Origin of the sequence: Rhodococcus ruber NBRC 15591 (genome assembly GCF_001894945.1) — a bacterium.
GTDB lineage: Bacteria > Actinomycetota > Actinomycetes > Mycobacteriales > Mycobacteriaceae > Rhodococcus > Rhodococcus ruber.
In genome coordinates this window covers 1-55,127 of sequence record NZ_BCXE01000022.1, presented here as the reverse complement: position 1 = coordinate 55,127, position 55,127 = coordinate 1, and the positions used below count along the sequence as shown (strand labels likewise).

The 55,127-nt window shown below is 70.9% G+C and carries 60 protein-coding genes (1 of these 60 running past the window's edge); 38 read left to right on the top strand and 22 right to left on the bottom strand.

Annotated features, from left to right (window positions below; genetic code table 11):
• The 3 genes from RR3_RS14885 to RR3_RS14875 form a co-directional block, all read left to right on the top strand.
• Positions 1–885, top strand: the 3' portion of a protein-coding gene (locus RR3_RS14885) for an acyltransferase family protein (protein WP_026138067.1). Its footprint begins 219 nt before the window's first position; only the last 885 of its 1,104 coding nucleotides appear in the window; the start codon falls outside the window, past its left edge; its stop codon occupies positions 883–885.
• 9 nt (positions 886–894) lie between these two features.
• The gene (gene msrA, locus RR3_RS14880) at positions 895–1,563 is read left to right on the top strand and encodes a peptide-methionine (S)-S-oxide reductase MsrA (RefSeq protein ID WP_010595968.1); all 669 of its coding nucleotides are present in this window, start codon (positions 895–897) and stop codon (positions 1,561–1,563) included.
• Between the two features lie 139 nt (positions 1,564–1,702).
• Complete coding sequence (locus RR3_RS14875; protein ID WP_017682048.1) at positions 1,703–2,299, top strand: Rv1733c family protein; 597 nt, start codon at positions 1,703–1,705, stop codon at positions 2,297–2,299.
• A gap of 13 nt (positions 2,300–2,312) precedes the next feature.
• Here RR3_RS14875 and RR3_RS14870 read toward each other — a convergent pair whose 3' ends face one another.
• Positions 2,313–3,239, bottom strand: coding sequence for an LLM class F420-dependent oxidoreductase (locus RR3_RS14870; protein WP_064066801.1), 927 nt, complete (start codon positions 3,237–3,239; stop codon positions 2,313–2,315).
• A gap of 510 nt (positions 3,240–3,749) precedes the next feature.
• Here RR3_RS14870 and RR3_RS14865 point away from each other — a divergent pair.
• Genes RR3_RS14865 through RR3_RS14850 form a run of 4 tightly spaced genes read left to right on the top strand, consistent with a single transcriptional unit; the run spans position 3,750 to position 6,765 of the window.
• Entirely contained in the window at positions 3,750–4,091 is a 342-nt protein-coding gene (locus RR3_RS14865; protein ID WP_017682051.1) for a rhodanese-like domain-containing protein, read from the top strand.
• A complete protein-coding gene (locus RR3_RS14860) occupies positions 4,091–5,071 on the top strand; it encodes a DUF4328 domain-containing protein (protein WP_064066799.1) in 981 nt (326 codons plus the stop codon). Before RR3_RS14865 ends, RR3_RS14860 begins: the two co-directional genes overlap by 1 nt.
• Positions 5,068–5,841 (top strand): glycerophosphodiester phosphodiesterase, encoded by a 774-nt coding sequence (locus RR3_RS14855; RefSeq protein WP_040271399.1) that lies wholly within the window; start codon positions 5,068–5,070, stop codon positions 5,839–5,841. The genes RR3_RS14860 and RR3_RS14855 overlap by 4 nt, the downstream gene beginning before the upstream one ends.
• 9 nt (positions 5,842–5,850) lie before the next feature.
• The gene (locus RR3_RS14850) at positions 5,851–6,765 is read left to right on the top strand and encodes a DUF5926 family protein (RefSeq protein ID WP_064066800.1); all 915 of its coding nucleotides are present in this window, start codon (positions 5,851–5,853) and stop codon (positions 6,763–6,765) included.
• A gap of 39 nt (positions 6,766–6,804) precedes the next feature.
• Here RR3_RS14850 and RR3_RS14845 read toward each other — a convergent pair whose 3' ends face one another.
• Positions 6,805–8,037, bottom strand: coding sequence for an LCP family protein (locus tag RR3_RS14845; RefSeq protein WP_234420222.1), 1,233 nt, complete (start codon positions 8,035–8,037; stop codon positions 6,805–6,807).
• Positions 8,038–8,185: 148 nt separating this feature from the next.
• Complete coding sequence (locus tag RR3_RS14840; RefSeq protein WP_026137967.1) at positions 8,186–8,989, bottom strand: CPBP family intramembrane glutamic endopeptidase; 804 nt, start codon at positions 8,987–8,989, stop codon at positions 8,186–8,188.
• Positions 8,990–9,258: 269 nt separating this feature from the next.
• Here RR3_RS14840 and RR3_RS14835 point away from each other — a divergent pair, with 269 nt between their 5' ends.
• Positions 9,259–9,528 (top strand): hypothetical protein, encoded by a 270-nt coding sequence (locus RR3_RS14835; protein ID WP_006944638.1) that lies wholly within the window; start codon positions 9,259–9,261, stop codon positions 9,526–9,528.
• A gap of 91 nt (positions 9,529–9,619) precedes the next feature.
• Here RR3_RS14835 and RR3_RS14830 read toward each other — a convergent pair whose 3' ends face one another.
• Together RR3_RS14830 and RR3_RS14825 are read right to left on the bottom strand one after the other, a co-directional pair.
• A complete protein-coding gene (locus tag RR3_RS14830) occupies positions 9,620–12,670 on the bottom strand; it encodes a Kelch repeat-containing protein (protein WP_010595978.1) in 3,051 nt (1,016 codons plus the stop codon).
• 65 nt (positions 12,671–12,735) lie between these two features.
• The gene (locus RR3_RS14825) at positions 12,736–13,542 is read right to left on the bottom strand and encodes a DUF2470 domain-containing protein (RefSeq protein WP_010595979.1); all 807 of its coding nucleotides are present in this window, start codon (positions 13,540–13,542) and stop codon (positions 12,736–12,738) included.
• Between the two features lie 106 nt (positions 13,543–13,648).
• Here RR3_RS14825 and RR3_RS14820 point away from each other — a divergent pair, with 106 nt between their 5' ends.
• From RR3_RS14820 to RR3_RS14805, 4 genes are all read left to right on the top strand, one after another.
• Positions 13,649–14,323, top strand: coding sequence for a hypothetical protein (locus RR3_RS14820; RefSeq protein WP_010595980.1), 675 nt, complete (start codon positions 13,649–13,651; stop codon positions 14,321–14,323).
• Positions 14,324–14,408: 85 nt separating this feature from the next.
• Positions 14,409–15,323 carry a prephenate dehydratase gene (gene pheA, locus RR3_RS14815; protein ID WP_064066213.1) on the top strand — a complete coding sequence of 305 codons (915 nt, stop codon included), beginning with the start codon at positions 14,409–14,411 and terminating at the stop codon, positions 15,321–15,323.
• Positions 15,320–15,982, top strand: a complete 663-nt coding sequence (locus RR3_RS14810; protein ID WP_026137966.1) for a histidine phosphatase family protein — start codon at positions 15,320–15,322, stop codon at positions 15,980–15,982. Before pheA ends, RR3_RS14810 begins: the two co-directional genes overlap by 4 nt.
• Before the next feature lie 117 nt (positions 15,983–16,099).
• On the top strand, positions 16,100–16,747 hold the full coding sequence (locus RR3_RS14805; RefSeq protein ID WP_017681565.1) for a TetR/AcrR family transcriptional regulator: 648 nt from the start codon (positions 16,100–16,102) through the stop codon (positions 16,745–16,747).
• Positions 16,748–16,756: 9 nt separating this feature from the next.
• Here RR3_RS14805 and RR3_RS14800 read toward each other — a convergent pair whose 3' ends face one another.
• Entirely contained in the window at positions 16,757–17,539 is a 783-nt protein-coding gene (locus RR3_RS14800; RefSeq protein ID WP_064066212.1) for an enoyl-CoA hydratase, read from the bottom strand.
• Between the two features lie 31 nt (positions 17,540–17,570).
• On the bottom strand, positions 17,571–18,539 hold the full coding sequence (locus tag RR3_RS14795; RefSeq protein WP_064066211.1) for an NADPH:quinone oxidoreductase family protein: 969 nt from the start codon (positions 18,537–18,539) through the stop codon (positions 17,571–17,573).
• Between the two features lie 188 nt (positions 18,540–18,727).
• On the opposite strand from RR3_RS14795, the gene RR3_RS14790 reads away from it, so the two are divergent.
• From RR3_RS14790 to RR3_RS14745, 11 genes are all read left to right on the top strand, one after another.
• A complete protein-coding gene (locus RR3_RS14790) occupies positions 18,728–19,528 on the top strand; it encodes a crotonase/enoyl-CoA hydratase family protein (protein WP_010595986.1) in 801 nt (266 codons plus the stop codon).
• Positions 19,529–19,606: 78 nt separating this feature from the next.
• On the top strand, positions 19,607–20,800 hold the full coding sequence (locus RR3_RS14785; protein WP_064066210.1) for a thiolase family protein: 1,194 nt from the start codon (positions 19,607–19,609) through the stop codon (positions 20,798–20,800).
• A gap of 26 nt (positions 20,801–20,826) precedes the next feature.
• Positions 20,827–21,588 (top strand): 3-hydroxyacyl-CoA dehydrogenase, encoded by a 762-nt coding sequence (locus RR3_RS14780; RefSeq protein WP_010595988.1) that lies wholly within the window; start codon positions 20,827–20,829, stop codon positions 21,586–21,588.
• Positions 21,589–21,625: 37 nt separating this feature from the next.
• A complete protein-coding gene (locus RR3_RS14775) occupies positions 21,626–22,252 on the top strand; it encodes a TetR/AcrR family transcriptional regulator (protein ID WP_040271417.1) in 627 nt (208 codons plus the stop codon).
• Between the two features lie 61 nt (positions 22,253–22,313).
• A complete protein-coding gene (locus tag RR3_RS14770) occupies positions 22,314–23,471 on the top strand; it encodes an acyl-CoA dehydrogenase family protein (RefSeq protein ID WP_064066209.1) in 1,158 nt (385 codons plus the stop codon).
• A gap of 28 nt (positions 23,472–23,499) precedes the next feature.
• A complete protein-coding gene (locus RR3_RS14765) occupies positions 23,500–24,258 on the top strand; it encodes an SDR family NAD(P)-dependent oxidoreductase (protein ID WP_010595991.1) in 759 nt (252 codons plus the stop codon).
• Between the two features lie 46 nt (positions 24,259–24,304).
• Positions 24,305–24,592 (top strand): putative quinol monooxygenase, encoded by a 288-nt coding sequence (locus tag RR3_RS14760; protein ID WP_010595992.1) that lies wholly within the window; start codon positions 24,305–24,307, stop codon positions 24,590–24,592.
• Positions 24,593–24,728: 136 nt separating this feature from the next.
• Complete coding sequence (locus tag RR3_RS24930; protein WP_010595993.1) at positions 24,729–24,887, top strand: hypothetical protein; 159 nt, start codon at positions 24,729–24,731, stop codon at positions 24,885–24,887.
• Positions 24,888–24,964: 77 nt separating this feature from the next.
• Positions 24,965–26,023: an ATP-grasp domain-containing protein gene (locus RR3_RS14755; RefSeq protein WP_010595994.1), complete on the top strand. Its 1,059-nt coding sequence runs from the start codon at positions 24,965–24,967 to the stop codon at positions 26,021–26,023.
• A complete protein-coding gene (locus RR3_RS14750; protein ID WP_064066208.1) occupies positions 26,020–27,090 on the top strand; it encodes a SagB/ThcOx family dehydrogenase in 1,071 nt (356 codons plus the stop codon). The genes RR3_RS14755 and RR3_RS14750 overlap by 4 nt, the downstream gene beginning before the upstream one ends.
• A gap of 5 nt (positions 27,091–27,095) precedes the next feature.
• Entirely contained in the window at positions 27,096–28,388 is a 1,293-nt protein-coding gene (locus RR3_RS14745) for an MFS transporter (RefSeq protein WP_234420153.1), read from the top strand.
• On the opposite strand, the gene RR3_RS14740 is transcribed toward RR3_RS14745, so the two are convergent.
• From RR3_RS14740 to RR3_RS14725, 4 genes are all read right to left on the bottom strand, one after another.
• Positions 28,281–29,258, bottom strand: coding sequence for an NAD(P)H-dependent flavin oxidoreductase (locus RR3_RS14740; protein WP_064066206.1), 978 nt, complete (start codon positions 29,256–29,258; stop codon positions 28,281–28,283). The genes RR3_RS14745 and RR3_RS14740 overlap by 108 nt on opposite strands.
• A 123-nt stretch (positions 29,259–29,381) precedes the next feature.
• Positions 29,382–29,780: a nuclear transport factor 2 family protein gene (locus RR3_RS14735; RefSeq protein WP_064066205.1), complete on the bottom strand. Its 399-nt coding sequence runs from the start codon at positions 29,778–29,780 to the stop codon at positions 29,382–29,384.
• Between the two features lie 69 nt (positions 29,781–29,849).
• Complete coding sequence (locus RR3_RS14730) at positions 29,850–30,707, bottom strand: crotonase/enoyl-CoA hydratase family protein (protein WP_174557576.1); 858 nt, start codon at positions 30,705–30,707, stop codon at positions 29,850–29,852.
• Between the two features lie 110 nt (positions 30,708–30,817).
• Positions 30,818–31,066, bottom strand: coding sequence for a WhiB family transcriptional regulator (locus RR3_RS14725; protein WP_017681556.1), 249 nt, complete (start codon positions 31,064–31,066; stop codon positions 30,818–30,820).
• A 517-nt stretch (positions 31,067–31,583) separates the two neighbouring features.
• Between RR3_RS14725 and RR3_RS14720 the strand changes: the two genes are divergently transcribed.
• Positions 31,584–32,345 (top strand): crotonase/enoyl-CoA hydratase family protein, encoded by a 762-nt coding sequence (locus tag RR3_RS14720; protein WP_017681555.1) that lies wholly within the window; start codon positions 31,584–31,586, stop codon positions 32,343–32,345.
• A gap of 15 nt (positions 32,346–32,360) precedes the next feature.
• On the opposite strand, the gene RR3_RS14715 is transcribed toward RR3_RS14720, so the two are convergent.
• On the bottom strand, positions 32,361–32,645 hold the full coding sequence (locus tag RR3_RS14715) for an SHOCT domain-containing protein (RefSeq protein WP_017681554.1): 285 nt from the start codon (positions 32,643–32,645) through the stop codon (positions 32,361–32,363).
• Between the two features lie 60 nt (positions 32,646–32,705).
• Positions 32,706–33,149, bottom strand: a complete 444-nt coding sequence (locus RR3_RS14710; protein ID WP_064066203.1) for a DUF6325 family protein — start codon at positions 33,147–33,149, stop codon at positions 32,706–32,708.
• A 286-nt stretch (positions 33,150–33,435) separates the two neighbouring features.
• Here RR3_RS14710 and RR3_RS14705 point away from each other — a divergent pair, with 286 nt between their 5' ends.
• From RR3_RS14705 to RR3_RS14695, 3 genes are read left to right on the top strand one after another with little or no spacing between them, the layout of a single operon-like run.
• Positions 33,436–33,840, top strand: coding sequence for a DUF7144 family membrane protein (locus RR3_RS14705; protein ID WP_017681552.1), 405 nt, complete (start codon positions 33,436–33,438; stop codon positions 33,838–33,840).
• Between the two features lie 27 nt (positions 33,841–33,867).
• Positions 33,868–34,407, top strand: coding sequence for a potassium channel family protein (locus RR3_RS14700; RefSeq protein ID WP_064066202.1), 540 nt, complete (start codon positions 33,868–33,870; stop codon positions 34,405–34,407).
• A 13-nt stretch (positions 34,408–34,420) separates the two neighbouring features.
• Positions 34,421–35,839, top strand: coding sequence for a DUF2252 domain-containing protein (locus tag RR3_RS14695; RefSeq protein ID WP_026137964.1), 1,419 nt, complete (start codon positions 34,421–34,423; stop codon positions 35,837–35,839).
• 174 nt (positions 35,840–36,013) lie between these two features.
• On the opposite strand, the gene RR3_RS14690 is transcribed toward RR3_RS14695, so the two are convergent.
• From RR3_RS14690 to RR3_RS14680, 3 genes are all read right to left on the bottom strand, one after another.
• The gene (locus RR3_RS14690) at positions 36,014–36,481 is read right to left on the bottom strand and encodes a DUF6325 family protein (RefSeq protein ID WP_017681549.1); all 468 of its coding nucleotides are present in this window, start codon (positions 36,479–36,481) and stop codon (positions 36,014–36,016) included.
• Between the two features lie 174 nt (positions 36,482–36,655).
• On the bottom strand, positions 36,656–37,975 hold the full coding sequence (locus tag RR3_RS14685) for a cation:proton antiporter (RefSeq protein ID WP_064066201.1): 1,320 nt from the start codon (positions 37,973–37,975) through the stop codon (positions 36,656–36,658).
• Positions 37,972–38,448, bottom strand: a complete 477-nt coding sequence (locus tag RR3_RS14680) for a hypothetical protein (protein ID WP_064066200.1) — start codon at positions 38,446–38,448, stop codon at positions 37,972–37,974. The genes RR3_RS14685 and RR3_RS14680 overlap by 4 nt, the downstream gene beginning before the upstream one ends.
• A gap of 201 nt (positions 38,449–38,649) precedes the next feature.
• Between RR3_RS14680 and RR3_RS14675 the strand changes: the two genes are divergently transcribed.
• The gene (locus RR3_RS14675) at positions 38,650–41,004 is read left to right on the top strand and encodes an arylsulfatase (RefSeq protein ID WP_064066199.1); all 2,355 of its coding nucleotides are present in this window, start codon (positions 38,650–38,652) and stop codon (positions 41,002–41,004) included.
• 206 nt (positions 41,005–41,210) lie between these two features.
• Here the strand turns inward: RR3_RS14675 and RR3_RS14670 are convergent, their stop codons facing one another.
• Positions 41,211–41,624: an SHOCT domain-containing protein gene (locus RR3_RS14670; protein WP_017681545.1), complete on the bottom strand. Its 414-nt coding sequence runs from the start codon at positions 41,622–41,624 to the stop codon at positions 41,211–41,213.
• Positions 41,625–41,878: 254 nt separating this feature from the next.
• On the opposite strand from RR3_RS14670, the gene RR3_RS14665 reads away from it, so the two are divergent.
• From RR3_RS14665 to RR3_RS14635, 7 genes are all read left to right on the top strand, one after another.
• Positions 41,879–42,703 (top strand): class II glutamine amidotransferase, encoded by an 825-nt coding sequence (locus RR3_RS14665; RefSeq protein WP_017681544.1) that lies wholly within the window; start codon positions 41,879–41,881, stop codon positions 42,701–42,703.
• Between the two features lie 20 nt (positions 42,704–42,723).
• On the top strand, positions 42,724–43,011 hold the full coding sequence (locus RR3_RS14660; protein WP_017681543.1) for a hypothetical protein: 288 nt from the start codon (positions 42,724–42,726) through the stop codon (positions 43,009–43,011).
• A gap of 86 nt (positions 43,012–43,097) precedes the next feature.
• Positions 43,098–43,715: an Rv1733c family protein gene (locus RR3_RS14655; protein ID WP_017681542.1), complete on the top strand. Its 618-nt coding sequence runs from the start codon at positions 43,098–43,100 to the stop codon at positions 43,713–43,715.
• A gap of 130 nt (positions 43,716–43,845) precedes the next feature.
• Entirely contained in the window at positions 43,846–44,073 is a 228-nt protein-coding gene (locus RR3_RS14650) for a hypothetical protein (RefSeq protein ID WP_026137963.1), read from the top strand.
• Between the two features lie 72 nt (positions 44,074–44,145).
• A complete protein-coding gene (locus RR3_RS14645; protein WP_017681540.1) occupies positions 44,146–44,607 on the top strand; it encodes a DUF7144 family membrane protein in 462 nt (153 codons plus the stop codon).
• A 138-nt stretch (positions 44,608–44,745) separates the two neighbouring features.
• Positions 44,746–46,251: a hypothetical protein gene (locus RR3_RS14640; RefSeq protein ID WP_017681539.1), complete on the top strand. Its 1,506-nt coding sequence runs from the start codon at positions 44,746–44,748 to the stop codon at positions 46,249–46,251.
• Complete coding sequence (locus RR3_RS14635; protein ID WP_064066198.1) at positions 46,248–47,606, top strand: diacylglycerol/lipid kinase family protein; 1,359 nt, start codon at positions 46,248–46,250, stop codon at positions 47,604–47,606. Before RR3_RS14640 ends, RR3_RS14635 begins: the two co-directional genes overlap by 4 nt.
• Here the strand turns inward: RR3_RS14635 and RR3_RS14630 are convergent.
• The 4 genes from RR3_RS14630 to RR3_RS14615 all read right to left on the bottom strand — a co-directional run bounded on the left by RR3_RS14630 (position 47,570) and on the right by RR3_RS14615 (position 51,894).
• Positions 47,570–49,228 carry an MFS transporter gene (locus tag RR3_RS14630; protein ID WP_064066197.1) on the bottom strand — a complete coding sequence of 553 codons (1,659 nt, stop codon included), beginning with the start codon at positions 49,226–49,228 and terminating at the stop codon, positions 47,570–47,572. The two genes, RR3_RS14635 and RR3_RS14630, sit on opposite strands and share 37 nt — an antisense overlap.
• Positions 49,229–49,349: 121 nt before the next feature.
• A complete protein-coding gene (locus RR3_RS14625; RefSeq protein ID WP_064066214.1) occupies positions 49,350–50,171 on the bottom strand; it encodes a class II glutamine amidotransferase in 822 nt (273 codons plus the stop codon).
• Positions 50,172–50,230: 59 nt separating this feature from the next.
• Complete coding sequence (locus RR3_RS14620; protein WP_017681535.1) at positions 50,231–50,989, bottom strand: SDR family oxidoreductase; 759 nt, start codon at positions 50,987–50,989, stop codon at positions 50,231–50,233.
• Positions 50,986–51,894 (bottom strand): slipin family protein, encoded by a 909-nt coding sequence (locus tag RR3_RS14615; RefSeq protein ID WP_017681534.1) that lies wholly within the window; start codon positions 51,892–51,894, stop codon positions 50,986–50,988. The genes RR3_RS14620 and RR3_RS14615 overlap by 4 nt, the downstream gene beginning before the upstream one ends.
• 191 nt (positions 51,895–52,085) lie before the next feature.
• Between RR3_RS14615 and RR3_RS14610 the strand changes: the two genes are divergently transcribed.
• Together RR3_RS14610 and RR3_RS14605 are read left to right on the top strand one after the other, a co-directional pair.
• Positions 52,086–52,460, top strand: a complete 375-nt coding sequence (locus RR3_RS14610) for a glutaredoxin domain-containing protein (RefSeq protein WP_010596017.1) — start codon at positions 52,086–52,088, stop codon at positions 52,458–52,460.
• On the top strand, positions 52,460–53,092 hold the full coding sequence (locus RR3_RS14605) for a class I SAM-dependent methyltransferase (protein ID WP_010596018.1): 633 nt from the start codon (positions 52,460–52,462) through the stop codon (positions 53,090–53,092). Before RR3_RS14610 ends, RR3_RS14605 begins: the two co-directional genes overlap by 1 nt.
• A gap of 220 nt (positions 53,093–53,312) precedes the next feature.
• Here the strand turns inward: RR3_RS14605 and RR3_RS14600 are convergent, their stop codons facing one another.
• Complete coding sequence (locus RR3_RS14600) at positions 53,313–53,615, bottom strand: metal-sensitive transcriptional regulator (RefSeq protein ID WP_003939454.1); 303 nt, start codon at positions 53,613–53,615, stop codon at positions 53,313–53,315.
• Between the two features lie 128 nt (positions 53,616–53,743).
• Between RR3_RS14600 and RR3_RS14595 the strand changes: the two genes are divergently transcribed.
• Entirely contained in the window at positions 53,744–55,123 is a 1,380-nt protein-coding gene (locus RR3_RS14595) for an MBL fold metallo-hydrolase (protein WP_040269667.1), read from the top strand.
• Positions 55,124–55,127 lie beyond the last annotated feature (4 nt).

Below are 55,127 nucleotides of genomic sequence, written 5' to 3'. Positions count from 1 at the left end.
GCCATCCGCGACGAACCGCGCCGCTTCCTCGTCGCCCGCAGCGCGCGGCTGATCCCGGCGTTCTGGGTGGCGATCCTGGCCGCGATCCTGCTGGTGCGGCTCGGTGTCAACGGCATGTTCAGCGGCCAGACCGGCGTCTCCGACGCCGAGGCCGTACTCAGCTTCTTCCTGGGTGGGTTCTTCCTGAAGCCCGAGGTGGCGGTGCTCGGGGTCACCTGGACCCTCGCCGTCCAGATCACCTTCTATCTGTACTGCGTGGCCGCCCGGCCGCTCCTGCGCACCCGGCCCATCGTCGTCCCCGTCCTCGGGGCGGTGGCGTGCATGCTGGTGCTGCTGTACAACCTGTACCTGCCGGAGCCGTACACCGTGCCGTTCCTGTCCAAGATCGCGGCCACGATGCCGACCGTGTTCCTCGGTCAGATCGTGTACCTCGGCTGGGCGCGGCTGACGTCCCGTCGCTGGCTGATCGTCGCGCTGCTCGCCCAGGTCCAGGTGATCCACCTGGCCACCGACTACCAGGTGTACTGGGCCGGCAGCCGCTACCTGTGGACCATCGTCGTGGTCACCGCGTGCGTGGTGCTGATCTCCCGCATCGACGGCCGGTTCGCCCGCTCGCGGGTGCTGCACTGGACCGCGACCCGCAGCTATGCGATCTACCTGGTGCACACGCTGGTGCTGTACCGGGTGTACGAGAACACGGTCGCCCATCTGGGCCGCACCGGGGCCGTGCTCGCGTTCCTGGTGGTGTGTGCGGCCGTCTCCGAACTGCTCTACCGCGGCGTCGAGGTGCCGGCCGCCCGCTGGATCAGCGCCCGGTGGCTCCCGCCCCGCCCGTCGCCCCAGGTCACGGCCGAGGTGGAACCCGTGGAGAAGCCGCGCGCGTAGCATCGAGGCATGTCCTGGTTCGACGACATCCTTGCCCGTGCGGGTTCGAAATCGGTGATGGTCGCGCAGGAGCAGGCGCTGCCCGGCCGGGCCGAGCCGCTGCCCGTCCCCGACACCCACTACGTCAACGGACACCGCATCGCCCCGCCGTTCCCCGAGGGACTGCAGACCGCCGTCCTCGGGATGGGCTGCTTCTGGGGAGCCGAGAAGGAGTTCTGGCAGCTCGAGGGCGTGTACTCCACGGCCGCGGGATATGCCGGTGGATACACCCCGAACCCCACCTACGAGGAAGTCTGCTCGGGCCGGACCGGGCACACCGAGGTGGTGCTGGTGGTGTTCGATCCGAAGGTGATCTCCTACGGGGGCATCCTCAAGCAGTTCTGGGAGAACCACGATCCCACCCAGGGCATGCGTCAGGGCAACGACCACGGCACCCAGTACCGCTCGGCGATCTACACGTTCGACGAGGGGCAGATCGAGATCGCCGAGGCCACCGCCGAGAGTTACGGCGCCCGCCTCGCCGCCGCCGGCTACGGCGCCGTGACGACCGAGATCGCGCCGCTCACGCAGTTCTACTACGCGGAGGACTACCACCAGCAGTACCTGGCGAAGAATCCGAACGGGTACTGCCCCGTCCACGCCACCGGGGTGAGCTGCCCGGTCGGGCTCGGCGCCTGACGCAGCGCCCCCGCCGAGCGGATCGGCCTCGGCGACGTCCGGCGCTTCTGTGACGTTGGCCGGGACACCTTGCAGTCCTTAGCTGTGCGTATCACCCTGGAGTGAGGGAGTTGTCACGGGGGAGAGGATCGAGGCCGAGATGATGGGGAACACGAGCGGATATCTGCGGGTCCTGCGGCGCGGGCTGCGGGGTCGCCACCCGCTGATCCGGCGCACCGATCGCGTCGAGGCGCGCCTGGTGGTCGCGGTGCTGGTCCTTCTCCTGGCGGCGATCCCCCTCGCCGGCTGGGTCGGCGCCCGTACCTGGGACACCCAGTCCGCTCTGGCCGTGCAGCAGACCGCCGAGCGCACCCTCGTGACGGCGACGACGCAGGCGCCGGCCGAGACCACGGACGTCACCGTCGGCGAACTCGCGATGACGGCCTCCGCGGCCGCCCCCGCCACCTGGATGTGGGGCGACGAGAAGCGCCGCGGCGACGTCACCGTGGACTACGGCACACCCGCCGGCGCCGACGTGCAGATCTGGGTCGATCCGAACGGCGAACAGGCTCTCGCACCGCTGAGCGCGACGAGCGCGAAGATCTCCTCGGTCCTGGTCGCGGTCGCCCTCTGGTGCGCCGCGGCCCTGCTCGCCGCCGCGATGTTCGGCTACGGCCGGTGGCGGCTGGATCGCACCCGCCGCCGGGAGTGGAGCCGCGAGATCGCGGCCTTCCTCGGTTCCACCAGCAGCCACTGACCGCGCCGGCTCGTCACACCTGCGGCATGACCTCCCGCGCCACCAGTTCGAGGTGGTCGAGGTCGGCCAGATCCAGCACCTGCAGGTAGATGCGCTGCGACCCGGCCTCGGCGTAGCGGCCGATCTTGTTGATCACCTCGGCGGGGGTGCCGGCGAGGCCGTTCTCCCGCAGCTCGTCCACCTCGCGTCCGATCCGACCGGCGCGGCGGGCGATCTCCGCCTCGTCGCGACCGCAGCACAGCACGAGCGCGGTGGAGTACGTCAGCTCGGTGGGGTCGCGGTCGGCCGCGCGGCACGCCTCCTGCACCCGCGCGAACTGGGCCGCGGTCGCCTCCACCGACTGGAACGGGATGTTGAATTCGTCCGCGTACCGGGCGGCGAGGGCCGGGGTGCGGCGCTTGCCCCCGCCGCCGATCACGATCGGCGGACCGGAACGCTGGTGCGGCTTGGGCAGCGCCGGCGAATCGACGATGCGGTGGTGCGCCCCCTCGTAGGAGAAGGTCTCGCCCACGGGCGTCTGCCACAGGCCGGTGATCACGGCGAGGGACTCCTCCAGCTTGTCGAAGCGCTCCTTCAGCGACGGGAACGGGATCCCGTAGGCGAGGTGCTCCTCCTCGTACCAGCCGGCGCCCAGACCGAAGTCGACCCGCCCGCCGCTCATCGCGTCGACCTGTGCGACGGAGATCGCGAGGGGGCCGGGGTGGCGGAACGTCGCGGAGGTCACCAGCGTGCCCAACCGGATCGTGGAGGTCTCCCGCGCCAGGCCGGCCAGCGTGATCCACGCGTCGGTCGGACCGGGCAGGCCGGCGGAGTTCATCGCGAGATAGTGGTCGGAACGGAAGAACGCCCCGTAGCCGAGCCGCTCGGCCGTCTGCGCGACGGCGAGCAGGTCCTCGTAGGTGGCACCCTGCTGAGGTTCGGTGAAGATCCGTAGTTCCATGCCGTCGATCATTTCAGCTCGACGAAGACGACGTGGGTCTGCGCCGCACCGACGTTCTCGCCGGAACGGACCTGTGCGGGAGGACGCCCTCCTCGGACGCAACCGATCCTCCTTATCGGGCCGTCGCCGAGGCCCTCTCGCGCAAGCACGGGCGTGCGGGGGAGGTGGACGACGCGGCGCGATCTTCGCGGTGCCGTCGCCGGAGACCTACGAGCTGTGCGTGGTGGTGCAGAAGATGTCTGTGGTGCAGAAGATGTCTGTGGGGCAATGGATGACGTGGGTGCGTCGTCATCTCACCGCCGAAATGTTCCCGGAGTGAGGCGATGTGCGGCTGTGGAAACTGTGCCTTCTGTGGATGAAGCTGTGGAAACTGTGGATAACTCCCGCGCGGAGGCATTTTCACGCGGCGCCGGTGGAGCCCGGGAATCGGACGGGTTCCAGTTCTGCGGGGTCGCGGCGGGATGCCGGTGCTCGCTGCATACGCCCCGGCGGCGTGCCAGTATTGACGATGTGAGCTTCTCCGACGTGCCCACCGTCACCGTCTCGGACGTGCCGCCGATCGGCCCCGACGTCGTACTGCTCGACGTACGCGAATCCGACGAATGGGACCTCGGGCACGCTCCCGGGGCTCTGCACATCCCCATGAGCGACGTTCCCGCCCGCCTGGACGAGATCGACATCGACGCCGAGGTGTACGTCGTGTGCCGCCAGGGAGGACGCTCACTCGCCGTCGTCGAATACCTGTCCCACGTCGGCTACGAGGCGATCCAGGTCCACGGCGGAATGGTGTCCTGGCAGCAGAACGGACTGCCCCTCACCGCCGACGGCGACACCCCGGCGAAGATCTATTGATGGCTGCCTACCAGATCTGCGTCCGCTGCGGGCACCGCTGGCCCGTGTCCTGGCAGCCCCGGCAGTGGTGCCCGGGCTGCCGGGGCCTGCTGCTGTCCCCCGACGACACCGCCGCCCCCGTGCCGCCGGGGCGCCGCAACTTCCGCTGGGTCGCACGGCCGCCGCAGACCCGGTCCGCCGCGGACCGGCCCCGGCGCCGGTCCGCGGGACCTACCCCGCACTACCGGGATGTACCGCGCTGGGGCCTCGCCGACCCGCGTCCGGCCGACGAACCGACGGAACCGTCGCGGGAGGACGCCCTCGTCGACCTCGCGCCGACGCTCCTCGCGGGCGCGGCCGTCGTCTTCGGCCTCGCCGCGGTCGCCGAGGCGATCCGGTACGGGCTGCTGCTGTACAACCGCACGCGCCTCGTGGATCCCCTCGCTCTCGCCGCCTCCGACGCCCTGGTGTGGGCCACCCAGCTGTGCGGACCCGCCGTCGCCCTCGCCGCGGGTGTCGCGGCGACGCTGCGCCTGATCCGGGTGCGGCGACAACTGTTCGCCGCCCGCGGACTCGCCGACCCCCGCGGCCGGCTGTCGCTGCTGCTCGGCTGCCTCGTGCCCGGAGTGAACCTCGCGCTGCCCGGGGTCTTTCTCACCGAGGTCACCGGTCCCGGCGACCCGCGGCTACGACGAGCCGTGCGGACGTGGTGGGTGCTGTGGGTGCTCGGCGGCGTGCTGTTCGTCGTCAACGTGCTGTGGCGGCAGCGGGACGCCCTGCAGGCGCAGGCCGACGGCGTGCTGCTCGCCGCCGTGACCGCGGCCCTCGCCGCGGCCGTCGCCGTCGCGGCCCTGCACGTCGTGCGGCTGTTCGACGACCACGATCTGCGCGGCCGTCCCCGTCGCCTGCCCCGCCGCACCGTGGCGACCGGCCCGAAGCACGAACCCATCGCTCCGATCGAACCGGTCGGCGCCCGCACCGACGAGGTGGTGGCCTCGTGACCGCGGGCTGGGAACCGCGCGTCGTCGCCCACCGGGGGGCCTCCGCCGCCAAGGCCGAGCACACCCTCGCGGCCTACGAACTGGCGCTGCAGGAAGGCGCCGACGGCCTCGAATGCGACGTACGGCTGACCCGCGACGGGCATCTGGTGTGCGTCCACGACCGCACCGTCGACCGCACCTCCAACGGGAGCGGCATGGTGAGCGAGATGACCCTCGCCCAGCTCGAGGAACTCGACTACGGCACCCCCGGCGAGCCGGCGCGGCTGCTGACGCTGCGGCAGCTGATCGAGCTGACGCTCGATTGGACCAGCCGGCCCGTCAAGCTGTTCGTCGAGACGAAGCATCCCGTGCGCTACGGCGGTCTCGTGGAGGCGAAACTCCTCGCCGAACTGGCGCGCTTCCGGCTCGCCACCCCCGCCTCCGCGGACTTCTCCCGCGTCGTCGTGATGTCGTTCTCCGCGGCCGCGGTGTGGCGGGTGCGCAGGTCCGCGCCGCTGCTGCCGACGGTGCTCCTCGGCGACACGTCGCGTTATCTCGGGGGCAGTGCCGCCACCACCGTCGGTGCCACGGCGATCGGCCCGTCGATCTTCACGCTGCGCCAGCATCCCGAACTCGTCGACAAGGCGGCCGCCGCGGGCCGCGCCACCTACTGCTGGACCGTCGACGATCCCGCCGACGTCGACCTGTGTCGCGACCTGGGCGTCGGCTGGGTGGCCACCAACCATCCGGGGCGCACCAAGCTTCGGCTCGGCGCTTCCCGCGGCGTGTAGTTTTGCGCCGTGGCCAAGAAGAGTAAGAGAAACAGCGGACCCAAGCCCGGCGGCAACCGCGCCGCGAAGCTCGAGCAGCGGCGGCTCGCCCGGGAGGCCGAGGCCGCCACGGTCACCCGGCCGTTCGAGGGTCTCGCCCTCGAATGCGACCTCGTGGCCCTGCGCGAATTCGTGCCGTCGGCGGTGTTCCCGTTGCCGACGAGAACCCCCGGCCGGGTCGTCCAGGCGGCCACGGTGCTGCCCGGCGCCGTCGCCGCCCTCGTCCGCGAGGAAGGGGACGAGACCGCCGCGTACATCGGGTTGCAGCTCGCCGCCGGCGGCCCCGACCCGGCCGCCGAACTCGGCGCCGCGCTCGCGTGGGCGCGGGACGCGGAGGCCGGCTCGTCCCTCGCCGTCGCCGAACCCGGGCCGGACCGGCCGCGCCTGCACGACCTGCTCGACGTCGACGTCGTCCCGGCGATCACCGTGCACCGGGACTTCGACTGGTGGATCCCCGAGGGCGTCGAGGTCTCGCCCGACGTCGCGAACACCGTCCGGCACGCCAACGACGCGATCATGCCGTCCGCGCGGCTCGAGGGTGAAGGACTCGTCGCCGCGTGGTGGGTCGACGCCGGGGAGAAGGCGCACCTGCGCTGGGTGCGGCCGGAGGACGAGGACGCGCTGATGGCCGCTCTCTCGCGGGTACACGCCGCGGGCGGGCTGCACCTGGGGGACGGTTCCCGGTTCGCCGGGTCGTTCCGCACCCACGGGCTGCTCGTGCCGGTGTTCGATCTCGATCCGGAGCGGCACCCGGACGAGTGGGTCGCACCCACCGCCGAGTTCGGTGCCCGGCTCGACGAGGCGCTGGCCGTGGACGGGCCGCTCACCGCCGCCGAACGGCGCTCGCGCGACGGCCTGCGCAGCCGTCAGGTCACCCTGCGCTGAACCTGCCCCCGGGGCGAGCGGCACGACAGCCGGAACTGCTTACGACGGCGGCGTGAGCAGTTCCGGCGGGATCTGCTCGTCCCGGGCCAGGGCGTCGAAGAACGGGACGGCCCGCGACCGATCCCACACGAGCACGTTGCCGATCCCGGAGACGTCCTGGAAGCCGCCGACCGGGACGGTGGCGGTCACCGTCTCGCCCCGCATCGCCCATCCGAGCCGGGCCAGGTGCCACATGTGGTCGCCCTCGTCGACCCGCAGCGAACCGGCGACCCCGGAGGCCAGCGACCACATCCGCACCGGATTCAGCAGCGTACTCAGGCCGGTGGCCTTGCTCAGCAGGGCGGACATGAACAACCGCTGGTTGTTCATCCGGTCGAGGTCGGCCAGTGCCGTCGCGCGGGTACGCACGAAGCCGAGGGCCTGCGGACCGGTGAGTTCCTGGCATCCCGCCGGCAGGGAGATTCCCGCCAGCGGATCGTCGATGGCCTGCGGCAGGCACACGTCCACACCGCCGAGGTCGTCGACGATCGAGGCGAAGCCCCCGAACCCGATCTCGGCGTAGTGGTCGATGTGCACCCCGGTGGCGCCCTCGACGGTCTGCACCAGCAGCGACGGGCCGCCCAGCGCGAACGACGCGTTCAGCTTGTCCTGGCCGTGACCGGGGACCGGGACGTACGAATCCCGGGGGAGGGACACCATCGTGGTGGGCCCGCCACCGCTGGGCACGTGGATCAGGATGACGGTGTCGGTGCGGTCCGGACCGGTCTCCCCGCCCGTCGCGAGCTCCTGCTCCTGCTCCGCGCTGAGGCCGGTGCGACTGTCGGAGCCCACCAGCAGCCAGTTGGTCCCCGGGGTGTCGGCGATGCGGTCGGGATAGTCGGCGAGCGCGTCGACGCGGGTGAGCTTGCCGTCGAGGTAGACGGCACCCGCACCGACGAGGGCGATCAGCACGAGCACGACGATCGCGGCGCGGCGCACGACGCGACGGGCGACGCCGGGCCGGCGGCGGGGGGCCGGTTCGGGCGCGGGCGGAGCGGGCCGGCGCCGCGGCGGGGGCGGCGACGGTGGGGGCGGTGACGGCGGGGGAGAGGCCGCGCGGCGCGGCTCGTCGTACCGCTCGGGAGTCTGGGTGGGCGCCCAGTCGCGCGGCTGCCTCGGCGGCTGCCTTGGCGGCTGCTGCCGAGGCGGGGGCGCCGGCGACCGGTACTGCGGGGTGGGCGCCTGCGACCAGGCCTGCTGCGGAGCGGGGGGACGTCCGTCGCGGCGGATGATCTGCGGTCCCTCCGGCGACGGCGGCGGTGCCGGCCGGCCCATCGGTGCCGGTCGGCGCGGCGGCGGCATCTGCGGAGGCTGCCGCGGCGGCCGGGGTCGAGGGTCGGGATGGTCGCCGTTCACGACCTCCCAATGTACGCAGGCCGGGTCAGGGCAGCCAGGACACGTGCCCGCGAAGTGCCTGGTAACCGACAAATGCGACGCTGTCGATCAATGCGTGCGCCACCACCAGCGGCCACAGCTGCGACGTGCGCTGCCAGTACCGGCCGAACACCAGGCCCATCACGACGTTGCCGATCCCGCCTCCGACCCCCTGGTACAGGTGGTAGCTGCCGCGCAGCAGCGCCGACGCGAGCAGCGACGAGTTCTCCGACCAGCCGAGCTGCCGCAGCCGGGTGATCAGATACGCGACGACGAGGACCTCCTCGGCGGCGGAGTTGGCGATCGCCCACAGCACCAGCGCCGGCAGCCGCCACCAGTAGTCCTCGAGGGTGCTCGGGGCGACGGTGAGGTTGAGGCCCGCCGCGCGTGCCACCAGGTACAGGCCGAGACCCGGGATCCCGATGAGGGCCGCCAGCCCCACACCGGGCAGCAGGCCGCGCCGCACCTGGTCCCGGGCGAAACCGATCGCCCTCGGGCCGATGCCGCTGCGCCACAGCAGGTACACCCCGAGCGCCGCCCACGCCAGCAGCCGCACGATGCCGAGCAGCTGCCGGGCCAGGTCGATGAACTGCTGCGACGAGCGGGGAACGTTCAGCGCGACGGTCTGGTCGGACAGCGGCGCCGGCGCCAGCGCGGACTCGAGCAGCGACAGCATCGACGACAGCCCGCTCAGACCGAAGGTGACGAGCAGGACGATGGTGATCTCGATCCACAGCGCGCGCCGGTCCGACGGATCGAGCGGTGCGGCCGGGCGGCGCGGGGGCGGGGTCAGCCAGGTGCGGATCGTCACGGTCGCGATTGTGCCGCGTCGCCGCGGACCGCTCACATCCTGATCCTGATCGCGTGATCGGGCGTGCGAAGGAACTGCTCGGCACAGGCACGATTTCCGAGACCGGGTTCGCGGCTCTCGAGGAGCGCGCCCGACGGGGCGCGCGGCCCGACGTGCGCTGTGCGGGGTCCCTCCGGTCGGCCACGGTGGGCACCCATAGCAGCGGGAGTGTCGAAAAACGTTCGCCCCGATAATCATTCGCTGGCGAACTCGGAGTCTATGCTGTCGCCATGCTGCTCATCGGAATCCTTGTGTTCGGGATGGTCGTCGGCGCCGCGGCCCAGTTGCTGCTGGGCAGGTCGGCGGGACGGATCGATTGGACCCTCGCCTTCGCTGCCGGGCTCGCCGGGTCGTTCGTAGGCGGGCTGCTCGTCAGTCTCCTGGCCGGCGACGGATTGTCGCTACGACCGAGCGGGATCATCGGCTCGCTCGTGGGGGCGTTGCTCGTCACCGGGGCGGTGGGCTGGTGGCGGGCGCGTTCCGCCACGCCGAAGCCGTGACCCGCGGAATGCGGGCACGGAGCGGTGCAGGCGGTGTGTCTTTCGGGCGGCTGGGGCAGCCCAAAGGGCACACGGGCCGCGGAGCGGCCTGTCACCAGAAGTCGAGTGCCTCCGCGAGCGCGGTGGACTGGGCGTGGGTGGGCCGCTGCGCACCGTCGACGGCGTAGACGGTGGTACCGACGGTCGCGACGACGAGACCGTGCCGGGCGACGCCCATCGGTGGCAGCTCGGACCAGGTGCCGGTGATCAGGTCGAACGCTTCGACGTCGGCGAGGACGCGGGTGGGTTCCTCGCCCCCGGCGGCGACGATGCGGCCGTCGAGATGGGTGACGCCGAGCCCGCCGCGCGGGGTGGGCATGTCGGGTAGCGCGGTCCAGGTGTCGGTGCCGGGGTCGTACCGTTCGACGGTGGCGACGTTCTTGTCGGCGGCCAGGTCCCGGCCGCCCACCGCGTAGGCGTAGGTGCCGTCGGTGGTGGCCGCGAGGTGCTCGCGTGGGGTGGGCAGGTCGGCGACGGTGCTCCAGCTGCTGCCGTCGTACACGTCGGTGGTGGTGAGGAGGGTGTCGTCGGCCTGGCCGCCGAACACGTAGATCCGGTCCCCGATGGTGACGGCGGCCCCGGCGGCACGGGCCTGCGGCATGGCGGGCAGTTCGGCCCACTCGCCGCCGCGCAGCGCGAACACCCGATCGGACGGCCGCGCGGTGAGATCGGCGCCCTCCGGCACCCATCCACCGAGCACCACCAGTTCGTCCGCATACTCGACGGCCATCGCGTGGTTGAGCGGAAGAGGGAGATCGGGTCCCACCTTCCACGTGTCGATCGCCGGGTCGTAGCCCTCGACCCGGGCCGTGGACCCGTTGTTGTCGAGACCGCCGAGAACCCACACGGTGCCGTCGGCGACGGCGGCCGCGGTCTGCTGGCGGGCGGTCGGGGCGTCGCGCAGCTGCCGCCACGCCGGGCCGGGCTGGACGCGGCGCGGCGGGATCTGCAGCGCCTCGGTGACGGAGGTCGACTCGGCGTGGGTGGGTTCGGTGGCGCCGTCGATGGCGTAGACGGTGTCGCCGACCGCGCCGAGGGCCAGCCCGTGCCGCGGCGTCCGCAGGTCCGGTAGCTCGGACCAGGTGCCGGTGGTCAGGTCGAACGCTTCGACGTCGGCGAGGACGCGGGTGGGTTCCTCGCCGCCGGCGGCGACGATGCGGCCGTCGATGTAGGTGGCGCCGAGCCCGCCGCGCGGGGTGGGCATGTCGGGCAGGGCGGTCCACGATCCGGTGGTGGGGTCGAAGCGTTCGACGGTGGCGACGTTCTTGTCGGCGGCCAGGTCCCGGCCGCCGAGCGCGTAGGCGTAGGTGCCGTCGGTCGCGGCCGCGAGGTGCTCGCGTGGCGTGGGGATGTCGGCGACTGTGCTCCAGGCGGTGCCGTCGAACACGTCGGTGGGACGGATCAGGGTGTCGTCGGCCTGGCCGCCGAACACGTAGATCCGGTCCCCGATGGTGACGGCGGCCCCGGCGGCACGGGCGCGGGGCATCGGCGGCATCTCCACCCATTCGCCGTTGCGGACGGCGAAGACCCGGTTCGACGCGGTGGCGGTGAGGTCGGGTCCGTCCGGGATCCAGCCGCCGAGGACGACGGGCACGCCGTCCCACGTGACGGCCATCGCGTGGTTGAGCGGGATCGGCAGGTCCGGTCCGGACTTCCAGGTGTCGATGGCCGGGTCGTAGCCCTCGTGAGCGGGGGAGGAGCCGGAGTCGTCCAGGCCGCCGAACACCCACACGGTGCCGTCGGCGACGGTGGCGGCGGTCTGCTGGCGGGCGGTGGGCGCGTCCCGCAGCGGTCGCCACCCGGCGGTCGGGGCGACCTCGGTGGTCTCGCCCGCCGCGGCGGTCCCGGCGTCGCCGGCCTGCCGGGTCGCCACGAAGACGGCCGTGGCCGCGACGGCGAGCAGCGCGACGGCGAGCACGGCGAGCAGCACCGGCAGCCGCGCGGTTCGTCGCGCGGGTGACTCGCCCGGACGCGGCGGACCGGACGACGGGGGTCCGGACGACGGGGGTCCGGACCGTGGTGGGGGGCCGGACGACGGTGGTCGACCGTTCGGTCGGGGTGGGGCGGACCCCGGGGAGACCGCGGTGACCGTGGCAGGCGCGGCTGTGCCGGGCCCGGTACCGCCGGGTCCGGTGCTGCCGGGCCCGGCTGTGACAGGTCCGACGAGGGGGTGCCGGCCCGTCGGCTGGTCGTGGAACCGCGACTCGCCCGGCAGTGCCATGTCGTCGACGTGGCGGCCGTGCCGGGCCTGGACCTGCTGCAACTCGCGGCCGAAGTCGGCGGCCGTGGCGGGCCGGCGGGCCGGATCCACCGACATGGCGTGCTCGATGGCGGTGCACACGTCGTCGGGGATGCCGTGGGGGCGCAGATCCGGGATGGGCTGGCTGGTGATGCGCAGGAACTGGGCGATGATCTCCTCGCCCGTGCGTCGCTCGAACGCGGCGCGGCCGGTGATGAGGGCGAACATGGCGGCGCCGAGGCCGTAGATGTCCGAGGCGGGGGTGGGGGGTTTGCCCTCGAGCACCTCGGGGGCGGTGAACGCGAGCGATCCGGTGAAGGCGCCGGTGGCGGTTTCGAAACCGCCGGCGATGCGGGCGATACCGAAGTCGGTGAGCTGTGGCTCGCCGTACTCGGTGACGAGGATGTTGGCGGGCTTGACGTCGCGGTGCAGGGTGCCGGCGCGGTGGGCGGTCTCGAGGGCGCCGGCGAGCTTGACCCCGACGCGCACGACGTCCCACCACGGCATCGGACCGTCGCGGCGGACCCGCACCGCGAGCGAGTCGTTGGGGTGGTACGGCATCACGATGTAGGGCCTGCCGGTGGAGGTGACGCCCACCTGGAGGATGTTGACGATGTTCGGGTGGCCGGACAGTCCGCCCATCGCGAAGCCCTCGCGCAGGAACCGTTCGCGGTTCTCGGCGTCGAGGTCGGAGGAGAGCACCTTGATCGCGACGGTGCGTCCGAGGGAGCGTTGCCGGCACCGATAGACCACACCGAAGCCGCCTCGGCCGACGACGAGGGCATCGTCGAATCCCGCCGCGGCGAGTTCGGCCGCGATCCCCTGCCCGGCGGGACGGGTGGCTTCCGGATCGAAATCGGCCATGATTCGCGGCTTTCGACATGCGACGCACTGCTGACTCGAGGATACCGCCGAAGCGGGCGGGAAGATCAGTGCCTGGCGCGCAGCCCGTTGGCGAAGGGGCAGCCGACGAGGCGGCGCAGGGCGCGGCCGAGGGACTCGGCGTCGTCGGCGGGTTCGGGGAACGGAATCCGCACGTCGTGGTCGCCGCGGCCGGACTCGAGCCGCAGGCGCAGGCCGTAGCGGTCCAGGCCGAGGGGCCGGATGCGGCCACGCCGCTCGGCGGCGGGAATGTGCCGGGCGATGCGGTGGACGAGGTCGCCGTGGTCCTGCTCGAGGTGCTCGAGCCAGGCGGACTCGACGGCGGCGAACGGGTCCGGGGCGGCGGCGAGGACGTCGGCGACCTCGACGGCCTCGGCGCCGGTGGTGTCGGCGGCGACGACGGATGTGAGCCGCAGACGCAGCAGTTCGGCGCGGTGCCCGACGTCGAGCAGCGCGGGGTGCGGGAGGGTCGCGGCGATGTCGGCGGCGAGCCGCCGGGGCTCGGCGACGGTGTGTGCGGTGCCGCGGAGCCAGATGAGCGAGCGGACGGGGTTGCGCAGGCGCAGCGGCGAATGGTCGGTCAGCTCCAGCACGGCGTGCAGACCCGTGGCGCCCCGCTGCCAGGCCAGCGCGACGGCGGCACAGTCGTCCGGGACGACGACCAGCAGGTCGCCGTCGCTGTGCAGGTGGTGCAGCACCGTGGTCACGGGCGCGGCTCCGTCGGTAGCGAGTACGGCGGAGCCGGTGGCGAGCACGGCGGAGCCGGTGGCGAGTACGGCGGAGCCGGTGCGGACGATGGCGGTGCGGACGGTCTCGGCGGTCGAGGGTGCGGGAAGGGCGGTGGTGGCCGGCATCGGATCCTCCTCGATTAGTAGGTGAGGCAAACCTAAGTCATGGTGATCGGGGTCGCAACAGCCCGGCGACTAACCTGAGGAGGTGCCCATCCCGCTCACGCTCGGAATGCCGCCGTCCCGCGAGGAGCCCCGCGGCCTGCTCACCGCCCTGCTCACCCGCCGGCACCCGACCCTCGCCGACGCACTCGCCGCCCCCGCCCACACCGCGATCGGCGACCCCGTCGTGCCGGTGTCCGCGCTGACCGAGGCCCCCGCCGGGAGCGCCGCCACGCTGCGGATCGTCGGTGAACTCGACGTCGCACCCGAACGCCTGTCCGGCCTGCACCCGGTCCCGGTCCGCTACCAGCTCGACTGCCCCGCGGAAGAGCTCGACGTGGCGCTCGCAATCGCCGTCCCCGCCCCCCTGACCGTCTACGTCGACGCCGGTGACCTGCCCGAGACGGCCCGCGCGCTCGTCGGTGCCGGGCACAGCCCCGGCCTGCCCCCCGGGCGCGAGGCGGGGGAGGTCGCCGACTTCCTGTCCGTCCTCGCCCACGCCGGCACCGGCTTCGCCGCGCGCGCCCGCGACGCCGGCGAGGTGCTCGCCCTGCTCGCCGCCACCGTCGCCGCCCTGCGCGGCGACGATGTGCGCGCCGCGCTCGCCGCACCCGACCCCGCCCGGCTGACCCGGCTGATCCCCGAGGCCGCGGCCGCGGTGCGCGAGATCCTGCTCGCCGTCGAGGTCGACGACCCGCCGGCCGTCGCGCGGGACCTCGCCGGCCTCGGCCTGCCGCCGCGATGATTCCGTTTGCCCTGACGACGTTTGCCGGGACGACGTTTGCCGTGACGACAGGGTCCGGACGAATTCGGTGCGTACCCTTCTAGGCGTGCCACGCATCGCCTACTTCGGTCCCACCGGAACCTTCACGGAGATGGCCCTCGCCCGGTTCGAGGATGCCGGAACCTTCGACGGTCCGGTCGAGCGGGTGTCGGCCGCCAGCCCGCCCGCGGCGCTGCAACTCGTGCGCGACGGCGCGGTCGACGCTGCCGTGGTGCCGATCGAGAGCTCGGTAGAGGGTTCCGTGCCCCCCACGATGGATGCCCTCGCGGTGGGCCCGCGCCTGCAGATCGTGGCCGAGACCGAGCTGGACGTGGCCTTCACCGTCGTGGCCCGGCCCGGCGTCACGCTCGGCGAGGCCCGCACCGTGCACGCCTATCCGGTGGCCGCCGCACAGGTGCGCCAGTGGATCGCCGACCACATGCCGCAGGCCGAGGTGGTGACCGCCTCGTCCAACGCCGGGGCCGCCGAGGACGTCGCGGCCGGCAAGGCCGACGCGGGCGTGTCCACCGCGCTGGCCGGGCAGCGACTCGGCCTGCAGGTCCTCGCCGACGGCGTCGCCGATCACTCCGGCGCCCGCACCCGCTTCGTGCTGGCCACCCGGCCCGCCGCCACCCCGGCCCGCACCGGCGTCGACCGCACCTCGGTGATCCTGCAGCTGCCCAACGAGCCGGGCTCCCTCGTGCGGGCCATGACCGAGTTCGCCACCCGCGGCATCGACCTCACCCGGATCGAGTCCCGTCCCACCCGTCAGGAATACGGGACCTACTTCTTTCACTTGGACTGTGTCGGCCACATCGACGACGCGCTCGTCGCCGAGGCGCTCAAGGCGCTGCACCGCTTCGCGCAGGTGCGGTTCCTCGGCTCCTGGGCGGCGGTGTCCCAGCACGGTGTGGCCCCGGTGTCGGACGAAGAGGATGCGCGGTGGCTGCAACGGCTGCGGCGCGGGGAGGAAGAGCGTTGAGCGGCCGATTGATCCTGGTGCGGCACGGACAGACGGTGGCGAACGTCGCGCGTCGCCTCGACACCAAACTGCCGGGCGCCGAACTGACCGAGCTCGGCGTCGCGCAGGCCCGCACCCTCGGGCGGGGGTTCGCGCAGCAGCCGCCGACGGCATTGTTCGCCTCGCAGGCCCTGCGCGCCCGGCAGACCGCCGAGCACGTCGAACTCGCCGCGCGGGTGACCACCGTCGTCCGCGAAGGCCTGCACGAGGTGCAGGTCGGGGAGCTCGAGGACCGCAGCGACGAGGAATCCCACACGCTGTTCATGAAGGTGTACGAGTCCTGGCACACCGGCGACCTGCGCGACCGGGTGCCGGGCGGTGAATCGGGCATGGACGTCCTGGACCGCTACCTGCCGGTGGTCGAGTCGGTGCGGGCCGACTATCTCGACAGCGGTTCGGGGGACGTCGTGGTGGTCAGCCACGGTGCCGCGATCCGCCTCGTCGCCGCCCACCTCGGCCGGGTGCCGGGCAGCTTCGCGACCAGCAACCACCTCGCCAACACCGAGAGCGTCGAGCTGGTCCCGCTGCCGGGTGGCGGCTGGGAGTGCGTCCGCTGGGGCACCTTCCAGGGGCCGTTCCACGACACCGGGCGCGCCGGCGCCGACGATCCGATGGGCTGAGTTCGCCCCCACCGTCCGCCCTGGAAGCGCCCGGACGCGGAGGCGTCCCGGGTGCTGCCGGCGCACGGGTATCCTCGAGCCGTCCGAACGTAGCGATCGATAGGTTGGGTACGGCACATGGGAACTTCCACCGACGGCACCGTCGCGGACGGTGTCGCTGGGCCGGACTGGCGACGTCTCGAGCCGATGGAGCTGACTCCCATCCTCTCCGCGGCGCTCGATGCGTTCTACGAGACCGGGTTCCACGGCACCTCCGTGCGGGAGATCGCCCGCCGGGTGGGCGTCACCGTGCCCGCCCTGTACTACCACCACGAGAACAAGGAAGGCCTGCTCATCGCGCTGCTCGAGCTCTCGACGAGTGACGTGATGGCGCGCGCCTACGCCGCGGACGCCGACGGCGGCGACGACCCTGTGCAGCGGCTCGCCAATGCCGTCGAGGCGATCGTGCTGCGCATGACGAACCGTCCCCGACTCGCCGCGCTCGAGGGCGAGGTGCGCTACCTCAGTCCCGAGAACCGGCAGCGTTACCGCGCGGTGCGCAAGGAGATCGAGAAGCTCGTCCTCGAGATCGTCGAGGACGGGACCCGGCGCGGGGTGTTCGACGTCGAGGACCCGGCCGAGACCACCCGCGCGCTGCTGGGCATGTGCCAGTCCATCCCGCGGTGGTATCACCGCGAGGGCTCCCTGACTCCGGAAGAGGTGGCGCGCAAGTACGTCGCGATCGCCCTCAAGACGGTCGGCGCCACCCCCGCCTCGACGGCCTGACGGGCCGGCTCAGTTCCGCCCGAACACCGCCGTCCGCTTCTCCTGGAAGGCGCTCACGCCCTCGTGGAAGTCCGCGGACGCCAGCAGCTCGAGCTGGCCGGCTCGTTCGCGGCCGAACGCGTTGTCGAGCTCGCCGAGGGTCGCGTCGTTGATCGCGTCCTTGGTGGAGCGGAAGGCCTCGACGGGGCCGGCGGCGAGCCGGGCGGCGAGCGCGTCGACGGCGGCGGCGAAACCGTCGTCGGGGTACACCTCGGCGATCAGGCCGGCCGCGAGGGCCTCGCTCGCGGGCAGCCGTTCGGCGAGCAGCGCCATCTTCAGCGCTCGGGCCCGACCGATCGACGCGGCGACGAGTGCCGTCGCGCCGCCGTCGGGCATGAGGCCGATGCGGGTGAAGGCGAGCAACAGGTAGGCCGACTCCGCCGCGACGGTGAGATCGCAGCCCAGTGCGAGGGACACACCGACACCGGCAGCGGGACCGTTGACGGCGCCGACGACCGGCCGCGGGAAAGCGCGGATCGCGGCGACGGTGCGGTTGGCAGCGTCGATGGTCTCGGCCGACGGCGGCGCGGACAGGTCCTTGCCGGCGAGGTCGGCACCGGTGCAGAACGCGCGGCCGGCACCGGTGAGGACCGCGACGCGCACGGCGTCGTCGCCGGCGTGCTTCTCGAAGGCGTCGGCGACGGCCTCGAGGGTGGCGGCGGTGACGGCGTTCATCCGGGCGGGCCGGTCGAGGGTGATACGCAGGATGCCGTCGTCGACGGTCACGTCGAGACCGATCGGGTCGATGGTCATGGGTCCTCCGGGGGTCGGGTGCTCGGGACGATCAGGGGCGCAGGTTCAGGGCGACCTTGCCGGTCGCGGTCCGGTCGGCGAGCGACCGCAGCGCCTCGGCGGCATGCGTCATGGGGTGGACGGTGGGCTCGGGGACCTGCAGGGCCCCGGAGCGCAGCAGCGGTTCGAGCTGCGCCCATTGGCGGGCGGTGTAGCCGGGGAAGGTGCGCACGTACTCGCCCCATCCGGCGCCGAGGACCGAGATGTTGTTGAGCAGCAGGCGGTTGACCTTGACGGTGGGGATCTCGCCGCCCGTGAAGCCGAGGACCACCAGGCGTCCGTTCGGTGCCAGGCTACGCAGGCTGTCGGTGAACCGGTCTCCGCCGACGGGGTCGAGGACGATGTCGACCCCGCGGCCGCCGGTGAGCTCGAGGACCCGGTCCTTGAAGCCGTCCGCGAGGACGGTGTGGGTGGCGCGGTTGGCCTTCGCGACCGCCGCCTTCTCCGCGGTGCTCACCACCGCGACGGTCTCGAGGCCGAGGGCGGCCGCGACGTGCAGGGCGGCGACGCCGACACCGCCCGCGGCGCCGTGCACGAGCACCGTGTCGCCGGCGCGGTACCGGGCGCGTTCGTCGAGCGCGAAGTGGACGGTGAGGTAGTTCATGAGGAACCCGGCGCCGGCGGTCAGGGACACCGAATCGGGAAGCGGGAACAACGATTCCGGGGACACCGCGACGGTCTGCTGCCACGCGCCGGCGGCGGCGAGCACGGCGACCCGTCGTCCCGGTGTCAGGCCGCTGTCCGCCGGTGCGGAGCGCACGACGCCGGCCCCTTCGACGCCGAGCACGCATGGCAGGGGGCGCACGACCTGGTAGCCGGCGGTGGTCTGCAACAGGTCCGGGAACGAGACTCCGGCGGCGTGGAGATCGACGAGGACGCTGCCGTGCGGGTCGGGTTCGGGCACGTCCACGAGCCGCACGCCCTCGGGTCCGGTTCTGTCGATCAACTGCACGGCCTGCATGGGCTCTCCTGCCGTCCTTGTGGCCGAGCGGGTTTCGGTGCTCCGCGGCCCGGTGATCGCGTACCGCTCATCCATACCAGAACGTCCTGATCGGGCGCTAGCTAGACGAGACCATTGACCGATCGATCGGTCCGTGATAGTGATTTAGCGATCGATAAGTAGACCTGACCGTTTCCGACAGGAGCCCCATGGCCGAGGAGTCCACCGTCACCGAAGCTGCCGCGCTGTACGAGCGCCGCGGCAACGTCGCCGTCATCACGCTCAACCGCCCGCGGGCGCTCAACGCCGTGAACGCGGCGCTCTCGACGGCGGTCGGCACGCTGCTCGAGCAGGCCGAGGCCGACGAGGAGGTGCGCGTGGTGGTCCTCACCGGCGCCGGCCGCGCGTTCTGCGCGGGCGCCGACCTCAAGGCGCTCGCCACCGGCGAGAGTCTCGCCGCCGAGGGACATCCCGAATGGGGCTTCGCCGGGTACGCCCAGCACTGGATCAGCAAGCCGACCATCGCCGCGGTCAACGGGTTCGCCCTCGGCGGCGGCACCGAGCTGGTGCTCGCGTCCGACCTCGCGGTCGTCGACGAGGACGCCGAACTCGGCCTGCCCGAGGTCAAGCGGGGCCTGTTCGCCGCCGCGGGCGGGGTCATCCGCCTGCAGCAGCAGATCCCGCGCAAGATCGCCCTCGAGATCGCGCTGACCGGCGAGCCGATCTCCGCCGCCCAGGGCAGGGAACTGGGCCTGGTCAACCGGGTCGCCCCCGCGGGAACCGCGCTCGAGGTGGCGCTGGGCCTCGCCGAGACGATCGCCGCGAACGCGCCGCTGTCGGTGCGCGAATCGAAGGCGATGATCCACCGCACCGCGCACGGCGACGACTGGGAGCCGGGGGTGTGGGAGGCCAACGACGCCGCGCTGCGGACGGTCTTCACCAGCGAGGACGCCAAGGAAGGCCCGACCGCGTTCGCGCAGAAGCGGCAGCCGGTCTGGACGGGTCGCTGACCCTCTGATCTCGGCCCGGGGTCTCGTCGATCCCTCCGGGACACCCGGGCCGCTCCAACCCCTCGAAAGGAACTCCTCATGACCAACGCTGTCATCGTCGACGTGGTCCGCACCGCGGTCGGCAAGGGCAAGCCCGGCGGCGCGCTGTCCGGCACCCATCCCGTCGAACTGCTCGCCCACGTCCTGCGAGAGATCACCGCCCGCAACGACCTCGACCCCGCGCTGGTCGACGACGTCATCGGCGGCTGCGTCAACCAGGCCGGCGAACAGTCCCTGAACATCTCCCGCACCGCGCTGCTGTCGGCCGGGTTCCCCGAATCGGTGCCGGCCACCACCATCGACCGCCAGTGCGGCTCGAGCCAGCAGGCCGCGCACTTCGCCGCGCAGGGCGTCATCGCCGGCGCCTACGACATCGTCATCGCGTGCGGTGTCGAGTCGATGAGCCGCGTGCCGATGGGCACCTCGTCGATGGGCCAGGACGCCTCCGGCCCGGGCATCGCCGCCCGCTACCCGGAGGGCCTGGTCAACCAGGGCATCTCCGCCGAACTGATCGCCGCGAAGTGGAAGTTCGACCGCGAGGCGCTCGACACCTTCTCGGCGCAGTCGCACCAGCGGGCCGCCGAGGCGATCGCCGCCGGCTTCTTCGACAAGGAGATCGTCCCGATCACGGTCACCAACGCCGCCGGTGAGCAGGTCCGGCACACCGTCGACGAGACGGTGCGCGCCGCGACCACCGTCGAAGGCCTGGCCGGACTGAAGCCGTCGTTCTACACCGAGGCGTACGCCCAGCGCTTCCCCGAGGCGCAGTGGCTCGTCACCCCGGGCAACTCGTCGCCGCTGACCGACGGTGCCTCCGCGGCGCTGATCATGAGCGAGGAGGCCGCGGCCAAGCTCGGCCTGACCCCGCGGGCCCGGTTCCACTCGTTCGCCGTCGCCGGAGACGACCCGCTGTTCATGCTCACCGCGCCGATCCCGGCCACCCGCAAGATCCTCGCCAAGTCCGGGCTCAGCATCGACGACATCGACGCCTACGAGGTCAACGAGGCGTTCGCCCCGGTGCCGCTGATGTGGGCACACGAGTTCGGCGCCGACCCGGCCAAGCTCAACCCGCGCGGCGGCGCCATCGCCCTCGGCCACGCCCTCGGCTCGTCCGGCACCCGCCTGCTGACCACACTGGTGAACCATCTCGAGGCCACCGGCGGCCGCTACGGCCTGCAGACCATGTGCGAGGGTGCCGGCATGGCCAACGCCACCGTCATCGAACGCCTCTGAGACACAACAGAACCGAAGGGAAGAACATGATCGTCAACGACAGCGTCGCCGTCGTCACCGGGGGCGCCTCCGGCCTCGGCCTCGCGACCGTCGAGGCCCTGCTCGCCGACGGCGCCCAGGTCGTCATCATCGACCTGCCGTCCTCCAACGGCGAGACCATCGCCAAGGAACTCGGCGACCGCGTCCGCTTCGCCGCCGCCGACGTCACCGACGAGGCCGCCGTCACCGAGGCCCTCGACCTGGCCGAATCGCTCGGCCCGCTGCGGGTCGCGGTCAACTGCGCCGGCATCGGCAACGCCGTCAAGACCGTGAGCAAGAAGGGCGCTTTCCCGCTCGACGCGTTCAAGAAGGTCGTCGACGTCAACCTCTTCGGCACGTTCAACGTCATCCGCTTGGCCGCCGAGCGCATCGCGAAGACCGAGCCCGTCGACGGCGAGCGCGGCGTCATCATCAACACCGCCTCCGTCGCCGCGTTCGACGGTCAGATCGGGCAGGCCGCCTACTCCGCGTCCAAGGGCGGTGTCGTCGGCATGACCCTGCCGATCGCCCGCGACCTCGCGTCGCTGCTCATCCGCGTCGTCACCATCGCGCCGGGCCTGTTCAAGACCCCGCTGCTCGGGTCGCTGCCGGAGGAGGCACAGAAGTCCCTCGGTCAGCAGGTCCCGCATCCGGCCCGCCTCGGCGACCCGTCCGAGTACGGCGCCCTGGCCGCGCACATCGTCTCCAACCCCATGCTCAACGGCGAGGTCATCCGCCTCGACGGTGCCATCCGCATGGCCCCGCGCTGATCGTCGCACACGAGCAACATGTGAGAGGACGGGGTCGATGACTGCCCAGCCCGAACCCCGCCGGTTGGCGAACTGGCGGGAGTTCGAGGCGCTGCAGCTCGACCCCATCCTCGAGCATGCCCTGGACGCCTTCGGCGAGAACGGTTTCCACGGCACCAGCGTCCGGGATCTGGCCCGCCGGGTCGGGGTGACGGTACCCGCGCTGTACTACCACCACGAGAACAAGGAAGCCGTCCTCGTCGCGCTCCTCCACACCGCCGTACGTGATCTCACCGAGCGCGCCCTCGCGGCCGTCGCCGCGGGCGGCGACGACCCCGTGCGGCGCTTCACCCACTTCGTCGAGGCGATCGTGCTGAACTCGACCTACCGATCCCGGCAGTCCGCCCTCGACTCCGAGTTGCGCCACGTGTCGCCGCAGAATCGCCGCCACTACGCCGCAACCCGCAAGCGTGTCGAGTTGATCGCCCTCGATCTCGTCGGCGAGGGCGTCGAACGCGGCGTGTTCGTCGTCGACGACATCGCCGAGGCGGTGCGGGCCCTGCTCGGCATGTGCCAGTCCATCGCCCGCTGGTACCGGATCGGCGGGCCCCTGACCCCCGACCAGGTCGCCGCGCGCTACACCGTCATCGCGCTGCGCATCGTGGGGTGCCCGTCCGGAGCGTGACTGCCGTGCCGCACCGCCCGCCCTGCACACCGAGACCGTGCACACCGAGACAGGGACATTCATGAAGCGCTACTTCTTCGACGCCGACCACGACGCGTACCGGGAGACGGTACGCGAGTTCCTCGCCCGCGAGGTCGAACCGAACTACGAACGCTGGGAGGACGAGCGGCTGATCGACCGCTCCGCCTGGATCGCCGCGGGCAAGGCGGGCGTCGTCGGCCTCGGCGTCCCCGAGGAGTACGGCGGGTCCGGCGTGACCGACTACCGGTTCCGCTGCGTCGTCGCCGAGGAGATCGCCCGCACCGGCACCACCTCGTTCGGCTCCGGCATGAGCCTGCAGGACGACATCGCCGTCCCCTACATCGCCGACCTCGGCACCGAGGAGCAGAAGCGCCGCTGGCTGCCCGGCATGGCCGCCGGCGAACTCATCGGGGCCATCGCCATGACCGAGCCCGGCACCGGGTCCGACCTGCAGGGGATCAAGACCACCGCGGTGCGCGACGGCGACGACTGGATCCTGACCGGGCAGAAGACGTTCATCACCAACGGAATCCATTCCGACCTGGTGATCGTCGTCGCCCGCACCGACCCGAAGGCCGGCGCCCGCGGCTTCTCCCTGCTCGTCGTCGAACGCGACATGCCGGGCTTTACCCGCGGCCGCAAACTGCACAAGGTGGGCCTGGCCGGCCAGGACACCGCCGAGCTGTCCTTCGACGCCGTACGGGTGCCGGCGGACAACCTGCTCGGGACCGAGGGGCAGGGGTTCGTGCACCTCATGGAACACCTTCCCCTCGAACGCATCTCCATCGCCGTCGGTGCCGTCGCCGCCGCCCGGGCGGCGTACGGGTGGACCAAGGACTACGTGTTCGAACGCACGGCATTCGGCAAGCCGATCGGCGACCTGCAGAACACCCGCTTCGCCCTCGCCGGGATGCTCACCGAGATCGAGGTGACCGGTTCCCACGTCGACCGGTGCGTGCTCGCGCTGAACGCCGGGGAGCTGACCGCCGTCGACGCCGCGAAGGCCAAGTGGTGGGCCACCGAGCTGCAGAAGCGCGTCGTGGACCGGTGCGTGCAGTTGCACGGCGGCTACGGGTACATGATGGAGTACCCCATCGGGCGCGCCTTCGTCGACACCCGCATCCAGACCATCTACGGTGGCACCACCGAGATCATGAAGGAGATCATCGGCCGGGACATCGCCGCCGAATACGCCTGATCCACGCCACCTTCGAAGGAGCGACACGATGTTCGATCTGTCCGGGAAGCGGGCACTGGTCACCGGCGGCTCGGCCGGCATCGGCCTGGGCATGGCGCGGGGACTCGCCGCGGCGGGCGCCGACGTCGCGCTGTGGGGCCGCGGCACCGACCGGCTCGCGAAGGCGGCGGCCGACCTCGAGGCGACCGGGGTCCGCGTGCTCACCCGATCGGTGGACGTGTCCGACGAAGCGGCCGTCCGCGACGGTGTCGCCGCGACGGTCGAGGAACTCGGCGGGCTGGACGTCGTCGTGGTCAACGCCGGAATCGGGGTGCCGCTCGCGCGGTTCGTCGACTCGAGCACCGAGGACTACCGGAAGGTGATGGCGGCCAACCTCGACGGCGCGTACTTCACCCTGCGGGAGACGGCCGGGGTGCTCGTCGGCCAGGGCACCGGCGGATCGATGATCGTCACGTCGAGCCTGGGTGCGATCCAGGGCGCCGGACGCAATCAGGCGTACGCCGCCACCAAGGCCGGGGTCCTGGCGCTGGCCAACGGCTGCGCGGTGGAACTCGCCCGGCACCGCATCCGCGTCAACAGCGTGCTGCCCGGCTGGATCGCCACCGACATGACCGGGCCGCTGCAGGACTCGGAGACGTTCGAGTCCCACGTGATCTCGCGGGTACCGTTGGGCCGGTGGGGAACTCCCGAGGACTTCGCCGGCATCGCCGTGTACCTTGCGAGTGACGCTTCCGCGTTCCAGACCGGATCGTCCACCCTGATCGACGGCGGATACTCGATCTTCTGAGCCGCCGGAAATGTTGTCCAGCAAGAATCGTCCACGAGGAGGAGCTATGGCACTGACCGCATTCCTGGAGCTCGAGTTCAAGCCCGAGACGCTCGGGGAGGGCCGCGCACTGATGGACCGGGTTCTGAAGGAGACCCGCGCGTTCGACGGGTGCCTCGGCATCGAGGTGCTCGCCGACCGGTCGAACGAGGCGCACTGGGTCGTCGTGGAGAAGTGGGAGTCCGAACAGCACGACGCCGCCTACCGCGAGTTCCGGGCCGGGCCCGGCGCCATCACCGAACTCGGCCCGCTGCTCGCCGGCGCGCCGAAGCTGACCTACTTCGACGAGGTCTGACCGGCAGGGGGTGGGCAGATTCCGCCCTGGGGTGCCTGGGCACGGGTGACGCCGTGGTCGACGATCGGTATGTCGGATCGACGCCCGCCCACCCGGTCCCGGGGACGGCGGAACCCCCCCAGGAAAGGCGGACGCCATGAACGTCGAAGAGATGGCCCGGACCCTGCTCACCCTCGATGACGAAGCGGCGCTGCGCAGCGTCGCGGCGATCGAGGACGCCACCTTCGCCGCGTATGCGAGCGACTACGTCGAAGCCATGACCCGGCCCGGCTGCAAGGGGTGTCACGGCGGCTGATCGACGGACGTGCAACGGCCGGAGTACCACAGTGCTCCGGCCGTCCCGTCCCCTCGACCGCCACCGGAGGAACCCCCATGACCGCTGCGCTGCCGCTGCTGCTGCGCCCGCACCCCCACGTCACGACGGCCTCGGCCGAATCCCTGGACTTCCAGGCCCGCGTCGGACATCCCACGGCGCCGGATCCCGCGCCGTGCGTCCTCGTCCTCACCCGGGCCGCCGACCGCGAGGTCGACGCTCTGTCACTGTGGCTCGCCGCGCGCGGCACCGCGCTGGTGCGTCTGGACAGCGACCGCTGCGCCGGCACCGACGTGCAGTGGGACCCGCTCGACGGCCTGCTCGTCCGTGACGGCCGGACGTTCCGGCCCCGGGTGTGCTGGTCGCGGTACTTCGACGTGGACGCCCTGCACAGCGGGCACACCGCACCCGACGTGACACTGCACGTGCGGGACCAGTGGCAGGCGTTCGTCACCGCCCTGGCAGCGCACGAAGGGGTGCGCACGCTCAACCCCGCCGCGCGGCCCGGAACCCCCGATCGGCTCACCCAGCTCGCTGCCGCGCGCGCGGCCGGGCTGCGCGTCCCCGCGACCCTCGTGACGACACGGCTCGACGTCGCGGCCCGGGCCCTCCCGGGCGACGGCGACCTGCTGGTCAAGAGCCTCGGCCGGCACTGCGTCGAACCACGGCCCGGCCGTCTGCGCGGCATCTACCCACAGCGCGTCCCCCGCACGGCACTCGACGGTCGACAGGACACGGGTGCACCCGTGCTCGTGCAGGAGTACGTGGCGGCCGACCGGGAGCTGCGCATCCACGCCGTCGGCGGAACCCTGATCGGGTACGCCGTCACGCGGCCCACCCCGGAGTCGTTGTGGACCCGGCCGGAGTCGATCACCGTGCGGCGCTGTGCCATTCCGTCCGGCATCGACGAAGCGGTGCGGGGGCTCCTAGACCGGTTCCGGCTCGACCTCGCCGCCGTCGACCTGCTCGACACGCCCACCGGCCCGGTGTTCCTCGAGGTCAATCCCGAATTCGACTGGCGCTGGGCCGAACACGGCGCCGGTGACTCCGACACCACGAACGCGGTGCGCGCTCTGATCGCCGCCGCCGTCCCCGCACACCGAGGAGAGAACCGATGACCCGTGTCGCCGTCGCCGAGTACGCGGTGCTGTTCTGGCGCAACGGCACGTTGGTGTGGGACGACTACCTGCACCACCGGCAGTTCGCCCTCACCCCCGACAGCGAGCGGGTCCTGCGCTGGTTCGCGTCGTGGCGCGAACTCGACAGCATCGCGGAACTGGGGGAGTTGCCCCTCGGAATCGCCCACCGGCTGCTCGAGGCGCAGGTGCTCGTCGCCGAGGGTTCGGCCGAGCACGCCGAGCAGCAGCAGATGCTCGTCGAATGGGGCACGTGGGGTCCGTCGGCTCGCTACCTGCACTTCGCGGCCCGCACCGGCTCGGACGTCCGGTTCGCCGACGTGCTCGACGACGAACTGCGGTCGGCTGCCAAGGCGAGCGAACAGCCGGCGCCCGCGGCCGCCAAGTCCTATCCGCAGCATCCGATGATCCCCGTGCCCGGCGACCGGCCGGACTCGTCGGGATGGCAGCGTCCGGGCCTCGTCGAGGCGCTGTTCGAGCGCCGTTCGGTCCGGCAGTTCACGGCCGATCCCGTGTCTCTCGACGCCGTGGGCACCGTCGCCCGCGTCGCGGCGGGGCCCGTCACGGTGATCGACCATCCGCAGGTCGGGCAGGTGCTGCTGAAGACCAGCCCGTCCGCCGGTGCCCGCACCCCCCTCGAGCTGTATCTGTACGCGAACCGCGTCGACGGACTCGAGCCGGGGTTCTTCCACTACGCGCCGATGCGCGGTGGGCTGGAACGGATCGGGCCGAGCGTGCCCCGGCCCGTGCTGGACGCGGCGCTCGGCGAGCAGCCGTGGTTGTCGGACTGCCCGGCGCTGCTCATCTACACGGCGGTACCGGCCCGGACCCGGTGGCGGTACGAACACTCCCGGGCCTACCGCGACATCCTCGTCGAACTCGGCCACGTCAGTCAGACCGTCCTGCTCACCGCCACCGCGCTGGGCCTCGGTGCGGTGACGGCGACGGCGATGCGCGACCGCGAGCTCGAAGACCTGCTCGGCTGCGACCCCAGCGCCGAACCGGTCCTGGCGGTCACGGCGCTCGGTCACCCCGCCGGCCTCGGGTGACGTCCGTGTCCGGTGCCCTCCGCAATCCCGACTTCGCGCGGCTGTGCGTCGGGCAGGCGGTCGCGCAGCTCGGGAGCCGCGGCTACGGCGTCGCGATCATGCTGTGGGTGCTCGCGGTCAGTGGTTCTGCCGCGACGGTCGGCCTGGTCTCCACCGTGACGATGGGTGCCTTCACGGCCGCCACGGTGCCCGCCGGGTGGATCGTCGACCGCTTCGATCGCCGTCGCGTCATGATCACCGTCGATGCCTGCTCGGCCGTCGCCGCAGCGGTGCTGGCGTACTGCGCGTGGCGCGGCCTGTTCCATCCGGTGCCCGTCCTCGCGGCCGTGTCGGTGCTCGGGGCGGGGTGGGCGGTGCGCGGGCTCGCCGAGGACGCGGCGGTGCCGCAGGTGGTCGAACGCGAGCAGATCGGTACGGCGTACGGGCTTTTCGAGGCACGGGGGTATGCGACGGGCGTGGCCGGACCGCCGCTCGCGGCCACCCTCTACGGCCTCGGCGCCGCGCTGCCCTTCGCGGGACATGCCGTGTCGTTCGTGGTGGCGGGGGCCGCCGCGGCCCGGGTCCGCACCCCGCTGCAGGCGCCTCGCGGCCCCGGCCCGGTCGCGGAGCGGCCGTGGGCGTCGATCCGGGAAGGGTTGCGGTGGTTCGCATCCCACCGGTTCGTCCGTACCACCGCGGCGCTGACGGCCGTCGCCGAGTTCGTGGTCAACGGCTGTGGGCTGGTGGTGGTCGTGCTCCTGGCCGGCAGCGGTGCGCCGTCCTCGACGGTGGGGATCGTGCTCGCCGGCGCGTACGGCGGGGGCATGCTCGGAGCCCTGGCGGTGCCGCGGCTCCGGCGCCGGATCCCGGCGCACCGTCTGCTCGTGCTCTCGGCGGCCCTCGGGGTTCTGGCGGTCCTCGCGGCGGCCACGGGGTCGCCGTTCGTCGCCGCCGCCGGTTACGCGGCCCTGCTGGCGGTGACCCCGTCGTGGTCGGTGGTGGTGACCGCTCGCTGTGCCGAACTGGTACCCGACGCGGTGCGGGGCCGGGTCGGCGCGGCCACCGGCCTGGTCACGTCGCTGCCGGCGATGTTCGCGCCGCTGACGGTGGGCGTGCTGACGACGGCCGTCGGCGCGGCGAGCACCGCGTGGATGCTCGCCGCCCTCCTCGGCGGGGTGGCCGTGGCGGCCGCCGTCAGCCGGACGGTGCGCCTACAGGCCGGCGAGCCGCTCGCGCGCCGCGCGGTACTCGGTGGCGAGCCGGTCGACGAGCTCGGCAGCGGGTACGACGGCGTCGACCGCGCCGATGCCCTGTCCTGAACCCCAGATGTCGCGCCACGCCTTGGCCGCCGGTGCCGATCCCGCGCTCTCACCGGTGCCGAAGTCCATGGCCGACGGATCCGACACGGCGAGGTTGTTCGGGTCGAGACCCGCGGCTTCGATGCTGCCGCGCAGGTAGTTGCCGTGCACGCCGGTGAACAGGTTCGAGTAGACGATGTCCGCGGCGGTCGAGTCGACGATCATGTCCTTGTAGCGGTCGTCGGCGTTGGCCTCCTCGGTGGCGATGAACGCCGACCCGACGTAGGCGAGATCGGCGCCGGCGGCCTGCGCGGCGAGGATCGAGCGGCCGTGCGCGATCGAGCCCGACAGCAGCAGCGGGCCGTCGAACCACTCGCGGATCTCCTGGACCAGCGCGAACGGGGACTGGGCGCCGGCATGCCCACCGGCACCGGCGGCGACGGCGATGAGCCCGTCGGCGCCCTTGTCGATCGCCTTGCGCGCGAAGGTGTTGTTGATGACGTCGTGCAGGACGATGCCGCCGTAGGAGTGGATGGCGTCGTTGACGTCGGTGCGGGCGCCGAGGGAGGTGATGACGACCGGGACCTCGAATTCGACGATGGTGGCGAGGTCTTCTTCGAGGCGGTCGTTGGAGCGGTGCACGATGAGATTGACCGCATACGGCGCGGACGGCGCTTCGGGGTGGTTGGCGTCGTGCTTGGCGAGGGCCTCGGTGATGCGGGTGAGCCACTCGCGCAGCATCGCCTGGGGGCGCGCGTTGAGCGAGGGGAACGAGCCGACGACGCCGGAGGTGCACTGGGCGATCACCAGGTCCGGGCCGGAGACGATGAACATCGGCGACGCCACGACGGGCAGGCGCAGCCGGTCTTGCAGGATCGAGGGCAGGGCCATGCGGAACTCCTTGTGCTGTGCGGTCTTACGGTTCGTTCTCAGGGGCGGTGCGTTCTCAGGGGCGGTTCGTTCTCAGGGGCGGTGCGTTCTCGGGGGCGGTGCGGTCTTGCCGGCGGTGCGGCCTTACGAGTGCCCGAGCTGGGCGGCCATGAGCGGCATGAGGGCCTGCAGGCCCTTGACCGGCCGGATCATCACCTTGAACGAGGTGATCTGCCCGGCGTCGTTCCAGTGCATCATGTCGATGCCGTCGACGTGGATGCCGTCGAGATCGGCGGTGAACTCGAGCACCGCCGATCCGTCGGAGTACCACTCGCCGACGTACCGGAAGTCCCGCCCGGTGAACACGGCGAGCGCGGCCCGCAGGTAGGCGAGGGTCAGGTCTCTCCCCTCCTGCGGCGTGAACACCGCGGGGGAGTAGAAGACGGCGTCGTCGGCGATCAGATCGTCCAGGACTGCCTCGTCGCTGTGCTCGACGATGTGGTGCCAGCGTTCGACGACGGCGGGTCGGACGTGGGTCGACATGAGGATCCCCTCTCGGTTCGTCGCCCCCGAGCGTAGGGGCCACCCATCTAAACAGTCAATGGTGACCGTTCAGGGACGGAACGGTGGCGTCGGCAGGTCGTCACCGAACAGATCCGGCAGATCCCTCGACACCCGGTCCGGGAACGCCGCGGGACGCTTCTCGAGGAAGGACGAGATGCCTTCCCGGGCGTCGGGGCCCGTGCCGCGGATGTTGATGCCGCGGGTCTCGATGCGGTGCGCGATCATCGGATGCTCCGCGCCGAGCGTGCGCCACATCATCTGCCGGGACAGCGCCACCGAGACCGGCGCCGAGTGCTCGGTGAGGCTGCGGGCCAACGCGCGGGCCTGATCGAGCAGATCGGCCGCGGGATGGAGCGCGTAGACGAGCCCGGCCGCGTGGGCCTCGGTCGCGTCGAAGATCCGTCCCGAGTACGCCCAGTCCAGGGCGGTCTGCAGCGGAACCAGGCGGGGCAGGAACCAGGTGGAACACGACTCGGGGACGAGGCCGCGGCGGTTGAAGACGAAGCCGATACGGGCGTCGTCGGCGGCGAGGCGGAAGTCCGCCGCAAGCGTCATGGTGATGCCGACGCCGACGGCCGGGCCGTTGATCGCCGCGATGATCGGCTTGCGGCACTCGAACATGCGCAGCACGACGCGGCCGCCACCGTCGCGCCGGACGTCGTCGGCGCGCGGTTCGTCGAGTCGCTGCGCGAACGTGTCGGCGCCCGCAGAGAGATCTGCGCCCGCGCAGAAGGCGCGTCCGGCGCCGGTGATGACGACGGCGCGCACGGAATCGTCGGCGTCGCAGCGGTCGTAGGCCTCGATCAGCTCGTGCTCCATCGTGGTGGTGAAGGCGTTGAGCTGGTCGGGACGGTCGAGGGTGATGGTGGCGATGCCGTCGGCGACGGACAGGTCGATGTGTTCCACGCCGGTCAGCATGACATGTTTACTGAGCGATCGGTAGGTGTCCCGGTCGTGCACAGCGCGGCGCCCCCGTCGCGAGTCGGTGACGGGGGCGCAGGCGCGACGTGCAGGGGCTATCCGCGGGTCACGCGGCCGCGGCGGAACTCCTTGCCGCCCCAGATGCCGGACTGCCGGGTCTCGCCGGCGTAGGCGGCGCATGCGGCGACGAGCGGGCAGCGGGCGCACACCCGGCGGGCGTAGTCGAACGACTCCGACGGGTCCGGGAACCAGGCGTCCGGCGTCGCGTCGCCGCGGCACGCGGCCAGGTCCCAGTCCGGCGTGGTGTCCGACGGGGCGAGCAGGTCGGTGAGCATCGTGGTCACGGGCAGGTCCTCCTTCCGAGGATGGAATGCAGGTTCGGGCTGGGCGGCGCAGTGCCCCGGGTGACGTCGCGGCAGATCGAAACGTCTTGTGGCGCAGAGCTGTAGAGGAATGGACGGACGCGGGGGCGGCCGCCGGGTGCCCGCCCGGCGGTCAGCAGATGCCGGGTCGCGTCGTCGGCGACCCCGCTGGGGGAAGGGCACACGCGACGAGATGTCGCATCGGCTGCCTCACCGGCGCAGCCGGTGGCACTGTGCGCATCGCGTGTCTCCTTCCGTGTCGTAGCCGTCGTCGATCGCTCGAGTCCAACATCCCTCGCCGCCGGGATCTTCCCTTCGGTGCGGGAACAGTGACGGGTACCTCATGCCCCGGGTTCCGCTACATAGGTTTCGGCTATGGGTCGATCTCCCGTTCGGACTTTGTCCTGGGTGCCGGTCCGGTGATCGACTCGACGAGACGCTCCGGCGGTGCCTACGTGCGCGGCCGGAACCCCGAGGGCCCGCGACGAGGAGACGCCACGTGAGCGCTGTACTGACCGAGTTCGGCGACGGCATCGCCGTCATGACCATCAACCGCCCCGAGGCACGCAATGCCGTCGACCTCGAGGTCGCCGAGGCGCTCGCCGCCGCCGTCGACGAGTTCGAGGCGCGACCGGACCTGGTCGTCGGGATCGTCACCGGCGCCGGCGGCACCTTCTGCGCCGGCATGGATCTCAAGGCGTTCACCCGCGGCGAGCGACCGTCGCTGCCCGGCCGGGGATTCGCCGGCCTCACCGAGCGTCCGCCGACGAAGCCGCTGATCGCCGCGGTCGAGGGCTGGGCCCTCGCCGGCGGGTGCGAGCTCGCCCTCTCGGCGGACCTCGTCGTCGCCGCCCGGGGTGCCAAGTTCGGATTGCCCGAGGTCAAGCGCGGACTCGTCGCCGCAGGCGGCGGTCTGCTGCGCCTGCCCAAGGTGCTGCCCTACCAGCTCGCGATGGAGATCGTGCTGACCGGGGACCCCCTCACCGCCGAGGTGGCGCACGCGCACGGTCTGGTCAACACCCTCACCGAGCCGGGCGCGGCCCTGGACGGGGCGCGGGCGCTCGCGGCCCGCATCAGCGGCAACGGGCCGCTCGCCGTCCGTGCGTCCAAGCAGATCATGTCCTCGGCGGTGCAGTACACCGACGCGCAGGCGTTCGCGTCGCAGCGCGCGCTCGTCGAGCCGGTGTTCGCCTCCGCGGACGCGCAGGAAGGCGCCCGCGCGTTCGCCGAGAAGCGCGCGCCGGTGTGGCGCGCGGAGTGAGAACTCCGGGAACCGCTACGACGCGAGGATCCGAGCCTTCTCGGCCTCGAATTCGGCCTCGGTCAGCACACCCTGTGTCTTCAGTTCGGCGAGTTCCTTCAGGGCGGTGATCCGGTCCATGCCGCTGTCCGCGGGGGGAGCGGCCGGCTCCGGGGCGGGCGGCGGTGGTGCGTACTCGTACTGGGGTTGTTCCTCCGCCGCCCAGCGCCGGCCCTGACGCCGGGAGACGCGGTTGGAGACGGCGGTGGCGGTTCCGGCCACCACGGCGGTGCGGGCGACCCCGCGAATCAGTCCGGGCATGACGGTGTTCTCCTCGGGTGAGTATTCGGGATCTTCGGATTCGGACCCTGCTGCGGTGGTTCAGGTCCGGTCGTCGAGTGCCTCGAGCGATGCGAGCATGCTCTGGACCGGGATGCGGCCGGAGGCGACGAGCTGGGCCCCGTTGCGGCGCAGGGCGGCCGCGAAGGGTGCGGCCCAGGTGTTCTCGTAGACGAGAATCGCCGCCGAACATCCCGGTTCGAGGGCCGCGCCGGCCTCGCCGAGGTCGCCGTCGTCGAGCAGGCCGGTAGCCGCCTCGGCGAAGAGGGTCACGTCGATGTCGCCCTCGAGTCCGACGTCGGAGATGTCGATCCCGCTCACGGAACCGTCGGTGTCCTTGCGGACGAAGGCCAGGTCCAGCACCCGGATGATCCCGCGCGCGACGAGGTCGTACAGCAGCGGCAGCGCCGAGCCGTCTGGCGGACGGTCTGCCGGGAACTCGACGACGAGATAGTCGACGGGACCCAAGACGTCGGCATCGTTCATGGGATTACCTCTTTTCGCTGTGCCCGGAACGGAGTGTCGGGCCGTGCCACCCCGTCGCCGCGGTGGCAAGTACGCTCGACCGACCTCGACAGCCCCATTCTTCTCCGCTCGGCCCCGCAATGGCTTCGCTTCGGTCGAGGTGGTGACCAAAGCCCTCTCGAATTGCGGGGATGTCGGTCGCCGTCGACGGTCGGGGCCCGGCAAAGATCACCAACTCGATGCGAGACGGCCGGTGGTGCGCGCACAATACCGTAGGTCGGGCCGGATCGAAGGGTAGGCGATTGGCATGTCCCAGGACACGAGTGTCAAGCAGGGTGTGGCGGCCGGTACGTCCATGGGCGCCGCGATCATCCTCGTCACGATCGGTATCCTCCAGATCTTCCAGGGGATCGCCGCCGTGGCGGAGGACGAGTTGTTCGTCGTCGGAATCGAGTACACGTACAAGTTCGACTTCACCACCTGGGGATGGATCCACATCGTGCTCGGTGCGGTGGTCACCCTCGTGGGGTTCGCGTTGTTCACCGGTGCGACCTGGGCGAGGGTTGCGGCCATCGTCCTTGCCGCGCTGTCGATCCTCGCCAACTTCATGTGGTTGCCGTACTACCCGTGGTGGTCGCTGCTCATCATCGCGCTCAACGTGGTCGTCATCTGGGCGGTGTCCACATGGAACCCGCGCCGGGACTACTACTGACGGCGCCGGCGGGCCGGGACGTCGCCGATGCCCGACGATGACGCCTCGTTCGGCCTGCCGGAGGTAGGGGGTCGCCGGCTGCTGTGGCTGGCGGTGCTGCGGCCGGGGCTCACCACGGTGGTGTTGTTGATCGCGTACTTCGTGCTGCCGCTCGAGGAGTTCGACGACGTCTCCGCCGTGGTGTTGCTGACCGGTGGACTGCTGGTGGTGGGCGCCGTGTGTGCCTGGCAGGTCCGGCAGGTACTGCGGTCCCCGTACCCTGGCGTGCAGGCGATCGAAGCGCTGCTGCTGACGGTCGCCGTCTATGTGGTCGGGTACTCGACCGTGTATCACGTCGTGTCGTACAACTCTCCGGAATCGTTCGACGAGCCGCTCTCGCGGATCGACGCCCTGTACTTCTGCGTGACCGTCTTCGCCACGGTGGGTTTCGGGGACATCGTCGCAGTCAGCCAGGCCGCGCGGGCCCTCGTCACGGCGCAGATGGTCGGCAACCTCGTCCTCATCGCCCTCGGCATCCGATTTCTGACCGCTGCCGTGAAGTGGCGTCAACAGCAGACGAAGACGTGAGAGGAAGACCCGGATGACCGAGACCTCGAGAAGAGGCGGAGTGGTCGAACATCCCACCAGGGAGGCGCGGGCGGAACGCGGTCGGGCGGCACGCGCCCGGATCCCGCTCTCCGCGCTCGCCGAGTTCGATACGAGCGGTCGTCCCGATCCGCTCGACCTGTTGGAGCAGCAGGCGACGTCCCGGGTGCCGGACCTGGTTCCGGTGCGCTACGGCCGCATGGCAGAAACTCCGTTCTCCTTCTATCGCGGTGCGGCCCTGGTGATGGCCGACGATCTGTCCCGCGGGCCGACCACGACCGTCCTCACGCAGCTGTGCGGGGACGCGCACCTGAGCAATTTCGGAATCTTCGCCACTCCGGAACGCAAGCTGACCTTCGACATCAACGACTTCGACGAGACCTACCCCGGCCCGTTCGAGTGGGACGTCAAGCGACTCGTCGCCAGCCTCGTGATCGCCGCGCAGGACAACGGTTTCACGGGCAAGCAGCAGACACGGATCGCCCGTGCCTGTGCCGCCGAATACCGCGAGACGATCGCCCGGCAGGCGGAGCGGGGAAATCTGGCGGTCTGGTATTCGCACATCGAAGCCGGAACGGAACTCGCGGAGCTGCGCGACGAACTCGACTCGTCCATGAAGAAGCGCCTGCGCAAGACGCTCGAGAAGTCCCGGCACCGGGACAGCGTCCAAGCGCTGGCCAAGCTGACCGAGGTGGTCGACGGCCGGCGTCGGATCATCAGTACCCCGCCGCTCATCGTCCCCGTCGAGGAGGTCTTCGCCGACGCGGACGCCGAACTGCTGTACCAGGAACTGCATCAGCGCCTGCGCGACTATCGGTCGACGCTCCAGTGGGACCGCCGGGTGCTGCTCGAGCAGTTCGAGTTCGTGCAGGCGGCGCGCAAGGTCGTCGGTGTCGGCAGCGTCGGGACGCGCGCCTGGATCTTCCTGCTGCGCGGCACGGGTGACGACGACCCACTCTTCCTGCAGGCCAAGGAGGCACAACGGTCCGTGCTCTCGTACTACGTGGACGGACCGACGTTCGCCAACGAGGGCGAACGGGTGGTCAACGGCCAGCGGCTGATGCAGGCGGCCAGCGACATCTTCCTCGGCTGGCAGCAGGGCCCCGGGCCGGACGGCGTCCGGCGTGACTTCTACCTGCGTCAGTTGCGGGACGGCAAGGGCTCGGCGGTGGTCGAGGCGATGACTCCGACCGGAATGACGCTGTACGGGCGGCTGTGCGGGCGGGTCCTGGCGTACGGGCACGCCCGATCCGGCGACCGCATCACGATCGCCGCGTACCTGGGATCCGGCACCGAATTCGACGACGCCATAACGTCGTTCGCGATCGCCTACGCCGAGCAGAACACCCGGGACCATGCCGCGCTCGTCGCCGCGATCTCCGCGGGGCGGATCACCGCGCGGCGGGGGGTCTGATCCGAGGCTCAGCGTCGGTCTCGACGGTCCTCCCGCCGATCTTCCCGTCGGTCGGAACGCCGGCGGACACCGTGCGCGACCACCGCCGCCGTCGCGACGGTGGTGGCCGTACGAGCCACGGGTGCGGGTCCGATCACCGCGGCGCGACGCATTCGTCTGGCTGCGAGGGGCATGTCAATCTCCTTCTTGTTCATCTGCTTCGAGTGCGGCCAACAGGGCCTGCACGGGAATGCGGCCGCTGGCCACCAGCTGCCCGCCGGCGCGGCGTATCGCCGATGCGAACGGCGCGGCCCACAGGTTCTCCCACACCAGCAGGGCCGCGGTGCTGCCGGGCTCGACGGCCGCGGCAACCGCTTCGACGTCCTCCTCGCTGAGCAGCATTGCGAGCTCGGCCTCGTAGGAGCGCAACGCGCCGATCTCGGCTTCGTCCAGGTCGGAGAGCTCGAACGCTTCCAGCGATCCGTCGGTTTCCTTCTTCAACAGCAGCAGATCCAGGACCCGCACGATCCCCCGCTCGACGAGGTCGTCGAGCGCGGGTGCGATCTCGCCCCTGAACCTGCTGCCGGGGAACTCCACCACGATCCAGTCGACCGGACCGAGTTCGTCGATGTTCTCGGTGGACCTGCTTGTGTCTTCGGTCATTTCGCTTCTTACCCCTCGCTGATCGATCGACTGGGCGTACCGGGGTACCGGTCGACTACCCCGCGGGATGACATGCCGACGCCCGGTTCGGGAGACATCGCCAGGGCCTCTCGGGTGGGGAGGGGCGAGTTGGTGATCGCTCGACGACAGCGTGTGCCCTCGGTGTCGTCGAGCTTAGTCGTTGCCGGAAGAGTCGGCGGTCGAATCGTCCAGGCCACCGGGTCTGTGAGGGTGCGCCGCATCTGCATGTCCGGCTGTCCTTTCGCCTTCCAGGGGCGGGGACAGCCGACGGGGATGCCGTTCGAACCAGTGCGCGTAGCGGACCGCGAGGGGAGCGGCAGTGACCCCGTGGGCAAGCACCGATACCGCGATCGTCACGATGGCGGTCGTGAGCAGGAGATCCTCGTGTGGGAGTTCGCCGGGCTCCTCGAGGATCAGAATGGCGAAGACGATCGTCGCGAGCCCGCGCGGGCCGAACCAGCCGACGAAGGCGACGGTCGGTCCGCGGGCGTGGAGGCCGATCAGGGCGAGCGCGACGGGCACCATCCGGACGACGGTCAGGCTGAGCACGGCGTAGACCGCCATCGTCCACGACAGTCGCCCGAGGGCCGGTCCGAGCAGCACGGCGCCGAAGACGATGAAGGTCACAGCGTTGAACAGGTCGCCGGTCTCGTCGATCAGGTGAGAGACCTCGCCCTCACTCCGCCGCTCGAGTGCGCCGAAGGTCAGCCCGCCGACGAACGCCGCGATGAAGCCCGAGCCACCCAGCGGGACCGCGACGGTGTAGGCGAGTGCCGCGGCGGCCACCGGGACGATCTGCCTCCAGAGGTGGTCGAGCGGGTAGCGGCGGCCGACCACGACCAGGACGGTGCCGGCGATCGCGCCGGCGCCGACGCCGGCGACGATGCCGAATCCGATCTGCTCGGCGACCAATCGGACCGCGGCGCCGTCGCCAATCGCACCGGATTCCGCACGTGCGACGGCCAGCACGATCAGGAACAGCGGCACGCAGATGCCGTCGTTGAGTCCGCTTTCGACATTCAGGCCCTGTCGTACCCGTGACGGCAGGATCGGTAGGGTCACCACCGCCTGACCGAGGGCCGCGTCGGTCGGTGCGAGAATCACCGCGAGCAGGAGCGCCTCCGGCCAGGCCAGATCACCGAGGACGACCAGCGCGGCGGCGAACCCGGCCGCGATGGTCAAGGGCAGACCCAGGCCGAGCAACCTGGCGGGAAGCGAGATTTCGGTCCGCAGGGCGGAGAGATCGACGCGCGAGGCGTCGGAGAACAGCACGAGCGCAAGCGTTACCTCGGCGAGCAGTTTCACCGTCTCGCTCGCCGCGTCGACATCGATCAGTCCGGCGGCCTCCCCGCCGACGAGCAGACCGCCGGCGGTGAAGACGATCGGGGCGGTGATCGGTGTACCCGCGACGCGTCCGGAAATCGCGGCGAAGACGAGCAGGATTCCGGCGATGGCAGGGAGCGCCCAGGTCATGGCGGTGTGGTGCCGGACGGCGGGGACAGGTGGTTCGTGGAGGTGTCGGTCGGCAACCGTTGCTGGGCGAACGGCCCGAGCAGCGTCGCAAGGTCTCGGCGGGCGCCCACCATCTCCAGGGTCGCGCCGGAGTCGTGCCGGAAACGGACCGCGACCGGGTCGTCGATCCCGTTGGTTCCGGGAGCGAGGTCGGACGGTCCACTCTCCACGGCCTGGATCCCGAGCAGGCTCGTGCGGCTGAGGAACGGGTTCCCGCCGTGCAGCACCAGTACCGTGTGGATCCAGTGGCCGACGCCGGTGATCCGAGCGAAGTCCGGTTTCAGTCCCGGGAGTTCACCCGAGACTGACCGGGACTTGCAGGAGAACGCTTCGGGAAGGTGCTTGATCCGGCTGCGTCCGCGCAGCAGAACGACGAGTGCGGCCGCGCACAGCCACAGGGGAATCCCGAGGAACGCCAGAACGAGCCAAATCATGGTCGGGCCCTTCTCGAAGCGCCGCTGTCGCTGTCTCGGGTCGCTCGCCCGGGAGGAGCAGCGCGATTCCATTCTGACGATTCCGGACTGTGCCGGGCAGAGCTTCGACGAATACGGACGATCCGGCATCTGCCGGATGGGCCGGTCGGTACGCTCAGGACACCGAGACCGGCAGGTCCGCCCGAAACGAGGGGTGTCGTCATGGGACCGACTCACCGCGGAAAAATCGCAGTCGACATACGCGACTCCGTCCCGGACTGGGCCCCGTACCTGCCCGTGCGGGCACCGGACGGCGCCCCGAACGTCCTGATCATCGCGTGGGACGACGTCGGATACGGCAGCATGGACATCTTCGGGGGCCCGATCGAAACTCCCACGATGCGCCGGATCGCGGAGCGGGGTGTGAAGTACTCGAACTTCCACACCACCGCGCTGTGCTCCCCGACCCGCGCCTCGCTGCTGACCGGGCGCAACGCGACGACCAACGGCATGGCCACCATCGCCGAGTTCAGCTCCGGGTTCCCGGGCATCTCCACCCACATACCGTTCGAGAACGGGTTCGTCTCCGAGGTGCTGGGTGAACGAGGGTGGAACACCTACTGTGTCGGCAAGTGGCACCTGACCCCCGGCGACGAGATGAACATGTCGGCGGTCAAGTCCCGGTGGCCGCTGGGCCGTGGCTTCGAGCGCTTCTACGGCTTCCTCGGCGGCGAGTCGAGCAGCTGGTACCCCGACCTGGTGTACGACAACCATCCGGTCGACGCCCCCGGCACCCCGGAGGACGGCTACCACCTGTCGAAAGATCTGGCGGACAAGGCAATAGAATTCATCCGCGACGCCAAGGTCGTCGATCCGGACAAGCCGTTCTTCATGTACCTGGCCCCGCAGGCCGGGCACGCGCCGCACCACGTCTTCACCGAATGGGCCGACCGGTACAAGGGAAAGTTCGACCAGGGCTACGAGGCCATCCGCGCCGAGATATTGCAGCGGCAGAAAAACCTCGGGCTGCTGCCCGAGGACACCGAGCTTTCCCCGATCAATCCGCACGGGGAGCCGGCCACCACCGGCCCCGACGGGCAGCCGTGGCCGCTGCTCGACACCGTCCGGCCCTGGGATTCGCTCACCGCCGACGAGCAGCGCCTGTTCGTTCGCATGGCCGAGGTCTTCGCCGGCTACATCTCCTACACGGACGACCAGCTCGGCCGCGTGATCGATCTGCTCGAGGAGTCCGGTGAACTCGACAACACGATCATCGTCGTGGTTTCCGACAACGGGGCCAGCGGTGAGGGCGGGCCGAACGGATCGTTCAACGAGTGGCGGTTCTTCAACGGGATCCCCGACACGACCGAGGGGAACCTTCCCCACATCGACGAGCTCGGCGGTCCGACGTCGTACAACCACTACAACACCGGCTGGGCATGGGCCTTCGACACCCCCTTTCCGTACTGGAAGCGCTGGGCCGGTTACGAGGGCGGCGTCGCCGACATGTGTGTGGTCTCGTGGCCGGCGAAGATCCCACCCGCGCCCGAGCCCCGGGGCCAATACGTCCACGCCGTCGACGTCGTCCCGACGATCTACGAGCTGCTCGGCATCACCCCGCCCGAGGTTCTGAAGGGGTACACCCAGAGTCCGCTCGAGGGAGAGAGTTTCGCGGTCTCACTGACCGATCCCACGGCACCGGGCAAGGCCGTGCAGTTCTACACGATGCTGGGGCAGCGTTCGCTGTATCACGACGGGTGGCTCGTCTGTTCCGTGCATCCACCGCTGTCCGGGTGGGGCCGATTCGACACCGATGTGTGGGAGCTGTACCACCTCGCGGAGGATCGGGCGCAACTGCACGACCTCGCCGACGCCGAGCCCGAGCGGCTGGAAACCCTGAAGAGTCTGTGGTTCTACTACGCCGGCCGCTACCACGGGCTACCGCTGGACGACCGCAGCGCCCTCGAACAGGTGCTCGCCGAACGCCCCCGCCCGGGAAAGGCGCGAGACCGCTACGTCTACTACCCCGACTGTGCGGACGTCCCCGAGGCGGCCGGCGTCGCGATCACCGGACGGTCCTACGCGATCGTCGCCGGAGTCCACCTGGACTCGGCCGATGCCGAGGGGGTCCTCTACGCCCACGGCGGCCTGGCCGGCGGCCACAGCCTCTACGTCAAGGACCGCCGTCTGCGTTACGCCTTCAACTGGGTCGGCACGCACCTGCAGACAGTCGTCGCCGATCGGGACATCACCCCCGGCGCGCACGTGTGCACCGCCGAATTCGCCGTCTCCGGGAAGAACTCCGACCCGGCGATGCCGGGCTTCGCCGGCACCCTGACTCTCTACGTCGACGATCGACAGGTGGCCACCGGCGAGATCGTCACCCAGCCGGGGGTGTTCTGCCTTGTCGGTGACGGCATCTGCGTCGGGCGTGACAGTGCCTCTCCGGTCACCCCGGACTACGTGTCCCCGTTCCCGTTCACCGGGGGCGCGATCGACAAGGTCGTCGTCGACGTTTCCGGCGAACGCTATGTCGACCACGAGGCGCAGGTGCGGGCCTGGTTCTCGATCGATTGACCGGCGCCGCTCGGGGTCGGCGCACAATGCAGCGAAACCCGATGGGGCAGATGCCTCCTCGGGCGGAACTCCACCCGACCGTCCAGGTTCGGCCGGGAATCCCGTCGACGTCTTCGATGTCCGGCCAGCCGCCGCCGGCATGCTTCGAGCATTCCGAGGACCGGCTCGCTGCGAGCCGGTCCTCGGAAAGGCCGTGCAGGTCGGCCCTACCGGACCTGCATTCCGGTCTGTCCCGCGGATGTCTGTCCCAGAGCCGAGGCCTTGAGCTGCTCGAACTCCGCCTGGGTGATCGCGCCCGAGTCGTACAGCGCCTTCGCATCGGCGATCTGCTCGGCCGGGGACTTGCCGGCCACCTGCCGGATGTACTCGTCGGTGGCCTGCTTGGTCTCCTGCTGGGCACGCATCGACCGCTCCGCCATGCCGCGACCCCGGGCGATCAGGTAGACGAACGCGGTCAGGTACGGGAGGACGACCAGTCCGATCACCCAGAGGGTCTTGGCGAAACCGGACACGGTGTGATCGCGGAACAGGTCGACCAAGATCTGGAACAGCACGATCAGATACGCCACGAAGGCGAACACGATGATCGTGTACCACACGTAATCCCAGAACGAATCCATGATGTGAACCTCCTGTGAGCGGACCCGGCGATGGGACCGAACCCTCGCGATATCGGGCGCCTCACATCGAGAATGACACCGCATCCAGCGCCTCCCCAGGGGATAAAGACCCCGAAACCCCGCGGGCTCCGACGCGCAGCTGTCCTCACTGCGCTCGGTGACTGCGGATCCGATACGAACGAGGACCGAACTGTGGCCGTTCCGCAACGCGTTCGACGTCTCAGCGGTGGTCCAATGGGGAGATGTGCAGATGGATGGCGTATTCCGGCGATCCGGTCCTGGCCGAGGATCTGCTGTTCCGTCCGGTGCATTCGCTGATCGACCAGAGCCTGCATTCGCGTCTCGGCGCCACCACCACCAACGGTGACGGTTTCGGCATCGGGTGGTACGGGAAAGGGCCGGAGCCGGCGGTGTTCAAGAGCATCGACCCGGCCTGGAACGACCGGAACCTTCGCGAACTCGCCGCCCAGGTGGAGACGCCGCTGCTGTTCGCACACGTGCGTGCCTCCACGGGGACGGGTGTCCAGCGCAGCAACTGCCACCCCTTCCGGCACGGGCGGTGGCTGTGGATGCACAACGGCGTCGTCAACGGGTTCCGGGAGATCAAGCGCGAGCTGGTGCTGGCCGTGGATCCGGCACTGTATCCCGACATCGAGGGCTCGACCGATTCCGAGATGCTGTTCTACCTCGCGCTGACGTTCGGCCTCACCGAGGACCCGTTCACTGCCGTCGCCCGGGCCGTCGGATACGTGGAGCAGGCCGCGCGCACCCATGGGATCGAGCACCCCGTACAGATGACGGTGGCGACCACGGACGGCGAGTCGATGTGGGTGTTCCGCTATTCCAGCGAGGGTAAGAGCCGGTCGCTGTTCTACTCCACCAAGCTCGCCAAACTCCTCGAACTGCATCCGGAGGTCGAGGTGCTGCATCAGCTCGGCGCCGAGACCCGCTTCATCGTGTCCGAACCCCTACGCGATCTACCGGGCGCATGGAACGAGATGCCGGAGTCCTCCGCGGGCGTGGTCCGGCCCGGCGAGGACGAGATCCGGCCGTTCCGGCCGCTCGAACCGGCCCGGTGAGCGCAACGAGTTCCGTCGGCGTGCCCCGACGGGACCGCGATACATCCGGGGCGACGAACGGAACCGAACTCGAATTGTGGGAGCCGGCGTCGGGCCGGACTCCCTACGCCAACCTGCTCCCCGGGATGCTCCACAACGACCCGACGTTGTTCATCCGGGGCGACGAGGCCGAGGAAGCCTGGCGGATCGTCGATCCGGTGATGAAGGCGTGGTCGGCCCACGCCGTGCCGATGCAGGAGTACGCCGCGGGCACCGAGCCCCCGGGTCCGTCGGCCCCGGACGGTCGGCCGGGCCACCCTCGCTCCTGATCTGCGGAGGAGCGGTGACCTTGTGCCCTACGCCACGCACCGTCGTCGGCGGAACACTGTAGTCAAGTAACTGCAGGAGTTTCGAGATGAACGCAGAGCAGCCCCTGGTCCTCCGGTTGTGGCGCCGCGCTCCGTGGAGCGGCAACCCGCTGATGCGACGATCCGAGCGATTCGAATCCGCACTCGTTCTGATCGTCGTGATGTTCGTGCTCGCGCTGGTGCCGCTCGCCGCCGCGTACGGGACGGCGACCTATGCCCGGGTCGGCCAGCTGGCGTTGCAGGAACACCTGGAACGACGTGAGGTGACAGCGATTCTCCTCGAGGAACCCGCCCCGACGGGTGCCGGTGCGATGACGGACACCGCGACCCGGGGCCCGGCCGACCCGGACCGTGCGACCGCGCGGTGGACGACGACGACCGGTGAAACGCGCACGGGGAGGGTGGAGACGCCGTACGGCGCGGAGCCGGGCGAGACGATCGACATCTGGATCGACTCGACCGGTGATCCCGTCGCCGCGCCCAGGACGGGCTCGGACGGCGTCGTGGCCGGCATCAGTGCCGCGCTCACGGTGTGGGGGGTCGGCTCCGGCCTCGCCCTGCTGCTCGTCTACGGAGTTCATCGCGTCGGCGTGCGGCGACGGGTGTCGGCCCTGGATCGTGAATGGAACGATGTCGGAAGGAGCCCGGGATGGACGCTGGGCTGACCGACCCTGCCTCTGCAGAACGGACGCAAGTGCATACCGGGATGCTGTTCGGCCCGGACCGGCGTGCGCGATCCGGTTGCCCGAACCCATGCCCTGCCGCGAGGTCCCGATGCCCTGCCGGGAGATCGACATGAGCGACTGGGCCTGCCGATTGGTGGTGTCGACGGAATCCGGCGACACTCCGGCGCAACTGCATGTGGTGCTTCGTGACGATCTCACGGACACGGAGGTACTCGCCCGTGTCCTCGGCCTGGTTCACGAATTCTATGGCCCGGACGTGCAGGTCGACGACCTGAAGCCCGAGTCCTGGGCGCAGACCCGATCGGTGTCCCGGATCCGCGGTTCTCCCGTCGACTGAGTGAGTGAAGTTGTCCGACAGGTTGTTTCGCCACAGATTCACCGAGCCGCATCTCAGGAAAGGGGATCGGTCGTGTCCGAGAATGTGCGTGTCGATCAGGGCAGTGTCAGCCACAGCAGCGCGGGCCGGGTCGGTGCCGGCGAGGGGAACGTCAAGCAGGGGATCGCAGCCGGTACGTCGATCGGTGCCGCCGTCGTCCTCACCACCGTGGGCATCCTGCAACTGCTGCAAGGCATCGCGGCAGTGGCGGAGGACGAACTGTTCGTGGTGGGACAGGAATACACCTTCAAGTTCGATTTCACCACTTGGGGTTGGATCCACATCGTCGCGGGTGCCGTCATGATCCTGGTGGGCATCGCGCTCATCACCGGTGCCACCTGGGCACGAGTCGCGGCGATCGTCATTGCCGCCCTGTCGATCCTGCTCAACTTCATGTGGTTGCCGTACTACCCGTGGTGGTCGATTCTGGTCATCGCGCTCGACGTGGTGGTCATCTGGGCGGTATCGACCTGGAATCCGCGGCTGGACTACTAGGTTCGACCGGCGGCCCGCCCGGGGGGATCGACCGGGCCGGCGGTCGGCCAGCGTGATGTGACGGGGCCGGGATCGTCTCGGGCCCCCGGGGCACGTTCAGTCTGTGCCGCCGTGCCTCTCGAGTGGAAAGAGAAGACGATGGACAGCAACCTGACGCGCAGCGGCACGGGCACCGCCCCCCTCGACCCCGCCGAGCGGGCCGAACTGGAGCGGTTGCGGGCCGAGGTGACCGCGCTGCGGGCACGGACGGAGGCCGCGCCCGAGGCCCCGCCGCCCCCGCCCGTCTCGCGTCCGCCGCGGCACGCGCTGCGCTGGACCGCGGTGGCGATTCTGACCGTGCTGGTCGCACTGCTGGCGATCACGTCGGTGACGGCGCGGTTCGTACGCAGCGAAGTCCTCGACACGGATCGGTACGTCGCCACCGTCGCACCCCTGGGTTCCGATCCCGCGATCCAGACCGAGATCGCGGGCACGGTCACCGACGAGATCTTCGCGCGCGTGGACGTCGAAGGGCTGACCGCCGACGCGCTGACGGCCCTGACCGATGCGGTTCCGGCGACCGCGGACGCGCCCCGGGTGGACCGGGCGGTCGAGGGATTGGCGCCGGTGATCGCCGGTCAGGCGCGCAACTTCGTGTACGAGACGGTGCTGTCGCTGGTGCAGACCGACCAGTTCGAGGATCTGTGGATCCAGGCCAACCGCGCCGCGCACACCGGACTGGTGGCCGTGGTCACCGGAGAAGGGGGCCCGTCGTCGGTGACGGTGGACGACAGCGGCACGGTCAGCATCTCCCTCGGCACGGTCATCGACAACGTCCAGGCCCGGCTGCTGGAGCGGGGATTCACCTTCGCCGAGAAGATCCCGGACATCGACAAGCAGTTCGTGCTGTTCCAGTCGCCGGAGCTGGTCCGGGCGCAACGCGCGGTCGGCGCACTGGACACGGCGTCGGATGTGCTGCCGTGGCTCACGATCGCCGCCGCCGTGGCCGCGGTGGCCGTGGCCCCACCCGGCCGTCGGCGTCGTGCTCTGGCATTCGTCGGCGCGGCGCTGGTCGTGGGGATGCTGATCCTCGCCATTGCGCTCATCGTCGTTCGGTCGCTCTACCTCGACGACATTCCTCCGGACGTGCTGTCCCCGGACGCCGCAACGGCGATCGTCGACACCGTGCTGGTGCCGCTGCGGAACGCGCTGCGGGCGGTGGCGGTCCTGGGTCTCGTGATCGCGGTCGGGGCGTACCTGACCGGTGGATCGGCCTCCGCGGCTGCCGTCCGCCGCGGCTTCGGGCGAGGCATGGACGCGCTGCAGCGGGCCCGCAGGACGCGGCCGCCGAACCAGGTGGAAGCCGGCGCGTACCGGGCCCGGACCGCGTTGCGACTGGCCGTCATCGGCATCGCCGCGCTGATGTTGATGTTCTGGCGCTATCCGACCGGTCTCGTGGTCGTGTGGGTCGTTCTCGGTGCCCTGCTGGCTCTGCTCGCCCTCGAGGTACTGATCCGGCCGGCCCGGGCCTGGGAAGAGCCGGCGGGGGACGTGACGTCGGCACCTCCGACGGGCGCATCTCCGACGGGCGCATCTCCGACGGGCGAACAGCCGGCGGGCGAGCAGCCGACGGAGAAGCTGCCGGGCTCGAAGACCGGGTCGTGAACCCGGTGGACGCCGCTCCCGGCGACCAGGTACCGGCTTCGCGCCGCTGGTGGGCGCGGGCGGCATTCGTCGCCGTCCTCTGCGCTGCCGTCGTGCCGGTGGTCGTCGCGGGCCTGCGCGGCGCTGTTGCACTCCTGGTGGTGAGCGTGGCGGTGGCAGCGGTGACGGTCGCGGCCCTGTACTGGTTCCTCGCGACCCGGGGGCTGGCGCGTGCGCTGTCACTGGGCCTGGCTGTGATCGCACCTCTCGCCCTGCCCGTGCTGTTCGTGCGGGAGGGCGTGCTGTGGGTCGCGCTGGTGTCGGTTGCCCTGGTGCTGCTCGCGCTGCTGTGCGCGCGGGCGGCCCTGCGACGGGGCTCGGAACAGGGGATGCCCGAGTACCCCGCTCCGCCGGTCCACCGCCCGTTCCTGGTGATGAACCCCCGCTCGGGGGGCGGCAAGGTCGTGAAGTTCGATCTGCAACGCAAGGCCGAGGAACTCGGTGCCGAGGTGGCACTGCTCGCCGGGCCGGGTCCCGTCGACGTCGAGGCCCTGGCCCGGCAGGCGGTGGAGCGGGGCGCCGACCTGCTCGGTGTCGCCGGAGGCGACGGCACCCAGGCCCTGGTGGCGGCGATCGCGGCCGAGCACGGACTGCCGTTCCTGGTGATCAGCGCCGGCACGCGGAACCACTTCGCGCTGGATCTGGGCCTGGACCGGGAGGACCCGGCCGCGGGCCTGGACGCGCTGCGGGACGGGGTGGAACTGCGCGTCGATCTCGGCAGGATCGGCGGACGGGTGTTCGTCAACAACGCCTCGTTCGGCGTCTACGCCGACGTGGTGCAGAGCCCGGAATACCGGGACGACAAGACCGGGACGGCGCTGCGGATGATGCCCGACCTGCTCGCCCGGGACAGCGCGACCCGGCTGCGGGCCCGCATCGACGGTGACACGACGGTGGAGGGCGCGCAGGCCGTCCTGGTGAGCAACGACCCGTACGCGACCGACGACCTCGCGGGGCTGGGACGCCGGCCCCGTCTGGACCGCGGCGTGCTCGGAGTGGTGGCGATCTCGGTGGCCGGCGCCGGGCAGGCGGTCGACCTGCTGCGCCGCGCGCGCAGCCGGGGTCTGGTGCAGCGCGCGGCCACCGAGGTGGTCGTCGACGCGGACGCCCCGGAGATACCGGTCGGGGTGGACGGGGAAGCGTTGACGCTGCCCACGCCCGTGCGATGCACGGTCGAGCCGCAGGTGCTCCGCGTGCGGGTGCCCCGGCACCGTCCGGGAGCCCTGGTCTCGGCACCGACCTGGGACTGGGCGCGGCTCCGGGACCTGGCCTTCCGGCCTCAGCGCTCGTCGCCGGTCTCGTCGGGCCTGCGCTGACCTTCCTCGGGCCGGGTGCCCACCGGCACGCGCGGCAGGGAGCCGGTGCCGAACAGGGCGGCGACGGCGAGCAGGGCCGTGACGGCGAAGGCCACCTGCAGCGCCTCGAGGCGCGCGTCCGAGTTGACCTCGACGATCGCATCCGCGGTGGTCTCGTCCACCCCGGCGTCGGCCAGGGCATCCTCGAGCTGGGTGTCGGACAGGAACGGCACCCCGGCAGCCATGTCCGTGGTGGCCTGCTGCTGCACCGATTCCGGTACTGCCGGGTTGTTCTCGATGCCGGCGATGACGGAGGTGGTCAGGGTGGCGATGAGGATCGACCCGATCAGGGCGGTTCCCAGGGACGCGCCGAGATTGGTCGCCGTGTTCTGCAGACCGCCGACCTCGGCGCTCTGCGAGTCCGGCACCGCGGACACCGTGACCGCACCGAGCTGGGAGGCCAGCGCACCCAGGCCGAGACCCATCAGCAGCATCGGGATCGACACGACCGCCGCGTTGGCGCCGGGGTCCATTCCGCCCACGAGGAGGAGGATGCCGGCGGCCATGATGCCGAGGCCGACCCGGACGACGAGCCGGGGATTCGCCTGGGGTCGCAGCTTGGGGATGCCGACGGCCGCCAGGACCAGAGCGATCGACAGCGGGAGGATCCGCACACCCGTCTCGAGCGCACTGAGTTCGAGGACCACCGACAGGAACAGGGGGACGGAGAAGAACACCCCGGCCTGGATGAGGAACTGGGCGAAGAACATGCCCAGCCCGCCGGAGAGCTGGCTGTTCCTCAGCAGCGCGGGGTCGACCAGCGGTTCGCCGCCCGTCTTCGCCAGGTACGTCTCCCGGCGCAGGAACAGGTAGAGCACGAGCAGGCCGCCGAGGAGCAACCAGATGACGGGGGACAGTCCCAGGATTGCCGGTCCGCCGGGTTTGGTCTGGATCCAGCCCCATTCGCTCGAGCGCAGCACGCCGTAGACGAACATTCCCAGGCCGACGACCGACAGGAGCGAGCCGACGAGGTCGAGCCGGATCCGCTGCGCTGGAATGTCTTCCACGCGGCGCAGCGTGAGCAGGATCAGGACGACGAGGACGACCTCGCCGAAGAAGACGTAGCGCCAGGACGCGAACGTGGTCACCGCCCCGCCGAGCAGCGGCCCCACCGCGACTGCCGCGGCACCCGCGGCGGCCACCAGTCCGTAGGCGGCGGGACGGCGTTCGGCGGGGAAGTTCGCCGCGACCAGGGAGACGATCGCGGGCATGATCAGGGCGGCGCCGATGCCCTCGAGCAGGGACCAGCCGATGAGCAGGACGGTGAGATTCGGGGCGATGCCGGTGACGAACGAGCCGGCACCGTAGATGATCAGGCCGAGCCCGAACGCACGGCGCCGGCCGAGAATGGTGCCGACCTTGCCGCCGGTGATCATCAGGGTGGCCATCACCAGCGTGTAGAGGGTGATGGCGGTCTGGATGCCGGTGATGGTGGTGTTCACGTCCGCGGCCACGGTCGCCATCGACACGTTCATCACGGAGCTGTCGAGGGTCATCAGGAACTGACCCGAGGCCAGCACCGCGAGCACCAGCGCGGAACCCGAGGCCGTCGCCGGCCCCTTCTGTGAACTCTCGAGACTCATGGCATGGACCTCTCGGGGCCGTCCTCCGGCATTGCTGGGTTCACACAGGGCTGGTTCACGCAGGTTCGACCTTCGCATGCTGCCCTCGCGCGGCTACAGGGCACAAGGTCCCCCATCTCGGCTACACCGGTTCGAGCGGCCGGAACGGCCGGATGTCGTTGCCGGCGGGGCCGACCACGGCGGCCGAGGACTCGGGCATCTCGTTCCAGGCGCCCGGCAGATCGCGGAGCGGTTCGGACACGACGAACCGGGTGTCGATGCCCAGGCGATGGAACATCTCCACCTCGGGGTGCAGCTCGCGGAGCTTGGTGACCTCGGTGGAGTAGAACAGAGACCGGGTCCGGCCCTCGGTCGAGTAGCGGAACACCCAGATCGTGTCGCCGGCCGTGGTGGCCACGGTCATCTGGACGGGGTCGTCGATCCCGCGGTCGCGGGCGACCTTCTCGACCATCCCGACTGCCCGGCCGACCGCGGTGAACGGATCGTCCCGGAGACCGAACGTGAGGGCGAGGAAGAACAGCGCCTCGGAGTCCGTGGTACCCGCGACGTCCGGATACAGCGACGGATCCACGGCCATCATCAGTTCGCGTTTGATCTCCCGGAAGCCGAGGATCTCGCCGTTGTGCATCCACAGCCACTCCCCGTGCCGGAACGGGTGGCAGTTGCTGCGCTGCACCTGCGTGCCGGTCGAGGCGCGCACGTGTGCGAACAGCAGTGGGGTGCGGATCTGCCCGGCGATCTCCCGCAGGTTGTGGTTGTTCCACGCCGGATCGATGCCCTTGAACAGGGCCGGTTCGGAACCTATTCCGTACCAGCCGATTCCGAATCCGTCACCGTTGGTCGTGGTGGCTCCGAGATGGGAGTGCAGGCTCTGGTCGATGAGTGAATGCTCGGGCTTGAACAGCAGGTCCTCCACGAGGATCGGCTCGCCCGAGTAGGCCATCCATCTGCACACCCGGCCATTGAATCACCCCACCGACGCCGGTGCACTCGTTTCCCGAGCTACTGCGCTGCAGGGACATCCGTCGTCCCGAGGTTCAGCACCGTGCCGGTGGTGGCGCCGCCGTCGACGAGGAATTCGGAGCCGGTCGAGTAGGTGGCCTCGGTGACGACGAACCGCACCATCCGGGCCACCTCCTCGGGACTGCCGAAACGGGGGATCGGCTGAGTGGCGGCGATGCCGCGGTCCATCCCCGCCGTCATGGGGGTGTCGATGGGTCCGGGGTGCACCGAGCACACCCGGACCCCGTCGGGGGCGAACTCGAGCGCGGCGGTCTTCGTCAGGCCACGCAGGGCCCATTTGCCGGCCACGTACGCGCCGAGGCCGGCGTAGCCGATGAGTCCCGCCGTGGAGGAGACGTTGACGACGACTGCGCGCCCGCGACGCAGGGCCGGGCCGGCGACGTGCATTCCCAGCCAGGCTCCGACGAGGTTGACCTGCAGCACGTGTTCGAACTCCGCTCGGGTCTGGTCCTCGATGGTGCCGACGGACAGGATGCCGGCGTTGTTGATCAGCGCCCGCAGCGGGCCGATGGATTCGGCCACGGCGACCGCCTCCGACCATTGCGCTTCGTCGGTCACGTCGAGGTGCACGAATTTCGAGCCGTCGCCGAGTGTCGCGGCGTGGCGGGTGCCTTCGTCGTCGAGCACGTCGGCGACGACGACGCCGGCGCCTTCGCGGGCGAGGATCGTGGCGACGGCGGCGCCGATGCCGCGACTGCCGCCCGTGACAATGACCGATCCGCCGTCGAGTTCCGTCATGGCGCCAACCCCTCGTGCCTCTCGTGTGCCGATACCGTGGGTGCCGGGGTTCCGTTTCCGGTGAACTCGGGTCCCGGCGATTCCGTCTGTCGTGTGCGGCCCGCGAGGCCTCCCGGCGCGGCCGTGTCCGTGACAGCGGTGGTTTCGCGTTCGAGGAATGCCTTCAGTTCGGCGATGGCGCTCATCATCGGGGCCGGGAACACCACGGTGGTGTTCTTCTCCACCCCCAGTTCCACCAAGGTCTGCAGGTTGCGCAACTGCAGGGCGAGCGGGTGGGCCATCATCGTGTCGGACGCCTGCCCTAGGGCGGTCGCGGCGATCGACTCACCCTCGGCGGCGATGATCTTGGCCCGCTTCTCCCGTTCCGCCTCGGCCTGCCGCGCCATGGCCCGCTTCATACTGTCGGGCAACTGGATGTCCTTCAGTTCCACCAGCGTCACCTCGACACCCCATTCCAGAGTGGACACGTCGAGGAACTCACGGATGTTCGCGTTGATCACATTCGTTTCGGACAGTGCCTCGTCGAGCGTGTGCCGGCCGACGACCCTGCGCAGCGTGGTCTGGGCGATCTGATCGATAGCCGCCGCCACGTTCTCGATCGCGACGACGGATTTCACGGCGTCGATGACGCGAAAGTACGCCACAGCAGAGATGTCGACACTGACGTTGTCGCGGGTGATGATGCCTTGGGACTGGATCGGCATCGTCACGATCCGCAGGGACACCTTCGTCAACCGGTCGACGAGAGGGATGATCAGATGCAGTCCGGGTTCCCTGACGCCGATGAGCCGGCCGAACCGGAACAGCACGCCCTTCTCGTACTGGGTCACCACGTGCACTGCCTGCGACAGGACGAACAGCGCCACCACCAGGAGCACACCGGTCAGAACGACCCACGTGGCCACGGCTTCTCCTTCCGCATCGCCTCGCGGCTGTGGTTCCACGGTCCACCCCTCGGGCGTCGCCGGAAAGGGCCGAAGGTCACCGTGCCGGGGAACGGCGCCGGCCGCGCGGCGCAGCGCCGGGCGGGCCGGTACAGTGAGGTCGTATACCCCTCTGGGTATATGGACGAGACGTAGGCGGAAGGAGAAACCGGATGACATTGCCCGACTTCGTCGACGGAGTCGAGGTGTTGTGGCGGCCCGGGTGTCCGTTCTGCTCGCGCCTGCGCCGGGGCCTGCACAGGCGCGGCATCGAGGTCGTCGAGACCGACATCTGGCAGGACCGGGCCGCCGCCGCGCGGATCCGGGCAGTGAGCGGCGGCGACGAGATCGTGCCGACGGTCTTCGTCGGACCGGTCGCGCTCGTCAATCCCTCTGTGCAAGAAGTTGAATCGGCGATCGAGCGGCATCTCCCCGGCCGGGTGGGCGAGCTGATCGGGCCTCGGCCGCGGACGGTGTGGTCCCGACTCGCCGATACGGTCCGCGGCCGGCCGGCCGCGCCCCCCTCCCGACGATCGAAGGAGTCGTAGTGCCCGAACATCTACAGGACGAAGAACTCTGGGACGAGCGCTACCGTTCCCGTCCCGCGCTGTGGAGCGGTGAGCCCAATCGTCACCTCGTGGGGGAGGTGGCCGGCCTCTCGCCCGGACTCGCCCTCGACGTCGGGTGCGGCGAAGGCGCGGACGCCATCTGGCTCGCGCAGCGCGGCTGGCGAGTCGACGGTGTGGACGTCTCCGGCGTCGCCCTGCAACGCGCCGCCGAGCACGCGGACCGGGCCGGCGCCGAGGTCGCCGGCCGCATCTCGTGGCTGCACGAGAACCTGACCGCCTGGGACCCGGGCCGAGGGCGATACGACCTGGTCTCCGCGCAGTACATGCACCTGCCCTCGCCGGAACGTGACGTCCTCTTCCGTCGGCTGGGGGAGGCGGTCGCCCCCGGCGGCACCCTCCTGATCGTCGGGCATCACCCCTCCGACCTGCAGACCACCGTGCCGCGTCCGCCGCGACCCGAGTTGTTCTTCACGGGGGCGGACGTCGTGGCGCTGCTCGATCCCGACGGCTGGGACGTCGTCACCGATGCCGCCGTCGCGCGGGAGGTCACCGACCCGGACGGACGCGTCGTCACCGTGCACGACACCGTGGTCAGGGCCCGACGGCGCTGATCGCGGCGCGAACGTCGTCACCCGGGGGGAGCTCCCAGAGTCGCTGGGCGGGTAGCCCTCAGAGTCGCTGGGCGGTAGCCCTCAGGGTCACTGGGCGGTAGCCCTCAGGGTCACTGGGCGGTAGCCCTCAGGGTCACTGGGCGGTAGCCCTCAGGGTCACTGGGCGGTAGCCCTCAGGGTCACCGGGCGGGTAGCCCTCAGAGTCACCGGGCGGTAGCCCTCAGGCCAGTGCGAGGAAGAGGCGCTCGAGCTGTTCCTCGGTGAGCCGGTCGGGGCACGTGTCGTCCTCCTCGTCGAGCATGCACCGACGAAGCTGTGCGGCAACGATCTTGAAGCCGGCGCGGTCGAGCGCCCGGGAGACGGCGGCGAGCTGGGTCACCACGTCCCGGCACTCGCGGCCGGACTCGAGCATGGCGATGACGCCCGCGAGCTGCCCCTGGGCGCGGCGCAGCCGATGCAGCACCTGGGTATCGGCTTCGGGGGTGACGGCGGTCCGGGCGACGGGGGCGGCAGGAGTGTTCATGGTTGTGCTTCCGGTCGGGGGGAGCGGGGTTCGCTTGGATACCCCATGGGGTACTTGACATACCCTAGGGGGTATGTGGCAGGGTTGTCCACATCGAGGACGAAATCGACTCATACGGAGGAACCACGATGATTCTCGAGCAGTACTACATCGAGTGCCTGTCGCACGCGTCGTACCTGATCGGTGACGAGGGCACCGGCCGGGCGATCGTGGTCGATCCGCGCCGGGACGTCACCGAGTACCTCGACGACGCCCGCAGGCACGGGCTGAGCATCGAGGGTGTGATCAACACCCATTTCCACGCCGACTTCGTCTCCGGGCACCTCGAGCTGCTCGAGGCGACCGGGGCGTGGATCGGGTTCGGCGAGGCCGCCGAGGCGGACTACCCGATCCGCCGGCTGCGCGACGGCGAGCACCTCTCGCTCGGGGAGGTGGACCTCGAGATCCTGTCCACCCCGGGGCACACCTGGGAGTCGATCTCGGTGCTGGTGCGCGAGCATCCGGGGGCGACGCCGACGGCGGTGCTGACCGGGGATTCGCTGTTCATCGGGGACGTGGGCCGGCCGGACCTGGTGAACCTGGGGGATTCGTCGACCGAGGACCTGGCCCGGGCGATGTACCACACGGTGCACGAGAAGCTGCTGACCCTGCCCGATCAGGTCACCGTGATGCCCGCGCACGGCGCCGGCTCGTCGTGCGGGAAGAACCTGTCGGCGGAGCTGACCTCGACGATCGGGGAGCAGCGGGTGAGCAACCCGTCGGTGCAGCCGATGAGCGAGGAGGCGTTCGTCGCGCTGGTCACCGAGGGCCAGCCCGCGGCGCCGTCGTACTTCTCGGTCGATGCCGGGTTGAACAAGAGCCTGCATCCGCTGCTCGATCAGGGCCGGGCCATCCCGGCGCTGAGCCCGGAGCGGGTGCGCGCGGAGCTGGCCGCCGGGACCCGGGTGCTCGATGCGCGCAGCGTGGACGAGTTCGCGGCGGGGCATCTGCGCGGGTCGGTCAACGTCGGGTTCGACGGGCGGTTCGCCGAGACCGGCGGCATGGTCGCCGAGGTGGGGGAGCCGATCGTGTTGATCACCTATCCGGGCGAGGAGCAGGACGCGGCGGTGCGGCTGGCCCGGATCGGGTCGGACAACGCGCTGGGGTATCTGACGGTCGATCACGACGGGGTGTTCCCGGCGGAGCTGGCGGAGCTGGTGCAGAGCGCGCCGCGCACCACCGTCGCCGAGCTCGACGAGATGCTCGCCGCGGAGGCGGTGGCGTTGGTCGACATCCGCAATCCGGGGGAGCGGGAGTTCGGGACGATTCCGGGGGCGGTGCCGATTCCGTTGGCGCAGCTGCGGGCGCGGCTCGAGCAGGTGCCCACCGGCAAGCCGATCGTGGTGCACTGTGCCGGCGGGTGGCGGTCGAGTGTGGCCGCGTCGCTGCTGCGGGCGCAGGGCTTCGAGAACGTGTCGGACCTGCTCGGCGGGTACAACGCCTGGGCCGAGGCCCACGTCCCCGCCTGACCGG

Bases quoted from the DNA above. Each gene is read 5' to 3' on its own strand.
- RR3_RS14620 (WP_017681535.1), bottom strand. From the start codon at position 50,989: ATGACGGAACTCGACGGCGGATCGGTCATTGTCACGGGCGGCAGTCGC.
- RR3_RS14740 (WP_064066206.1), bottom strand. From the start codon at position 29,258: ATGGCCCTGCCCTCGATCCTGCAAGACCGGCTGCGCCTGCCCGTCGTG.
- RR3_RS14685 (WP_064066201.1), bottom strand. From the start codon at position 37,975: ATGACCTGGGCGCTCCCTGCCATCGCCGGAATCCTGCTCGTCTTCGCC.
- RR3_RS14625 (WP_064066214.1), bottom strand. From the start codon at position 50,171: ATGGCCTACTCGGGCGAGCCGATCCTCGTGGAGGACCTGCTGTTCAAG.
- RR3_RS14610 (WP_010596017.1), top strand. From the start codon at position 52,086: ATGACATTGCCCGACTTCGTCGACGGAGTCGAGGTGTTGTGGCGGCCC.
- msrA (WP_010595968.1), top strand. From the start codon at position 895: ATGTCCTGGTTCGACGACATCCTTGCCCGTGCGGGTTCGAAATCGGTG.
- RR3_RS14705 (WP_017681552.1), top strand. From the start codon at position 33,436: ATGTCCCAGGACACGAGTGTCAAGCAGGGTGTGGCGGCCGGTACGTCC.
- RR3_RS14640 (WP_017681539.1), top strand. From the start codon at position 44,746: ATGGACAGCAACCTGACGCGCAGCGGCACGGGCACCGCCCCCCTCGAC.
- RR3_RS14835 (WP_006944638.1), top strand. From the start codon at position 9,259: ATGCTGCTCATCGGAATCCTTGTGTTCGGGATGGTCGTCGGCGCCGCG.
- RR3_RS14750 (WP_064066208.1), top strand. From the start codon at position 26,020: ATGACCCGTGTCGCCGTCGCCGAGTACGCGGTGCTGTTCTGGCGCAAC.
- RR3_RS14670 (WP_017681545.1), bottom strand. From the start codon at position 41,624: ATGGATTCGTTCTGGGATTACGTGTGGTACACGATCATCGTGTTCGCC.
- RR3_RS14825 (WP_010595979.1), bottom strand. From the start codon at position 13,542: ATGCCGGCCACCACCGCCCTTCCCGCACCCTCGACCGCCGAGACCGTC.
- RR3_RS14765 (WP_010595991.1), top strand. From the start codon at position 23,500: ATGTTCGATCTGTCCGGGAAGCGGGCACTGGTCACCGGCGGCTCGGCC.
- RR3_RS14700 (WP_064066202.1), top strand. From the start codon at position 33,868: ATGCCCGACGATGACGCCTCGTTCGGCCTGCCGGAGGTAGGGGGTCGC.
- RR3_RS14795 (WP_064066211.1), bottom strand. From the start codon at position 18,539: ATGCAGGCCGTGCAGTTGATCGACAGAACCGGACCCGAGGGCGTGCGG.
- RR3_RS14655 (WP_017681542.1), top strand. From the start codon at position 43,098: ATGAACGCAGAGCAGCCCCTGGTCCTCCGGTTGTGGCGCCGCGCTCCG.
- RR3_RS14780 (WP_010595988.1), top strand. From the start codon at position 20,827: ATGATCGTCAACGACAGCGTCGCCGTCGTCACCGGGGGCGCCTCCGGC.
- RR3_RS14735 (WP_064066205.1), bottom strand. From the start codon at position 29,780: ATGTCGACCCACGTCCGACCCGCCGTCGTCGAACGCTGGCACCACATC.
- RR3_RS14755 (WP_010595994.1), top strand. From the start codon at position 24,965: ATGACCGCTGCGCTGCCGCTGCTGCTGCGCCCGCACCCCCACGTCACG.
- RR3_RS14875 (WP_017682048.1), top strand. From the start codon at position 1,703: ATGATGGGGAACACGAGCGGATATCTGCGGGTCCTGCGGCGCGGGCTG.
- RR3_RS14650 (WP_026137963.1), top strand. From the start codon at position 43,846: ATGAGCGACTGGGCCTGCCGATTGGTGGTGTCGACGGAATCCGGCGAC.
- RR3_RS14595 (WP_040269667.1), top strand. From the start codon at position 53,744: ATGATTCTCGAGCAGTACTACATCGAGTGCCTGTCGCACGCGTCGTAC.
- RR3_RS24930 (WP_010595993.1), top strand. From the start codon at position 24,729: ATGAACGTCGAAGAGATGGCCCGGACCCTGCTCACCCTCGATGACGAA.
- RR3_RS14715 (WP_017681554.1), bottom strand. From the start codon at position 32,645: ATGCCCGGACTGATTCGCGGGGTCGCCCGCACCGCCGTGGTGGCCGGA.
- RR3_RS14680 (WP_064066200.1), bottom strand. From the start codon at position 38,448: ATGATTTGGCTCGTTCTGGCGTTCCTCGGGATTCCCCTGTGGCTGTGC.
- RR3_RS14790 (WP_010595986.1), top strand. From the start codon at position 18,728: ATGGCCGAGGAGTCCACCGTCACCGAAGCTGCCGCGCTGTACGAGCGC.
- RR3_RS14690 (WP_017681549.1), bottom strand. From the start codon at position 36,481: ATGACCGAAGACACAAGCAGGTCCACCGAGAACATCGACGAACTCGGT.
- RR3_RS14760 (WP_010595992.1), top strand. From the start codon at position 24,305: ATGGCACTGACCGCATTCCTGGAGCTCGAGTTCAAGCCCGAGACGCTC.
- RR3_RS14675 (WP_064066199.1), top strand. From the start codon at position 38,650: ATGGGACCGACTCACCGCGGAAAAATCGCAGTCGACATACGCGACTCC.
- RR3_RS14770 (WP_064066209.1), top strand. From the start codon at position 22,314: ATGAAGCGCTACTTCTTCGACGCCGACCACGACGCGTACCGGGAGACG.
- RR3_RS14695 (WP_026137964.1), top strand. From the start codon at position 34,421: ATGACCGAGACCTCGAGAAGAGGCGGAGTGGTCGAACATCCCACCAGG.
- RR3_RS14860 (WP_064066799.1), top strand. From the start codon at position 4,091: ATGGCTGCCTACCAGATCTGCGTCCGCTGCGGGCACCGCTGGCCCGTG.
- RR3_RS14710 (WP_064066203.1), bottom strand. From the start codon at position 33,149: ATGAACGATGCCGACGTCTTGGGTCCCGTCGACTATCTCGTCGTCGAG.
- RR3_RS14870 (WP_064066801.1), bottom strand. From the start codon at position 3,239: ATGGAACTACGGATCTTCACCGAACCTCAGCAGGGTGCCACCTACGAG.
- RR3_RS14830 (WP_010595978.1), bottom strand. From the start codon at position 12,670: ATGGCCGATTTCGATCCGGAAGCCACCCGTCCCGCCGGGCAGGGGATC.
- RR3_RS14775 (WP_040271417.1), top strand. From the start codon at position 21,626: ATGACTGCCCAGCCCGAACCCCGCCGGTTGGCGAACTGGCGGGAGTTC.
- RR3_RS14785 (WP_064066210.1), top strand. From the start codon at position 19,607: ATGACCAACGCTGTCATCGTCGACGTGGTCCGCACCGCGGTCGGCAAG.
- RR3_RS14820 (WP_010595980.1), top strand. From the start codon at position 13,649: ATGCCGCCGTCCCGCGAGGAGCCCCGCGGCCTGCTCACCGCCCTGCTC.
- RR3_RS14630 (WP_064066197.1), bottom strand. From the start codon at position 49,228: ATGAGTCTCGAGAGTTCACAGAAGGGGCCGGCGACGGCCTCGGGTTCC.
- RR3_RS14805 (WP_017681565.1), top strand. From the start codon at position 16,100: ATGGGAACTTCCACCGACGGCACCGTCGCGGACGGTGTCGCTGGGCCG.
- RR3_RS14600 (WP_003939454.1), bottom strand. From the start codon at position 53,615: ATGAACACTCCTGCCGCCCCCGTCGCCCGGACCGCCGTCACCCCCGAA.
- RR3_RS14665 (WP_017681544.1), top strand. From the start codon at position 41,879: ATGGCGTATTCCGGCGATCCGGTCCTGGCCGAGGATCTGCTGTTCCGT.
- RR3_RS14800 (WP_064066212.1), bottom strand. From the start codon at position 17,539: ATGACCATCGACCCGATCGGTCTCGACGTGACCGTCGACGACGGCATC.